Origin of the sequence: Rhodococcus sp. 14-2470-1a, from assembly GCF_002259425.1 — a bacterium.
Taxonomy (GTDB): domain Bacteria; phylum Actinomycetota; class Actinomycetes; order Mycobacteriales; family Mycobacteriaceae; genus Rhodococcoides; species Rhodococcoides fascians_E.
Genome location: NZ_NPFZ01000065.1, coordinates 115344 through 173014, shown reverse-complemented (window position 1 = coordinate 173014; position 57671 = coordinate 115344). Strand labels below are relative to the sequence as shown.

Sequence of the window (57671 nt, the reverse complement as noted above, 5' to 3'; positions counted from 1 at the left end):
TGCTCGTCGTTGCGATCATCGTGATCTGCGCCGTCGTCGCGGTCGTCCTTCGAGTGAGCGGCGACTCCGACGACGAGTCGCCGACCGCCCAGACGCCTCGACCGACGGTCACCGCGCCTCCCTCCACCGGCCCCACGGCCGTCCCGAACACCGACGGCGCGATGCAAGGGCTGGCAACCCCGACCGTCGACCGTCTCGGCCGCCGGGTCGACGTCCCGAAATGGCCCGGCGGGTGGGCACTGCCGCAGTCACCTGTCGACTACGGCCCCTACAACCCGGCCGTACCGGTGCCCGCTCCCGCGGGAGTGAGCTGGCAGAAGGTCAACGACGGAGCGATCGTCCCGTTCTCCACCTCGGACGGCCCGTCCACCGTAAAAGGTCTGACCGCCAGCGGATTCGCTCACACTCCACAAGGGGCCGCCCTGGCGGCCGTGCAGATCGCGCTGCGCCTGGGGTCAGCGAACAACGAGACCGCACGCGGGATCTACGACAACCAGACCATCATGACCGCGGCACAGCGCAGCGAGCTGTACGCGCAGCTCGACGCCGAAGGCCCGTTCCATCGCGGTGCCACCGACGCTGCCCTGAGCTACCAGACCAAGTCCGACGCGTTCCGGATCCTCGACTACGCCCCCGATCTCGCCGTCATCGAAACTGCCAGTCCCGCACAGAAAGCGGACAACGGCACCGCGCAGTGGTTGACCACCAGGTTGACGGCCACCTGGGTCGACGGCGACTGGAAGCTGACTTTCCCCGAGCAGCTCGGCGATCTCTCCGGCACCGCGACCTCTCTGAGCGGGTGGACCCCATGGTGACGATGCGGCTACGCGCCGGACGGATCGTCCACGCTGTCCTCGCCGCGCTGGTCGTACTCATCGCGGCCGCATCGCTGATAGGCGCGTTGGCTCAGCCGGCATCCGCGCAGGAGACCACCGGCCCTGCGATTCCGGCCGCACCGCAGGGCTACGAGCTCGTCGGTGCGGACGATCTGAAGGCGAACAACCTTCCCGCAGGATCGATCACCCTCGGCGGTCTCGGAGGTACGACACCCAAGCCGTTGCCCGCGGGGTACACGATGGTCCAACGAGAGCTGACCTGCATCACGGTCCCACTGGGCGGCGGACAATCGACGCAGACGTGCCCCACGGTGACCTACGCCGTCCCCGAAGGCGGACCCACCGAAGCACCCCAGGCACCCGCATTGCCCGAAATCGGCAACGGCGCACCAGGAGAAGGAACGTTCGGGTTCGACCAAAAGTGCGAGTCGATGACGCAGGACACGGGATCGTGGGCCAGCGTCTCGGGCGCACTGCGCAAGATCTTCGCCAACCCTTCGGAACAGGTCTGCAAGCTCGCTAACGTCGTCTCTCATCCCGGCGATGCGCTGCAGAAGATGTGGGACTCGGCGTTCGGGAAGAACGTCAAATCTCTCATCGCCGGCGTCGCCGATGGCTGGGGCACGATGATCAACTGGTGGTTCACCACACCCTCACCGGCCTTGTCGGACGCGAACTACCTCACGGTCCTCCAGACATACATGCTCCCCATTCAGGGTGCGGTGCTGGTCATTTCGATCTTCGTCGCTTGCATCCGCGTCGCCCTGGCACAGTCCGGAAACGAGAACGCCGCGGCAATGGATCTCGTGCGTACCTTCGTCCGGACTATCACCTCGATGTCGCTGTTCGGTGTGGCCATCGGCCTGGCCATCCAGGTCTCGGACGGCATCAGCTTGTGGTTGCTCAGCGAATCGGGCGGCAACGACCTCGGCACCAAAGTCCAAGCGATGATGATCGACGACACCTCGACCTGGGGACCGGGCTGGGTTCTGCTGATCGCTCTGTTCGGAATGCTCGGCGCACTGGTCCAGGTCGTGCTGCTGGTGGTCCGCATGGCGTTCCTGATGGTCATCGTCGGTGTCCTGCCCGTCGCCGCGGCAGCATCGGGAACAGAGATGGGTTCGCAGTCCTACGAAAAGATGCGCAACTGGGCAATCGCGTTCATCCTCTTCAAGCCCGCGTCGGCCGCGATCATGGCCACCGCGTTCTGGGCCGCAGACCCCAGCTCCGACGTCACCAAGCTTCAAGGCCTGATTCTGCTCACCGTTGCGGCAGTGGCACTTCCGGCGCTACTGAGGGTGCTGAACGTCTCGAGCGCCTCCTCCGGTAGCCCGATGGCATTGGCCGGCATGGCCGCAGGTGGAGCAGCCCTGGGCATGGCCGCCATGAGCGGCGGAACCAGCGCCGCCGTCATGGGCGCGGCCCGCGCAGCCAAATCGGCCGGGGGCGTGGTCACCCGCAGCCAGGGCGGCTACGGCGGCAAAGCCCCGGGAACCGGAGGCGGCGGTGGCGGCGGCGGTGGCGGCGGTGGCGGCCGCGGTGGCGGTGGCGGTGGGGCTCGCAGTCGTACATCGAGCGCTGGCACCGGCCCCTCGCGGGGCAGCTTCGCAGGCCGCAGCGGCGGGCGGCGGATCCCGTCGATCTCGGGAGGCGTCCAGTCCGCCCGCGCCGGGATCTCGCGCGGCAGTCACTCCCTCGACTCCATGGCCCAAGACATCGCCGGCGATGTTCCGGGCCGTCCCTTCGCAACGAACGAGGTCATGAAGTGAGCACCACCAGCGCACCCATGCGTCGCCGCCAGACCTACGTGATCGGCCCCGTCCCGAAGGAATCGTTCCTACTGGGCCTGAACATCGCCGCAAGCGTCTACCTCTTCGGCTGCGCCCTGATGGGTGTCGGCGTGCTCTCGATCGCCGACAACAAGCTCTACGCCCTCGCCTTCATCGGCGTCATGGCCATCACCGCGCTACCGCTGATTCTGCGGTTCCAACGCAAAACCTATTACCAGTGGATCGCCCTGTCCGTGCAGTGGCTGATCCACCTGTCGAAAGGCGAGAACTTGTACCTCTCCGGACGTTTCTCCCGCGTTCCCGGCGGCACCAACCGCCTGCCCGGCGTGCTCTACGACAGCGTCCTGCACGACGGCTGGGTCCAACATCAGTCCCGGCAGAAGTTCGGGGTCATCGAGATGCCCAAGACCCACCAATTCACCATCGTCATCGAATGCTGGCCCCAGGGCAACGAAGCCATCGACCAGGACGCAGTCGACAATTCGGTGTTCTCCTGGGGTGCGGCGGTCAACTTCATCTCCCAGACCGGCGACGTCGACGGTGTCACCGTCGTGATCGAGAACGGCCCCGAGTCCGGCAACCGGCTCCGCCGCGAAGTGCGGTCGATGGCCCACGAAGACGGTTTCTACGGCGGAGAACTCCCCGCACGCATGATGCTCGAGTCCGCGGAATACCTCGCCACCGGCACACCGCGACTGTGGGCACGGGTGGCCATCACCTACCGGGCCGCGACCGCGAGCCGACGAAAGGACCCGGGCGAGCAGATCAAGGAACTGGCACGCCGAATCGGCGGTGTCCTGACCGTGCTCAACGAAGCACAGCTCAACCCGCGACTGCTCGCCTCGGACGAGATCGTCTCGTTCGTCAAACACGCCTACACCCCGGCCGCATTGGACGATCTCGAACTCTCGGAAATGAAGGGCGGGCACGATCTGGGCTGGGAGGACGCCGGCCCTCAAGCTCAGAAAGCGAACATCTCCAACCTCTTCCACGACGGCTGCTACTCCACGACATGGGAAATGGCCGAACGACCGAAGAACGCCTTCGTCGAGACCGTGCTGCGACCACTGCTCGACCCCAACCCGGACGTCCTGCGCAAGCGCGTGGCCATCTGCTACCGCCCCCACTCGCCGGCCGAAGCGGCGACCATCATCGGCCGCGACCTCAAACACGCCAACAGCGGTGTGAACAACCTCGGCAAGAAAGGCCCCAGTTTCGAGGCGCAGCAACGACTGAAGAGTGTCGAGGACCAGCTCGAAGAACAGGGCCACGGACACGGTCTGACCATGATCGGACTGTTGGTGACCGTGACGACACCCGAAGGCGAAGACCGACCCAAGGCCGATTCGGTCACCAAAGATCTCGGCACCCGATCCTCACTTCGCCTGCAGCGCTTGTGGTTCACCCAGGACACCGGATTCGCCGCGACCCTCGGCGTCGGCGTCCTCATGCCCTCGCACACCAAGAACGTCGCAAAGAAGCTGGGAGCATGAAATGAGCATCAAACGCCCCTGGAGACGCGCCGCCAGTACCGCCTCCCACCGCGACCTCAACCGCACCGCTGCGCAACGTCAGCGCGAACAACACTGCGAGAGCATCGATTCCGCACCGGTGGCCGTACTCGACGACAACGAACGCCGCGAACTCGAACGCGCCGCCGAATCGAAGAACATCGCCGTCTCCTGGCGCGCACGCCTGCATCTCGGACGTGACGCTGCAGCGCGGTCCAAGACCGTGGGGCACAGCCGCGACGCAGAGACCCTGCGCGGCAACCACATGGGCCTGTCCGGACGCGGCGGCGGCAAAGCCGGACCCGTCCTACCCCTGACCGAATTCCGCGCCACCACACTGCAAGCAGCCGGTATGTGGCCGTTCCCGGTCGGGGCCGGAGCGCCGATCGTCGGCGTCCCACTCGGTGTGCACCTCTACACCGGCGCACCGGTGTGCTTCGACCCGCTCTCATGGATGACCCGCGCCCGATTCCTCCAACAGCCCTCGATGATGCTGCTCGGCCTGCCCGGCTTCGGTAAATCGACGCTGGCCCGCAAGATCATCCTCGGACTGATCTACGCCGGAGTGTCCACCCTGATCATGGGCGACATGCGGCCCGACTACCGCAAACTCGTCGAAGCCCTCGGCGATCGAGGCCAGATCATCGACCTCGGCCTGGGCCGCGGGCAGATCAACCCCCTCGACATGGGACCTCTCGCCCAGATCCTGGCGACCCTCGATGCCGCCGGCACCGACGCCGCCGACAAAACCGCGGCCCTGGTGCGCAAACGCATCGCCGGCGACCGGGTGCGCCGGGTCAAGACATTGCTACAGGTCACCCGCGGCAACGCCCCGATCGACGACTTCGAGATCTCCGCCCTCGGTGCCGCGATCCGTCTCCTCGAGGAACGCTTCACCGGCGACGTCCAACCGCTGCTCTCCGACCTCGCCGACGTCCTCGAGGAAGGCCCCGACCCGGTACGGCGGGCATTCAAATCCGACACCGACGCCGACTACCGCGCCGACTCGAAGACACTGCGGCGCACCCTCAACGCCCTGATCGACGGTGAGTTCGGTGAGGTGTTCTGCGGCCAGACCACCGTGCCGATCGACATCAACGCCGCTGCTGTCTGCGTCGACGTCTCCGGCATCGGAACCGCCGACAAAACCCTCAAAGGCGCAGTGCTGCTCGCCTGCTGGGAGCACGGCTTCGCCGCCACCGACGCCGCCCACTACCTGGCCGACGCCGGATGCGGGCCGCGCCGGAACTTCCTGGTCGTCCTCGACGAGATGTGGCAGGTCCTGCGCGCGGGCGTCGGCATGGTCGACCGCGTCGACGAACTGACTCGCCTGAACCGGGCCTGGGGCACCGCGCTGTTGATGTGCACCCACACCATCAGCGACCTCGAATCCCTCCCCAACCCCGAAGACGTCGCGACCGCCAAAGGCCTGGTCGAACGCGCCGGAGTGCTGGTGGTGGGTGCATTGCCACGTAAGGAGATGACCCGACTATCCGACATCAAACCGTTCACCGACACCGAAATCGCCGACATCACCTCCTGGTCGTCCCCGAAAGCGTTGACCGGCGAGGCAGGCGCTCTGAGCGCTCCACCCGGGCAGGGCAAGTTCATCGTCAAACTCGGTGAGCAAGGCGCACCGGGTATTCCGTTCCGGACCGTGCTCATGCCGTCGGAGATCGAATCCGGTGTCCACGACACCAACCACCGATTCACCTTCGTCGGCGACGACCTCGAAGACGACTACGACGAGGTCGCGTGAGATGGCCAAACGGTTCTACACCACCGAATTCAGGGACAAGTGCCTCGCGCTGGTCAGTGAGCAGATGAAAACCGCGTCCTCACGCGAAGAGGCCGTCGTCGCTGTCGCTGCCGCACTGCAGATCCCGGTGACCACCCTGCGTAACTGGGTGCGCAACGAACGCGGCGCAGCACGCACCACCCAATTCCCCGCAGACACCGAACTGGCCGTCCGCGAGCTCCGCGACCAAGTGGCCATCCTGCAACGCGCTCTCGGCCGCGAAAGGATCTGAACCGTTGAAAAGCACCGCCAGCAAGGGGACGTTGGTCGGCGTCGCCCTGTTCCTCGCCCTGATCCTGGCGCTGGTGCTGCTGATCTTCCCCGACGACGACGAACCCAAAGTCGGGGACTGCCTGCCCGGCGGCGCACCGACCGCGACGTTCCCTGCCGGCACCAAGGTCAAGCCGATGAAGGACGGCACCTACCAGTTGACGTCCGGATTCGGTCCTCGCTGGGGCACCATGCACAAGGGCCAGGACTTCGGATCGGCTGCAGGCGAACCGATCTACGCCACCGCCGACGGTGTGGTGTCCAAGGCCGGACCGGCAACGGGGTTCGGGCAGTGGATCGTCATCGACCACAACATCGACGGACAGATCATCTCGAGCGTCTACGGCCACATGTTTCCCGACGACCTCGAGGTGACCCCCGGCCAGCAGGTCCACGCAGGCCAGGAAATCGCGAAAGTCGGCTACAACGGCGAAGTCTCACCACCTGGACCGGGCGGTGCGCACCTGCACTTCGAGATCTGGCAAGGCGGCCACGACGCCGGCGAAGCCGTCGACCCGGCCCCGTGGATCGCCGCAGCGTCCGAGCCCGACGCCCCCGCCGGGAGCCCGGCCACTCCGTCGCCGTCACCGACAACACCTGCCCCCGGCGGCGACCTCCCGCCTCTACCGCCGTCCGTCGGGTCCGAAGAGCACTGGCAGGTCGACACGGTTCGCGTAGCCCGATCGGTCGCGCAGAAGTTCCCCGAGATCAAAACGATCGGTGGGTGGCGGCCGTACGACACCTACGACGATCACCCCAGCGGCCGGGCCGCGGACATCATGATCCCGGACTACGACACCGGGGCCGGCAAGGAGCTCGGCGATCGGGTCGTGGAGTACCTGATGGCAAACAAGACCGAGCTGCACATCGAGTACATCATCTGGCGCCAGACCTACATCCCGGCCGACGGCTCCTCGAACCAGATGGAGGACCGCGGCTCCCCCACACAGAATCACTTCGACCACGTCCACGTCACCACCGTCGGCGGCGGGATGCCCGACGCTCTGACCAACTACGGCCCGGCACCGGGCGCAGCAGGCAGCCCAGGGGCGGTCCCGACCCCGTGCGGGGTCAATCCGGCTGCGAGCGGCGGCGAAGCCGATCTCGCACCCGGGAAAGTGCCCCCGGAGTTCGAGCCGTGGGTGATCAGGGCCGGCAACACCTGCCCGCAGATCCGCCCGCCCGTCATCGCCGGACAGCTCAAGCAGGAATCGGGCTTCAACCCGCGCGCTGTCAGCCCGGACGGAGCCGAAGGAGCGGCGCAGTTCATGCCCGGCACCTGGCCCGGCTACGGGCGCGACGACGACGGCAACGGCTCGGTCTCCCCTTACGACATCGGAGACGCAGTTATGGCCCAAGGCCGCTACATGTGCGAGATCGCAGGCCAGGTCGACGCCGGGATCGCCAACGGGTCCATCTCGGCCCCCAACGGCCCGCTCGAGCTGTATCTCGCCGCCTACAACGCAGGTTTCGGCGCGGTCCAGTCCTCCGGCGGATTCCCCACCGGCTCACCGGACTACGTCAACCAGACCCGCCCCTACGCCGACCTGATCCAGCAGTACGCCACCGAATTCGCCTCGATCGCCTGAGCACACACACCGACCGACACGACAACCAAGGAGATACCCGAAATGGCCAAACGACGCAGCACCCACAACTCGGTCGCCGAATGGGAGACCGCGAAGAAGGCAGTCAAGGAACACCTCGACGACCTCCGCGCGCTCGAGACCCACGGCGAGCTCTACACATGGGCGAAAGAGCACGACCTCGCCGTCCCAGGCCTGTTCCCGAAGTTCAAGACCGAACTGTCCAAACAGCTCGGGATCGACTACGACGCACTGCGCGAGCAGGCCTACGCCCAGCGCAGAGAGCAGATCGCTGCGGCCGCAGCCGATGGCCCGGTACTCGAGCTGTGGACCGCGGCCGACGACGAGGTGTCCTCGTTCGCGATCTGCGGACCCGAAGGTGCCGTCGTCACCTACAACACCTTTCACCCCGACGACAAGCTCTACCGCAACGGTGATCAGGTCTCGGCCGACCGGTCGGTGGCGCAGCACGCGGTGTTCGTCGCAGGTCAGGCCCGCGAGGAACTAGACGTCGAGGCGGTCCGGCTGATCCTGCACGTGCTCAACCACGAAGTCGCGGCCGACGACCCGGCCCTGGAGCGAACCGCGCTGCGTGGCCGCGTGCACGTGAGTGTCGAAATCGACCAGGACAACCCGGCGGCGGAGTGGTGCCGCGAGAACGGCTACAAGTCGTGGCGAGAGACGAACCTGACCACCCTCGTCGTCGACGACGAACGGATCGCAGGATGAAACGCGGGCAGCTCATCGCGGTCAGCGCGGTGTTGGTATTCGTCGTGGTTGTCGCCGCCGCTGTGGTCACCCTCGTCAAGTTCAGTGGCACCGACGAGAGCCACGACCCGGCCACCGACGCCCACGTGCACCTCGACGACGACCGCGGCTCCGATCCGGACGCCGTCGCCGAAGCTGCACTGGCGGCGATGTTCTCGTGGCAACCGGCCATCGACCCCTCCCCCGCTGCCGCTGTCGGACGAGCGCAGCGCTGGCTCGGCGGTCCGCTCGCCGCCGACGCCACACAACCGGCCGCCACCGGGGTCCGGCCGCTACCGCAGTGGGCGGGATGGCGCGACTCCGGGGACATCGTCACTGCCACAGCACAATCGGGCGAGCCGATCACCGCCTCCGATAGCCGGCAGGTACTCGACGTCGCCCTCACCCAGACCGTCCTACACCGCGACGGAAGTACCACCCCCTACAGCGACTACCGCGTCCGGGCCGTCGTCGAAAAGAACTCCGAAACATGGCAACTGACCGAATACAACTTGGCACCGAAATGAGGACGTCGATCATGAGAAGGCACATCATCCATTCGGACCCGATCGGCTACATCGGTCCAGCGCCATCGGTGTTCGACCTCGCAGCGCTCACGGCGATCAATACTGTTGCAGCTCTGCTCGTTTCCGTCATCATTCTGCTCTGGTCGGTCCGCCGCACCTGGGCGAGAGCGGCAGCGGTGGCCCTCACCCTGGCCGTTCTGGCCGGTGCGGCAGCCGCCGGACGCTCGATCGTCACACCCCACACCGCTCTGGCGGCGACGGCGTATGTCATGCCCGTGTTCGCCCTCGGCGTGGCCGGCCTGCTGCACGTGTTCGTGCACCTTCGCCCCCGACCCGACTCGAACGATCAGAAGGACGATCCGATGACCGCTACCACCATCCAGGACGCGATCGAGGGGAAGGCGCTCTGATGGCCCAGACACGCAGATCCGGAACCGGTGCCAGAGCACAGGAGAACCTTCTGCAGGCGGTGCTGCTGTGCATCGGCCTGGCGGTCGTGATCACCCTCGTGTTGTCGTGGTGGGCAGGAACGTTCCTCTCCGGCGGCGACCCCAGCGGCAACCCCATCCAGGGGGTATTCGAGTCCTTCACCGGACAGCGCCCCTGGCCGTGGCAGTCGACGGCCATCGCCGTGGCATTGGTGGTGTCGATCGTTGCGGTCGCACTGCCGATCGCAGTTCGGCGAGCCAAGGGGCGTACCGAAGTCGACCGGGCCGCGCGCACGATGGTCGCACCGAACAAGCTTCGCGGAGTCTCCCCGAAAGAGTCGCATCGCCTGATGCCCCAGTTCGACAAGTCCGATCCGCGGTCGTGGGGATTCCTCCTCGGCACGACCGTGGTAGGCGACAAGCCGGTGTACCTGTCGTGGGAAATGGTGATGGTCGCCCTGGCCGGCACCCGGATGGGAAAGACTGTCGCCCTTGCGGTGCGCGCAGCCTTGGCAGCACCGGGGGCCACGATCGTGACCAGCAACAAACCCGACCTGTATGCCGCGACTCGCCTCGGCCGCGAACGGTACGGGCAGGTGTGGGTGTTCGATCTGCAGGCGGTCAGCGGATCGGTGCAGCTCACGTTCTGGTGGAACCCGCTCAAACACGTCACCACCCTCGCCCAGGCCCGCAAGCTCGCCTCCTTTTTCGTGTCCGCGTCGACGAAGAAAGACGCCAAGACCGACGGCTACTTCGATGGTGGAGCTCAAGAGCTGCTCGCCCTCTACTGCCTGGCTGCGGCGTCGGCCGGCGGAGATCTCCTGCACGCGGTGAGTTGGCTCGGCCGCGATCAGGACGGCACCCCCGCCCAGATCCTCGATGCGTTCGACAAGAAACGCGCAGCAGCGCGAGTGAGAGAAGCCCAAGGCTTGACCGATCGCCAGCGCGACGGCCTGTTCGACATGGCACGCCGATTCCTCGACATCCTCTCCGACGACGAGTACGCCCGCGCCGTCACACCGCCTGCGCGGGCGATCATCGAGGTCGACGCGACGGACAAGACCGTAGTCCCGCGCGTGACCACGCGGTACGGGGAGCCGCTGCACGATCGCCGCGAGTTCGATCCGCGGGCGTTCGTGGCCAGTACCGACACCCTCTACGCGCTCTCGCTCGAAGGACCGGATTCGGCGGCACCGCTGACCACCGCACTGGTGGGGCAGATCTTCGACGAAGCCACTGCGCTGGCCTCACGGACCCCGGCACGCACCTACGACAAGCAGATGCCGCGGTGGTGGCCGACCAGGATGTGGCAGCCCACCATTCGCACTCAGGGAGGCCGGCTCGACGTTCCTCTCGTTGCCGTTCTCGACGAGGCCGCGAACACCGTCCTGCTTCGCCAACTGCCAGACCAGTACTCGCATTTCGGTGGCCGCGGAATCATCCCGATCGCGATTCTCCAGTCACCACAGCAGGGTGCCCGGGTGTGGGGCCGCGACGAGTTCGATTCGATGATCGCCGGTGCCGTGCACTTCTACGGCGGCAACATCAAGGACAAGCAGTACCTCAGCGACCTGTCCGAGCAAATCGGTTCGCACGAAGTGCAATCCACCACCCGCAGCAACGGCCAAGGAAACCGCAGTACGTCGCACAGCTGGCAAGAACGGCCCATTCTTCCGATCAACGAACTCGCGGCCCTCCCGAAAAGCCGTGCCATCGTGGTCTTTCCGGAAAACCCGCCCGTTCTGATCAAGAAAGTCTGGTGGACCGACACCGACGACGCCGAGATGATCACCCAGTCCATCATCGAATACAGCGGATCCGCCGAACAGGCGAAGGAACTGCTCGACGGACCGTTCAACATCGACTACGAACCAGACCACGACGACGTCGACGAGTACGAGCTCGAAGACTGGGACCGATCGGCGGTGAGCGTCGATGGACGTTGATTTCGACCTCGACGAGGAACTGGATCTCGACGCCGAACCGGAGGTCGAGCCCGCGTACGAGTCGGTCGATGACTGGGTTCAGCATTACCTCGCCAGGGTGATCCAGCGACGGATCAGCGACCGACCCGGTCACGGACTGACCTGGGATGCCCGGTGGTGGAGGCACGGTGAAGCGGTCGCCCGCCTGACCGCTCTGTGGTGGGCCTGGGAGTCCGCGCGCCGTTCGGTCGAGGACCGGGCAGCGATGTCGGGATGGTGGGTCGAGCATTGCGAACCTCACCTGCGGATGCTTCTCGACGGCGTCACCGGGCCGATGAGCGGAGCCGACGACACCGGAACCTGGGGTGGCTACGGACCCCTGACGTGCGATCCAGTTCCAGAAGGTTGGATCGCGGACGATCTCGCAGACCTCTCGCACGAGCACCCGATCCCGATCGGGGAAGACGCCGACGAGTTGCCGGCCCCGGCGTTTCTGCGGCTCGAGGACTTCGTGAAGAACTACCTCCGCCACGTCATCAACCGCAAGATCGACGACAAGCCAGGCCGTGGACTGTCCTGGGATCGGCGCTGGTGGCAGCACCAGGAGGTCGTGTCGCGGCTCAAGGCCCTGTGGTGGGCGTTCGAGGAAGCGCGCAGTTCACCGGACGATCCGGCGGCGATGTCGAGCTGGTGGCTTCGGCACTGCGACCCCCACATGCGTGTGCTCCTCGACGGCGAATCCGGACCCATGAGCAACGCCGACGTCGACGGGAGCTGGCCCGGCCACGGCTCGCTGCTGATCGCCTATCCACCCGAGGACTGGCAGACACCGAAATATCTGACCCCCTGACCGCCATCGTCACCGAGAGAAGGCCTCTCCCATGAGAACAGCACCTGCACCCGCAATCGAATCGTCGACAGCGCCGAGCGATCGGACCCAACTACTGGCGGCGATTGCCTTGGCGGCCGTCACCTGGTGGCTCACCTGGTCGATACCCTTCGCCGAGTGGGTCCTGTCCTCGTCGAGCGGCTCGGCCGACCCCGTCCGGCGTGAAGCCGCCGACGATGCTGTGGCACAGGGCTGGTGGGCGATCATCACCGTCGTCTCCGCGCTGTCGATCGGCAGCCTCATCGCCGTCGCCCTCGACTGCATGAACGGACGGCGCTGGGCGCTGACCGCATGGAAGAACTCGGTACGCCTGGCGAGCAGCCTCGCCGTGATGTGGGCCATCTGGGCCGTGAGCGTTCTCGCCGCCGGCGGAGTGCAACCCCTGTGACCACCAACTCGACTACCAACGAAAAACCAAGAAGGCGAGCAACGACCATGAAGACGAGTACACGGCACCACCCCAGCTCCATGCTCAGCTCGATCGTCAGCGCGGTCGGGGGCATCGAGGTGCGGTACACCCCCGAGAGCGATCGCGACGAGTGGATCCGCGACATAGACCGTGACCAGAAACGTTTCCGTGCGCGGCACGGTCTGTCGTCGACGCCGGCCGAGCGTGCGGCCGCGCATTCGGCGGCAATACTGGAAGTCGAGCGCAGGCTGGCTGTGCGTGGCCGGGGGCGGCAACCGGTCATCACCGGTCGCCAGCTCGCCTCGATCGCGGACGCACACACTCGCGCAGCAAGCCGCATCACTCACCCCGGCGTGACGGCCGCGTATCTGGCAGCTGCATTAGCGGTGTCGATCGCGTTCGCGATCCTGGCATGGCGGGGCTGGTCCCCCGACCTGTCGTACTACGACTGGCCCGCAGGGACTCCAGTCGAGCGGATGACGGATGCGCTCTCATCGGGCACCACCGTGATCGTGCAGATTGCAGCGTGGCTCTTGGCGCTGAAGCTCGTATCGGAGCTGCGCGACTATTGGATTCCGTCGAGGGCGCATCGTCGCAGCCGGACTCCGCTTCGGCACTGCTCGGTCCTGGTCGCACATTCCGTCATGGCGGTGGCGGGGCTGGCGATCGTCGCGCTCGGCGCGTACCTGATCGGCATTCTCGTTGTCTTTGGACAAGCATGAGCCGGGTACGGACACGATATCGGCCGACCGTCCGAGTTTTCACGGCCTGTGTGGCTGTCCCTGTTGCTGCTGCGCTGCTGGCGGGGTGCAATCCCCTGATCGCTCCCCCGACGCCTGAGACGGCCCATGAGGCTGTCTCTGTGTCCAGCGGGGTCGTGGAACGGGTCATTGATGGAGACACGGTGGAGGTGCGCCTGTCCACAGGGGGTGACCCGGTACGAGTTCGCGTTCTCGGTATCGATACCCCCGAGACAGTCGCCCCCGACGCACCGGTGGAGTGCTGGGGGCCGGAAGCGAGCGCGTGGGCGCACCAGCAGCTAGACAACGCCGCTGTCACCCTCACAAGCGATCCGGTCGCAGACGACACCGACCGCTACGGCCGTGCCCTGCGGTACGTCGTCCTCCCGGATGGGAGCAACTACAGCGCATTCGCAGCCGAATCGGGTATGGCCCGCGCCTACACCTACAAGAACCAGCAGCTCTCTGAAGCGGCGAATATCGTTGCCGCACAATCGACAGCGCAACGCAACGGTGCCGGTCTCTGGGGCTCGCCGTGCTACGGACAGACAGCCCGACGCTGACCCCTCACGTCTTCGCGAGTCTGAGCAGGAGCATCACACGTGCGCGCGTGCCAGGACTGTCGCGCGCACTGTTCGTTGGAGGAAGCCCGGTCGGGGATTGAACGATGCCGGTCAGTGCGGAAGCAGGCGTGTTCACAAGAGCTTTATCCAACACGGCCATTGCCAAGGGGATAAGCCGCTCGATGAACGTCGCCGCGTCGACGTAGTCACCGATCCCGACACCTAAGCGTCGTAATCCCCAAGTGTTGTATCCGCCGAGCTGGGTGAAGAGTCGGACAAGGTCGTCGGCTTCCTCCTGGGGCAGCCTCACGAGGGTCTGCAGGTGCGCAACCTGCGGTTCCTTCAACGCAATAGGCGACAGCCCTTCGCTGTGGACAGTATTTCGGAGAATGCGGCAGACCTCGAACATCCGATAGCCGTCGCTGCGCCGTTTGAACAGGGCCGTGAGTTTGGCGTTGCCCAGTTTCTTCAGCCACTGTCTGTTTTGCCAACCCGCCTGTCTACGTTCGTTCTTCGGCAAATCGTAGACGAGGTGAGCAGCCCTAGCCGCTGCGTCGAAAGCCCCGACGAGATTGACCAGAAAGTAGTCCAGGAATTCGACCGTACGGTCCGCGGTGTTGTTGGTCTGTGTAGCCACGGATGCGATGAGCAGTTGGTCGCGGCACCGCAACATCCGGATGATGCGTTCCCGGACCGTCTGGGCCAACAGTGCAGCAGTGTCGTTGCCGGTCGTGCGACTGTGTTGGCTGAGCTCGGAGGCCCACACCCGCCACGACGGGAGGAGTTCCTCGACTGCCAGAAGGAACGTCGAGCGTTCGTCGAGTACCAGTTGATCCGGTCCGATGACGGGGTATTTCCCCTTATTGCGGAGGTACAGCCCGACGACCCCTACGGCCTCGGCTGCGGAATAGGGGTGCGCGTTCGTTATGTCGGTCGCCTGGCTGGACAGGATGCGCGGATTGGTGGTGGCCAGCAGATCGGCGGGCATTGTGCTGCTGGCCTTTGCGACGAGAAGTTCCTTCAACCACTGTCCGGCGCTCACTCCCTGGGCTCCGGCGTCACGCAGAGCGATCTTTTCGTAGGTGCTGTAGGGCCAGATTGCATGTCCGGTCCGTCGCCCCGGGCCGTCGATGGTCGAGAACTCCAGGTAGTCGTGGGCATCCGGGGCGAGGGGGCCTGGTGGTATGAGGACCCGGCCGGCGTCTGCCGGGTCGTTGGCGGTGCCGATCCAGTAGCGGTCGATACTGTCGTCCTCTGTCAGCGACCACAGAAAGGTTTCCGGGTCCGGCATGTCGAGGGGGGGATCGATCCACTCTTCGATCCGGCGCTTGTCCGGCGCTACGTCGAGGACGATGCGTAGCGGCCGGCCACCCTGATCGAACGGGCCCGGCGGATCGCCCGCGGCCTTGTGATGCACTGACATCCGCGGGAAGCCCATCGACGCAACTCTCTTGTGTTTCTGTCCTCGGAGCTTGATTAGACGAGAAAGGGCACGGACAATGACTGTCCGTGCCCTTTGCGTACAGGGAATCAAGCCATGGGGCCTTGGGGGGCGACGTTACCCATCGCGCCGCTCCAATCACGGAGCCAGAAACCGAGCGGGCCGAGTCCGAGCATTCGGGCACTTCCTTTCGCTGGAGGAAACTGAGCCATCCACGGTACCGACGCCTGAACCGATGCGCACCCCGAGGGCTCTACCGGCCACGGATCCGTCCACCTATCATCGGCAAGGCATGGGTTCGGCACTGGACGTATCCGAGATTCGGTGCGATAATATCTTGGCGTGAGGCACTAGCCTCGTCGAAGTGAACCCGGCAGCCTTCCGGACGGTTGGTGAGCCGGGTTTTGCGTATCTACAGCGTTTGCGACGTGCTTGAACGGGCAGCGAGTTCAGCATTCAGGTACTTGTCCAACGCACCCAAAATCTCGGACTCGACCTCGGAGACTGTCTTGCCTTCGGCATAGGTTTGCGACTCATCCAGCCGAACGCCGAGCACACCCGCAAACCGCTCGAGTACCCGACTGCGGCTCTCGAACGGGGCAGTGTCCGACGAGGGTAGGGACACCACTCGTGCATCGCCCAGGTTCAACAGCACGAGGTCGCGGGCGAGCACGCGCGGGTCATTGGAGTCGTCAGGCAGCGTGGGAAGTAGCTGGCCGTACCGTTTCATTTCGGTGTGCTCGCGTACGTGCCGCTGTTCGTACTTGACTGCCCAGGGCTGACTGTTCGACGTAGTGTTGGTGTATCGCAGATGCCGGTTTCGGAACAGGAAGTCGGGGACTTCCGGAACCACGGGGGTGCGCAGAAGCCCGAGTATTTCGTCCTCGCGGTCGCTCAGGTCGAGTTCGCTCGCTCCGGCTGCTCTGGCGCGTAACGCATCGATTCGTGCCGCGTTCGAGTCCTCCTGGCGCGGCGTATACGGACGCGCTGCCTCGCATCGAGCGAATGCGCAGCCGTACGTGTCGAGTTCATCGGCTACAGAACCGATCCGGTATTGCTCAAGATTCTGTTCTGGCAGCGCGACGTCGGCCAGCCGCGTGGCATCCCACTCGAATGCGGTGTCGATCGCGAGCTGCAGCCGTTGTTCGGAGTCCCCCCACAGCGAGAGGGCGAGCGCCCACACGTCGATCGAGTGCAACCCATCCGCAAGGGTCACCGGATGAAATGCCGTGCGGGCATGGCGTCCGACCTGCTGTTTCCTGATGTGCACGGTTCGCGCCACTTGCGCGTGTGTGTATCCGGCTGCAAGCAACTGTTTGACGGTGGGGTTGAGCACCAGCATTTCCACGAGTTGCTCGAACGTGGCCACGTGTACGTCGGCGATGGTCTTGGCGGATCCGGCCATAAGCACAGTGCTGGGATCGAGTGTGGACTCCATTTCAGAATCATACGTTTCGGGTTCCCATTTGGGAACTACACGGGTTTCAGTGTGGAACTCAGGCGCAAGACTAAGGGTCGGAGGGAGTTCACTCGGTCAAGTCAACGTGTTGTAGGTGGTGATCATCGGCTCGATTCGCGTCTTCCAATGTCCGCCTTTGGCCAGGCACCATGCCACTGCGTCCGGCACCCACAGCATGGGCTCTTGTTTGGCGCGGAGGTGCTCGTAGGCCAAGCGATCCTGGATCTGTTGCTTACGAGTTGCGGCGAACAGTGTTTGTCGGTCTGCTCTGAGTAGGGAGTCGTCCTGCTCGATGACCAGGCGGGTGGCCGACATACCTGCGAGGTCGGCCACGAGCATTTGCAGTGCCTGGGTGCGACCTTCTCGTTCGGGCAGTGCTGCTGCGTCATAGACGTGAATGCGGATGGGCAGCCCGGCGATGGCGTCGGCGATGGTTCGTCTACGAGAGTCGCTTTCGGACTTGAAGTGGATGCGCTCCTGCCCTCGCAGGCGCAGTGCCACGAGTGTTTTGCGTGAGGCCTGAAGGTCGCGGACATCGGCAATCGCGGCCACGACGACGAGACCTCTGCTTTTGGTTTCGTCGACGTAAGCGTGCACGATTCGAGACGGTAGACGACAGGGGTGCATCGCACCTACGGGGTGTAGCCACAGCGCCCCTCACCGTTGAATCGCCACGCGACCGCAGTCGACGTCAGGTCTACCGGCATCCTGGTTTCATGACCGATAAGGACCTCCCATCGAGGCAGCACATCGCTCGACAAGCCGCTGAGATGCTCGACCTGCAAGCTGCTCGTCTGGTCGCGGCGTCGACGACCGATACGAGGATTGGATCGACGAAGAAAGCAAAGGCCGACAGTGAGTACCAAACGGGCCACAAACAGCTAAAGAGACTGCTTCAGCAATTGGGGGTGCCGAACCCCATCCCCTACAGCACGCTTGGGGAATGGGGCGGACGCTGGAGCAAAGGTGATCTCTCCACATGGGTTCACCGCAGGGAGTTCGTCAGCACCCTCGTAGCGGACACAGCGGCCACACTGACGAGCATTCAGGGGTCGGGCGCTTTGGTTACCGCCTCCACCACTGCCGACCCGACGTGGGCAAGTCTGCAAGATCGTATCGATGGTCTAGCGCGTGCACTGGAGCAGGCGCGCACCGATGACGACCGCCAAGACGTAGGCCGACGGGCCCGCGAGATCCTCATCGACGCCACCTCGATCATTCGAGACCCCGACTTGGTACCGGACGGGGACGACGAACCCAAGGCGGCAGATGCGAAGCAATGGATAGGGCTGTATCTGAAGCGATACGCCGCCGGAAGCTCGCACAAGGAGTTGCGCGTCTTCGTCAGGGCGACGTGGGATCTCGCGCAGCGTGTGACCCACTCAGGCGTCGATCACGTGGAGGCCTATGCAGCCGCGCAGGCCACGGTGACGGTGGTCCGTGTTCTGCAATTGCTGGAAAGCGACAGCACGGAAAGGCTGGAGTAACTCGGCCACCACTACGCGCCTACTAGCATGGTCCGATGGCCAAGAAGACCGGGAAACTGTTCATCAGTCACGCAGGTGACGATGAAAAATACGTCTCCAAGTTCGTGGAAAAGATCCTCCGGCTCGGGTGCGGATTCCCTCGTGAACAGGTCTTCTACACCTCTCAGCGCGGGACAGGGATCGCATCCGGACTCGACCTGTTCACCGAAATGAGGGAAGAAGCAGCGGCGTCGCCATTGGTCATTGCGATCGTCTCCCCTACTTACCTCACCCGTCCGACATGCTTGGCGGAAATGGGTGCCGCATGGGTGAAAGGGACGTTCCTCCCGGTGCTCACACCTGGGCTGGCCAGAGAGGACTTGCCGGGACCACTGAAAGCAATGCTGATCGGTCAGCTCGACGAGGCCACCGCTGGGCAGGACCTCGACGTAATGCACGACAGGGTCATCGAAGCGTTCGGTCTCAAGGCGAATACCGCAGATTGGACTATTCACAGGGACAAGTGGCTGGTCAGCGCCTCACGATACGAGGAGTTGCTGGGGAAGGTCGAGACCTACTCTGCAGAACAGGTCGCCGAAATCGAACTTCAGCTCGAGCAAAAGACGGAAAGCTACAACCTTCTGCTTGAGAAGTTCGGGGAGCTCGAGGATCGCTATGACGCCCTATTAGCGGCGAAGACCCAGGAGCAGATTGCGGCTGTGGAATTGCCCGAGGGCGAAAGGGAGCAGTTCGAGCACCTTGCCGGTGCGGTCGTCAAGTACTTTCAAGAATCCCGCATGCCAGGCTCCGTAATCACGGCGATTCGCTTCCATGTCTCCAACGACGATCTGATCCTGCCCGACAGCTTTCATGACGTAGACGACGAAAATCCCGCGTTCTACGACGCCGCCGAACGCGGTTTTTTGGTGATCGACAACGACCCCCCGCTCGAGGTCGCACTCAATCAGCAGCACCCAAGGATCAAGAAGGCGCTCGCGCTCGTCGAAGCCTTCGTCGAATGGTTCGATTCACCTAGTCGCACGGAGGGGTTCAAACGGTGGTTCGAGGACCAGTTCGACTTGCCCGTCGATTTGAAGAGTTCCGATGTCTGGGATGCTGTGCTGCGTCCCTGACCACCAGTCAGCCGACCGGTTCACCTGTCCAGGCCGTGATCGCGGTGTCGATCCGGTTCCGGCGCAGGCGGGCGGATGGTGCCGGCCTTCTTGGTGGACTGGCGGTTGAGCATGGATTTGAGCGGCGATACGTCTCGCTCGGCCTGAGGCGATTCGTGACTCGATGCCTCGGTTTCGAGGTCGCGTAGTGCGCCTTCGGCGGCGTAACGGGCCGAGTCGCGGCGTTCCTCGAACCCGGAGGTCGAGTTGTCGGGGCCTGTCCATGCGGTCCAGTGCCAGGTGCGGTCAGTCCATTGGATCGCCGCTCCTGGTGCACCGCTGTCGCGGTCTGCTCCGCGTTGAAAGCGTGATCCGTCAGGCGATTTCGGCTTCCATGGGTAGTCGGCGCGGCGTGCGTCTCGCTCGGTTTGGGCTGCGGCCCACTTTTCGGCGAAGGCCTGCATCCGGTCGGGGACGGACTGGACGAGTGCTGCGCGGCTGCTGTGTTGGGCGTCCGCGTGTGCGGGGGTGGGGTTGAGGTCGAGGCTCCATTTCGGGTATAGCCCTTGCGATCGGCGCCGGTCGAGGTCGCGGCCGCGTTCGGTGAGCGCTTCGGGTGAGTTCTCGCGGGCGTTGACGTCTGCTTTGAGTTCGGCGAGCGCGTAGCGGGCCTGGGCGAGTTCGTCGGTGCGCGTGAAGGTTCGGTCTTCCTGCGCGGTGAGCTCGGTCAGTCTCCCGGCGATGTGTGCGCGGTCGGCATGAGCTGCGGTCGCGCGCACGGGCAGCTCTTTGATCATGTTGCGCATCTGCTGGAGGATCCCGCGTGCGGCGGTGGTACTGGACATCGCTTCGGTGAGTTTGCGGTGCTCGACGTAGCGTTTCGGGCCTGCTGGTATGGAGAGTTCGAGCTGGTCGTTGACCGGGCGGTAGGTGCCGGCGATCGCGACGCCGGCGATCTCCGCGAACTCGCTCGGTCGTCCGCTCTTGACTGCTCGCATGTCGATGTAGGTGGTGCGCAGGACGTTCTGCAGCGCGTCGACGAGCGATTCGGTGTCGTCGTCGGCGGCGGTCCGGTGATCGATAGTGATCATCTTCTCGGCGCGGTCGTCGATGTCGAGCCATGCTGCAGCGCGGTCGGCATTGGCCTCGATAGTGGGCATGTCGGCGTCGAGGCGCTGGGCGGCGCGGTCGAGGCGGTCGATGGCCGCGCGGCGGGAGGCGTTCGCGTTGGCGATCATGGTCTGTTCGGATTCGAGCGCGTCGACGTGCGCCTGCTGCTCGATCGCGCGGACGTAGACGGGGTCGCCGGTGGCGGCGGCCTTGGTCTGCGCGGCCGACAGGGCGATGTCGCCGCCGACGTCTTCCATCGTGTCGGGGATCTCGCCTCCGCGTAGCTGCTGGACGGAGTGGGCTTTGCGTTCGATGATCTGCCACATGGTGGCGTCGTAGGAGCGTCGGGCGACGATGTTGACCACGTCGACCTCGCGGTGGACGTTGCCCTGCCGGATGATGCGCCCGAACCGCTGCTGCATGTCGGCTGCGGTCCACGCGGGATCGAGGGAGATGAGTTGCTTGAGCAGGCGTTGGGCGTTGACGCCGGTGCCGAGCTTGGGTGTCGAGCCGATCAGCACGCGAACCTTGCCGGCGCGGCAGTCGGCGAAGAGCTGCTGCTTCTGTTTCGGTGTCGGGTAGTCGTGAATGAACACGACCTCCGATCGCTCCATTCCTCTGTCCACCAACGCTTCTCGCAGGCGAGCGTAGAGACTCTTGTCCGCCGCCCCGCCGGCCTTGGGGGTGCCGCGGTCGCAAAAGACCATCTGGAATACCCCGCGGGCGTCGGGGCCGTGCCGGTCGGCGGGGGTGAACAGGTCGCGGTGCTCGAGGTGGGTGTTCCAGAGCAGATCCGCTGCGACGGCGACTCGGTCGTGTTCGGGTTCCGGTTCGGGCAGTTTCGCCAGGGTCGGGTGCAGGGAGGCGTTGCGGCCGTCGTTGGAGATCTTCAACGCGTTGTCGACGTCCATGCTGCGTCCGGAGGTCGCGGCCATGCGTTCGTCGAGATCGAACATGAAGTCTCGGACCTGCGGTGCGAGGTCGAATTCGACGACCAGCGGCTTGCCGGTGCGCATTCGCGGCAACTCGACGGGGATCTGGTCCTCGGTGACCACGTCGCGGAATTGATCGACCATGGCGATCAGTTGCCGCAAGTTCTGGTACTCGGCCATCCGCGAGATCGGCCGCAGTGAGGTACCGGTGATGTTCATTTCGACGGTGGTGCGCTGTTTGGCGAATGTCTGTGCCCAGGCGTCGATGTGGCCGATTCCGGCGGCGTCGAGCAGATCGGGGCGCAGATAGCGGTTCATCACCCACAGCTCGGACAGGGAGTTGCTCACCGGTGTTCCGGTGGCGAAGGCGATCGCTTTCGCGGGGGCGTCGGGTTGTCCGGATTCGACGTTGCGCAGGATGGCGCGGTCGCGTAGCCAGCGCGCTTTCATCTCCAGGTCGGAGGCGCGTTGCGATCCCTCGGGCAGGGACAGGTCGGCGGAGTTGGAGGTGCGGGCGAGGTTCTTGTAGTAGTGCGCCTCGTCGACCCAGAGGAAGTCGCAGCCGGACTGCTCGAATGTCAGTCCGGTGTCGGATGCTTTGGAGGACACCAGTTTCTGCTGTTTGGCTTGTTCGCGTTTGAGGACGCGTTCGATCTGTTTGACGGTGTGCTCGCCGCCGGTCTCCTTGGCGCGTTCGAGGCCTTCGCGTAGTTCCATCATGCGGGTCTCGATGTAGGCGAGCTCGGTGTCCTTGCTGACCGCGATCAGCTTCATCACCGATTCGGGGACGATGACCATGTCCCAGTCGGTCACCGCTGTTTGGCCGATAAAGCGTTGCCGGTCGCGGGGCCCGGACAGGTCGCCGCCGACGAGCACTTTCGCGGCCGGGTAGGCATCGCGAACCTCGGCGGCCCACTGGTCGACGAGGTGGTTCGGCACGACCACCCACGGCTGGCGTTTGTGTCCGAGTCGGCGCATCTCCATGCAGCTGATGGTGATGGTGAGGGTCTTGCCCGATCCGACGCAGTGATCGAGCAGGATCGTCTCCCCGTGAGTCAGACGTTGTTCGGCTTGGCACTGGTAGTAGTACGGAATGTAGTTGGGGTTCAGGCCCGGGTACTGCTTGTGCTCGGTGGCGAACTGGGGTTTGACGAACCGGTTGAACCGCCCGTTGTAGACCTCGGTGAGGTGCTCGTAGCGGGCCGGATCGGACCAGAGCCACTGCACGAACTTCTCTTCCAGCCGTACCGCGCGATTGCGCAGGTCGGTGGTGTGTTTGGGGTGGAATCGCGGTTTGGGCTCGCGGTCGAGCTCGCTCTCGGTCTTGAGCACTTCGACGGGCTTGTTGTTGGCGATCGCGGTGAACAGCTCGAGCCCGGAGTAGCGGCCGGCGATGCCCCACGGGTCCTCGTAGCCTTGCGGGTCGTCCCAGTTCGGGGCCGAACTGGTCTCGAACTGCCAGGTCGCGTTGACTGCGGCGTACGAGACGGTCAGCTCGTCGGGGTCGATCCCGAACTCCTGGACCAGGAACTGCTTGTGGTTGTCGACTCCGACCCATTCCGCGCCGGGACGCACCCCGATGCGCGCGGGGTCGGCATCCGGTGGCACGACGGCCTCGAGGGCGTCGACGACACCGGTGTAGACGTCGGGGTTCTCGGCTTCGGCGACGCGGGCGCGGGCGAGCTTGCTGCGGACGTCGCCGGCGAGGAATTGGCCGGCGACCTCGTAGGTACTCGGATCGGTGAGTGAGGGGTAGATCTTGCCTCGGGATCGGTCTAGTACGTCCTCGACGTCGGTATCGAGCAGCTCGGCCACCCGTTCGGGGTCGATGCTGCCGCGTTCATCGAAGGCGATGGCGATCGCTTCGTCGATGCCGGCCGCGCTGGTGGCGCTTTCGGTGGTGAAAGTGACGTCGGTATCGAAGATCGAGGTCTTGGTGGCCTGCTCGGTCTCGTCGTCGAAGAGTTCGAGCGAGCGGACCATCGCCATGCGGGGGTCGAAGCTGATGGCCCCTTGAAGGTGATGGCGGCTCTTACGGGGCCCCTGCGCCGGTGTGCGCGCCTTCTCCAGCAGTGCTTCGGTGACCTCGGTGGGCATCTCACCCCCGTAGGGGGGTAGATCGAGGTCTGCGAGGTCGTCGGGATCCACCCCTCGATCGAGGGCGGCCTGCCCGGCTGCGTCGATGCGCCACTGCGCTTCGAGGGCGGTGAAGTTCTCGGCGGTCTTCTCGGGGCTGTTCTCAGTGGCGTGGTTGGTCCACTTGAACCGGTTGATGAAGCCGTATCGGTTGGTGTAGTCGGTGTATTGCCGATCGAGCTTCTCGCGCAGGTCTTGTCGGTGCTCGGGGGTCGAGTCGGCGGTGCGCGCGCTCTCACCGATGTCCAGGACGGTATCGCCCATGGCGAGCAGTCGTTGCCACTGATCGTTGATCTCGCGGCCCTTGGCGGGGGTGAGAACCCATCCGGCACCGACCTGGTACTGCTCCCACCGGGAGCTGTGGGCGTCGAATCGCAGTGTGCCGGGGATGGTTCCGGTATCGGTCCCGGAGTCGGTGTGCAGGCCGGCGGTATCGAGCTCGTGATGCTGGGTTCGATCTGGAGCCGCGGCGGTCATCGCCAGGCCCGAGTCCAGGGCATCGTCGACGATGTTCTCCAGCGCCCGCGTCAGCAGGGCTGGTACGGATTGCGATTGCGGGGCAACGACTTTCATCGTGGTCGAGCCGTACATTCCGGAACCGACCTCGACGGTGCCCAGGATGCGGTCTCGGTGCCGGTTGAAGTACCGGTTCAGGTGGGCCGGTGCGGTGCTGTCTCCGTTCCCAGTGGGAAGGGTGACTTGGGCGACCTCGGTCCACAGCGTGGTCTGTTCGGTGGCCTCGCGGCCCGGCTCTCGCCTGCGGAAGATCAGCACGTCGGTGAGCACGTCGGTGGCGGCCTGGCGACGATGCGCGGCCGACGGCAGCCGGACGCCGCCGACGAGGTCACCCAGGGCGGCGATCTCGCGCCGCGCGGCCGGGCGCACCGAATCGGAAGTGAACGTGCTGGTGATGACCGCGACGTACCCGCCGGGGGCGGTCAGGTGCAGGGATTTGATGATGAAGTGGTTGTGGATCGAGCGACTGTTGGGGTTGTGAATGTCGTCGTAGACCGGATAGTCACCGAACGGGACGTTGCCGATGGTTGCGGTGAAGGTGCCGTCGCCGGCGAACGCTGCCTCGAATCCGTGGTTGCGGATGTGCTGGTTCGGATAGAGGTGATGGGCGATCGCTGCAGTGATGGGGTCGAGCTCGACGCCGACCATCTTCGTTCCGGTGGGGGCGAGACCGACGAAGTGTCCACTGCCGCAACCCGGTTCGAGGACGCGGGCACCCTCGGGCAGACCGGCGCGTTCGACCGCGCGCCAGAGGGCAGAAGCGATGGCGGGATCGGTGTAGTGGGCGTTGACGGTGCTCAAGCGGGCTGCGGCGTAGTCCGGGGCGCTGAGCAGGGTGCGCAGTTCCTCGCGCTCGGGCTCCCATTCGGTCTTGGCGGTGTCGAATATCTGCGGCACGCCGCCCCATCCCGACCAGCGAGCCAGTGCGTCCTGCTCGGCGTCGGTGGCGGGGCGGGACTCGGTGGCCAACCGCTGAACGATGGCGAGGGCATCGAGGTTGGCGCGGGCTCGGGCTTTGGCTCCGGATGGGACGAGAACGTCCGTGCCGAGAACGAAATCGACTGCGGGAGCAGTAAATCGGGCTGAGTGGTCAGCGGAGTCGACACCGCTACCTAACGGTTCCCGGCTCGGTCCGCCCGCGTCGACGCCGCCGAGTTCGGCGGCGGTCTCGGGTTCGGGCGTCGCTTCCGGTCCGGTCGCGGTCTGGGGTTCGGGTTCTGGCGTGACGGTGTCGGAGACGGCGGCATAGCGGCGGGCGGTGTCGGCGCTGATGTAGACGGTGGAGCCGTCGGGGCGTTGGGCGGCGATGAGACTGTTGCTGCGCCACAACGGGCTGGTGAGGGGTTCTCCGGTCTCGTACTGGGGCACCTCGACCGGCGCAGCGTGTACCTCGCGGGGTGTCGCGGTGTCGGCGGAATCGTCAGCGGGAAGCGATGTTTCGGTGGCCGCAGCGGCGCGCCTGGCAGCATCGGTGCTGGCGGCGGTGGCGTAGCCGTGGATGAAGTCGGCGCGGATCTGTGTGGCGTCGACGCTGTCGGAGGGCAGGGATTCGAGTGCTGCGCCGACGACGGGGTCGGCGGAGGGATCGGGCGCGGCAAAGGGCGCGCGCGGGTCGTAGGCGCGGCGGCCGCGATCGTCGAAGTCGACGATCGCAGCAGTGGCGGCATTGTCGAGCTCGTTCTGGGCCAGGTGCTGACGTGCAGCTTCGTCGGTGGTCTCTGGCCCTGTGGTGTCCGGCTCTGTGGGGTCTGCCTCGGGTGCCCGGTGGTGGGTCTGCCAGAGCAAGTCGACCAGCTCGTGGGGAAGTGCATCGAGGCGGGCAGGATCGGCCAACAGCGATTGTGCGGCGCCGGTGAGCGCGGTGTCGGTGTCGTCGACGCCCACGACGGCGTCGAGCATGACCGTTTTCGTCCGTGCCAGCGCCCACGACTGGAACTGGGCGAAGGTGTTCGACGACGCCTGAGCCGAGACGGTCAGATCCGCGTCGGCGAGGACGGCGGCGCGGATGCGCTCGGTGAGTACCTCGTGTGCCGACGCCTGCGGGGGTGCCGGCGGCGCTGCATCGTCGGTGCTGCGCAGCAGTGGCAGCTCGCCGGCGAGGATGGCCTTGATGGAGCGGTCGGCCTCGGCTTTGGTCAGGCGCGCGTCGACGGTGTCGTCGGGTAGTCCGGATCGGGCGAGCAGCGTGCGCAGGGTGTCGAGTTGGCGTCCGGTGGCGGGGTCGTTGGCCCAGGTCGGCGGCGTGCGGCGTTGCGCGGCGTCGGCGCGGGCGACGGCGCTGTGGTTGATCGAGGCGGGATCGATCCCGGCGGCGCGCAGGGCGTTGCCGAGCTGCCCTTCGGCCGCGCGGGCGCGCTCGTAGTCGGCGAGCAGTCGGGTGCGCCGGTAGGACAGGTCCGAGATCCGCTGTGTCAGTGCCTCGATGCCGTCGCGGTTGTCTTGCTGGCGTGCGCGTTCGAGCGCGCGCTCGGCGTTGTCGAGGTGCTGCCTGAGACGGCCTCCTCGGTGCAGAATGTCGGCGGTGGCCGTGTGGGCGTCGACCCACTGCGCCCGAAGGGTCAGAAGGGAGTCGCGCCCGGCGTCCGGTCCATCTCGTCGAGGATCAACGTTTCGAGCTCCGCGGCGATCGGATCGCTCGCTGTGGTCGGCGTCGGCTGGTTGTCGTCGAGTCGTTGCTGGATCAGCGCCTGGGCGAGCAGCAGGAATCGACCCGGACGGTCCATCCACACCCGGTCCACGATCCGGCTCGCCAGCGGCGAGATGTCCACCGACAGTGTCGTCCAACGCATCTCGTCGCCCTTGTCCTGCGCGCTCTGCAGGTGCGCTCGGCGCTCCTCCTCGATCACTGCGTCCGTGGAGATCACCCGTTGGTAGATCTCCTCGGTCACCTGCGGGTACAGGTGTTCCTCGAGGATCTTCGATCGTGCCGAGTGCCAGGCCGTGGTCATCAACGCCACGGTCGTGGGGTAGTCCGGTGTCACTCCCGGGTTCTCGGCCCGCCACCGATCCATCAGGAAGCCGTGGGCGCTGTCCCCCACCGTTTCCTCCACCAGTTGGGTCAGTCGCGCCGCTTCGCGTTCGATCTGTTCCTCGCGTACGGCCTCGGGCAGGTCCGGATCGAGTCCGATCCACTCCCCCCAGATCCTGCGCACTTCGTCGCGGATCCGCAGATCCACGTTCATCTCCGGTTCCGACATCGTCGGTCCCCTCTCCGATCGAAAACAGGGACGGTTGATCCTGGTCGTCACGCGCCATGGTCGCTGCGCCCCCGCTCGGTGTGTGGTGAAAGCGAAAAATCTACCCATGCGGCACACCGGATCGGTGCGGCCGTTCGACTGGTCGGGCTCGTCCATCGTCGTCCGTCCTTCATTCGGTGCTCACAGTTCATGGCCACGGTCCTTTCGTGGGCCGCTCTCGGGTTCTCGGTGCGGTCCCTTGCTTCCCTTTGCCTGCTGTCTGCGTAGTCGTTCGCGTACCGCGTCTTCGGCGGCGCGTTCGCCCTGCGTGAGGGCGGCGCGGCGTTCGAGTTCTGCGCGGTAGCGAGCCAACGTCGCGGCCCCGCTCTCGCTGGGATTGAGCCGTTGACTGAGCGTGGTCTGTTTGATCTTGGCTTTGAGCTCGGGTGTTGCGGTCTTCATGGCCTTGGTTCCCTCGGCGATGCGTTCCTCGATCAGGTCCGGATCGACTGTGGTCTCTGTCGGTTCGGCAGTAGCAGTTGCCTCAGTGCTGACACTGCTCGGCACCGGTGGGGCGCTCTCGTCGGGAAGCGATGTCCCGTGCAGGTCCGGCTCGGAGTCGGGCATCGCCGACGCTTCGGATGCCGGGAGTTCCGAATCGACGGACTCGGTGGTGAGTGCACGGGGATCTCGGGAGGGCTCGACCGCCGCGAACGCTGGATCCGACAGAGCAAGGCGCGCTGTGGTGCGGTCGGATCGAGCCGGTGTACTGCGATTCTGCGCAGGCTTTTTCGGTGCGGCGGTGGGGCTTGCACGGTCGACGTCGGGCTTGGTGAGGACGGCGACCTGGCCGCGACTGTCCGGCTCGGGCGAGCGTGCCGGCGGCAGGGGGGTGTGTTCGGCGACGGCGGGGGCATCGTGGTGGGCCTCGTGCATTTCCGCGCGCATGATCTCGCCTTCGAGTGCGCGAACGGTGGCGCGGGCGTCGTCGACCGACATCTGGTCGATGCTGGCTGCCGTGTCGCGGATGACGTCGGCATCGGCGGTGGTCACGATGTTGCCGGGTCCCCCGGCTGCGGTCTCGAGGTCGGCCTGGGCCCGCTGCCAGAGCTGGTGGGCGTCGCGTTCGGTGGCGTGCGCGTGCTCGCGCAGTATCTCGACCAGGGCGAGGTCGGCCTGGGCGTGGAGTGCGTCGTCGTCGCGGCCGTCCTTGGTCGCGGCTGCTGCAGCTCGCGCCAGGTCTCGGCATCGAGCGTCGGTGGTTTCGAGTTCGCGGGTCGTCTCCAGCCACCGGGCGTGCGCGTCCTGTGCGGCGAAGTACAGCGGGCGCAGGGCGTCGGCGCGGCTGCGGACATCGACGATCATGGGGATCGCAGCGGTCATCGCGGGGCCTCGTTCGTCGAGGTACGCGCGCCACAGATCGTTGCTGCGGGTGCGTGCGTCCGCGAGCTCGGCGTGCAGCGCGGCCACCCGGGCAGCGGGTGCGATGTCTTCGTGTTCGGGGCGGACCATGCGCAGGGAGTCCATCGACTCCGCGAGCATGTCCCAGTCGGCCCCGGTGTCGTACTCGAAGTCCGGTGGCGGCAGGTCGGACTCCGGGTCGGGAGGCAGGTCCGCGTCGCTCAGCTCGGGGTAGTAGTCGTCGAAGCCGGCCTCGAACACCGGGCCGGTCCCGGTGACGGTTGCGGTGGTGGTCTCGGGGGCGTGGCTCTGCGTGGTGGCGGGGGTCGACTCGTACGGGTCGATTTTTCCGGCGACGGTTGCTGCTGCCTCGTCCTCGGCAGGGTCGACCAGTGCGTGTTCGACGGCTGGGAAGTCGTGGTGGGTGAACTCGTGATGGCTCAGGGCGGTGATCCGCCACGCCAACGCTTGGGTGAGCTCGTCGGGGCGTAGTTCGTCGTCGACGTCGCGGGCCTGGGTGAGCAGCTCGTCGGTGAAGGCCAGGATCTGCTGCGGCTCCCAGTCGATGGGCGCGTTGTCGACCGCGGCGACGAGGGAGGGCCATGCGTGATCGCTGCGGATCGTGCGCGCGGTCTCCTCGCCGAACACGACGTCGAGGGTCGGCGTCCAGTGCGGTGCGAGGTGCTTGGACGGTGTCGTGGAGTCCAGAGCGGCCGGGCTCAGGGTGCGCGAGAGCCGCCACCACAGGGCTGCAGCGGGCATCTCGTCGGGTAGTGGGCGGTCCCCGGTGACCGAACGCAGCAGAGCGGGGACGTCGAGACCGGCGCGGCGGGCGGTGGTCAGCCGGAGTGCGAGCACCGGCCAGAACGGATCGGTGAGGATCCGCGGCTCGATCTTCTGGGCGAGCGCTCTCCAGGCGTTGGTGGCGGCATCGGGCGAGCCGATGACCGCTGCTGCCCTCTTGTCGAGCCGGTTCTGCTGCCGTTTGTGTGCGGCCGCGAACTGCGGGGGACCGGTGGGCCGGAGGTCGATGTCGTCGACTGTGCGCGCTGCGCGCCACACGGCGAGGTCCGCGAGCAGGTCCGGGTGTTCGAGGAAGGGCCGGGCCCAGACCGGCGCGGTCTCGCTGGTCCAGCCGCGGGCTCGTTCGTCGACCGCTGTCGAGAGGGTGTCGACCAGTTCTGCGCGGGCGGTGAGGTAGTTGCTCCACGTCGGGTCTGCACGAAGGGCTGGAGGGATGGCGGGCAGCCACGGCAGGGGGCCGCTGCCGGCGGAATGCTCTCCGCTCGGGTCGAGCCTCCAGTCCAGGACGGCGGCGACGTCGACGGCGGTGTCGAGTTCGCGGTGGCTGGCGGCGCGGGCGAGTGCGGCGATCGGGTCGGTTCCCCCGACGGCGCGGATGGCCAGGTGCTTGCGCAGCACGGGCCATGCTGCAGCGTCGGTGACGCCGGGGACGACCTTGTCCGCTTCGGCATCGATGCGCTCCATCTCGTCGTCGCCGAGGACCTGTTCTGCGGCGGTGCCGACGGCATCGTCGTAGGCCGCTGCGGCGATCGGGAGTCGCTCGGCGGGGTCTGCGAGTCGGCGGGCGGCGGTGGTGGCCGATTCCTGCGCGCCGTCTCGGCCGAGGATGCGGGTGAACAGGTCCACAGCCGTTTGCGGTGTGACGGCTTCAGGGGTGATGACCGAGTGTTCGTCGCCGTCGAGGGCGGACCCGAAGTACAGGTGGTTCTCGCTGCGGCCACGGGTAGCGGCGACGTAGGCGAGCTGCCGGGTCTCGCGTCCACTGAAGACGGTGTGGCAGGTGTCGGCCGTGATGCCCTGCGCGCCGTGAATGGTGCGGGCGTATCCGAGGGTGACCTTCTCGCTGACGTAGTCGGCGGGCAGGGTCACCACACGACCGTCTCCGATGCGGCGGACTTTCAGGCTGCCGTCGGCGTTCGTTTCCTCGACGGTCCACCGGTTGCCGTTGCGGACGAAGTCGGTGGCCCCGATGACGAGTCGTCGATTGTTGCGACGGGTGGTGATGACGTCACCGACCGAGGCGTGCAGTCCGTCGGCCAAGGTGACCTCGCGGCCGATGATGGTCTTGCCCGTCGCAGCGAGGCGGTCGATACGGGCGCGTTCGTTGAGGGTGCGGACCGTGTCCCGGGTGGGGGCGAGCATGACCGCGTCGAGGCCGTTTTCGATGTCGCGTTGCCATGCCGAGTAGGCCTGGTCTTCGGCGGCAACGAGATCTCCGACGTGGACTCGGTTGTTGTCGATGTAGAAGCCGATGGCTTCGGCGTTTCCGGCTCGCAGGTCCAGGGAGGCGAGGCCTTCGGCGTTGTCCTTGAATCGGACGACGTCGGTGAGGGTGATCGCCCCGGTGGTGGTAGCGATGTCGCGGAGCACTCCGCCGGCGGCGACGGAGGCGAGCTGTTGATCGTCTCCGACCAGACGGACGCTGCCACCGCGGTCGAGGACGAACTGCACGGCCAGGTCGAGGTCGGCGGTCGAGGCCATGCCGGCTTCGTCGATGACGACGAGGGAACGGTGGTCGATGCTGTCGAACCAGTCCGGGACTGTCACGACCTCGCCGGGTGCGGCGTCGTCGAGCTCGCAGAGTGTGTCGACGAGTTTGCCGAGGGTGTCGGTGGTTGCGTCGAGGTCTTGTTCGAGGGCGGAGGCTGCGGCGGCGGTCGGTGCCAGACCGAGGACGTGGCCCCCTTCTGCTTCCCAGCTGCTCCGCAGTACGGCCATGGCGGTGGTCTTGCCGGTGCCGGCGGGTGCGAGGGCGAGCTGGAGGCGTTGCCCGGAGGTGGCGAGCTCCCGGACCATCTGTGCTTGGGAGGTGTTGAGATCGAATTTGTTGGCGGCGTGTTCGAGCAACGCGAGGTCGACGGTGAGCGGGTCGACGCTGCGTCCCCCGCCCAGTTGCGCGGCCTGCACGAGGCGGTCTTCGGCGGCGAGGATGGACTCGCAGGTGTAGAGGCGCGTGCCTTCGGTGGTGTAGACGCTGGCCCCGTTGCTGCGGCGCAATACCCCGGGCTCGTCCAGGTCGTCGTCCGGTCCCAACGCGACCGATCGCTGCGGGTCCAGAGCAGCATCGGTGATGGCGGTGATGGCGTATTCCATCTGCTCGCTCGGGACCGAGTGCGCGCGCACGATGCGGGCCGCTTCGGCGCGCACATGCCACTCCTGCCAGCGGGCGCGGCTCTGCCCGACCACCGACAGGGCGTGGTCGGCGCTTTCGGCGATCCACTGTGCGTCCACGGTGACGGGTTCGCGTACGGGCCCGTGGTCGTGGGTGGTGCGTCGGATCATTTCCGAGAGAGCGCGTTCGTTTCCGAGGACTTCGATTGCTTCGGCGCGCCAGGCAGTGCGTTGTTCTGCCAGCGAGCGTGGTTCGTGTTTGGCTTCGCGGGTTTCGAGGTTGGCGCGTTGGTTGAGTTTGCGGGCTTCGGCGGGTGTGGGTTCGCGGCCGAGTTCGCGTTGGAACTCGGCGGCGAGTTCTCCGCGGCGCAGGTCGATCATCCCGGCGCGGGAGGACCAGCGGGCGGCCAGATCGGCGTCGACGCCTACGATTTCGCGGATCGGGCGTTTGCCGGGGTCAGTGCCGGCGCGCTCGGCGAAGTCGACGCCGAGACGGTCTCGGAGGTATCCCTCGAGGCGGGTGTTGTAGGTCTCGGAGATCGCGACCATCGCTTTGTGCAGTGGCCGGCCGTCGATGGCGAGCCACTTGTTCTGCCCTTTGACTTTCACCTTGTTCGAGATCGCGACGTGGGTGTGCAGGTCGGGCTCGCCCGCGCGGGAGTCGCGGTGGGTGAAGGCGGCGGCGAGCATTCCTTCGGTGTCGACCTGCTGCACACCATCGGTGCCGAGCCGAGTGAGCAGGGCGTTGTTCTCGAACCAGTCGAGCGCGTCTTTGACCGCGTCATGGTGGGCGGCTTCGATCGCTTCGGACATCTCTCGCGGGGCCAGCGCCCACAGGGCACTGACCGACTTCACCGGGCTGAAGGTGACGTCGTATCCGGCGACGGCGGTGGTCTTGGCGCGAGAGTTCTTGGCCACCCAGCCGCTGAGTTCGCGGTCGTCGAGCGGTGCGCGGCCGAGTTCGGTCTCGAACATCTCGCGGGCGATTCGGGTGCGGATCTGCGCGCGGACGTCGTCGTCGACCGGCGCGTGGGAGGGCAGACCGAGGGCGGCGTTGTGTTCGGTGAACGCTTCGCCGACCGCCTTGCGGAACTCGGTGACGCCGGAGTGAATCCGAAAGGGGTTGCCCAGCTTGCTCTCTCGCAGTGCGAGCGCGGCGGCGTCTTTCTTGCTGGCACCGTCGGCGACGAGGGCGGTGGCGTGCCTGCCTTCGATGGCGGTGGCGTCGGGGTGTTTGCCTTCGCCGAACAGCGCGAGCATGTGCGCTTCGGTGACCTCGTCGCCTGCGCCGATGGTGCGCAGCGTGGGTAGCCCCGATCCCATCCAGAGGCCGGGCGACTCGCCTTTCGAGGAGTAGTAGTCCGCGAGAGTGTCGCGTCCACGTGCGGTGGCGTCGTGCGCAGCGACCTGCCGGATCAGGTACATGTACCCGTCCCCGGCCGTCAGCTTGTGCATCGTCGCGGTCACGAAACAGATCATAGCTGCTGTTATCTTTTCGTTATCCTTAATGCAAGAGGTCTGTAGGGCTTGATCTTGGGTTCGTGAGGTGAAATGGTGTGGCAGCGAGAACTGGGCTGTAGGAGAGGGCCTGTGGGTCGTGACGAGTGCTGACTGGCGTGTCTGTGTGGAGGTGGGTACTGCGGTGAGTAGGTCGGGTGATCGGATCTCCACGCGGACTCAGCTCCGCGCGGCGGCGGCGGCGAAGGTGGCCGGCGCGGCCAGCTCGGCCCGTCCGGCGGTGGCATCGTTTCTGGCTGCGCAAGCTCAGGTGGTCGCAGCGGAGCGGGCGATGGTGGCGGCGTTGATCGAGTTGCAGGCCCATGTCGGCGGTCTCGATGTGGCGGCGGAGATGGTGGGCCTGGACGCGGGAGCGGCCCGCGCTCTGGTCTCGCGTGTGGCTGCCGATGGCGCTGAACGCGAGGGTGGGTGATGGCCGTGCGTCGACCGGTGCCGCAGTCGACGACGAGCGCCGAGCAGCGCGAGATGTGGGTGGCTCGTGTTGGGGAAATCGCGGCTCTACTCGGTCAGTCCCCTCCCCCGTCCGTCGAGTTCCTCCCCGGTCCGTTGGGTATGGGTGCTCGCTACCACCACGGCACCGACACGTTGGGTGTCACGGACGGATGGATCAGTGCACAGCCGGATCCGCAGTCGTTGCCGTCGTCGGCATTACTGGCCCACGAATTGGGGCACCGTGAGGACTTGACCAAGCTTCGTCGCGCCCGCCGGCTCTACTACGTGGCGTACGTCGTTCTGGTGGTGATCCTGCTCGGTGGCTGCGCCGCAGCGTTCGTGTCGTCGACGCGGGATGCGAACGGCGGGTTGGCCGGGTCGGTGTGGTTCCCCTTGTTCATTCCGTCGATGGGTGTTGCCATAGTGGTCTCGCTCATGGTGATGAGTTGGCCGCGTGAGTACTACGCCGACGGTGTCGCGGCGCGTCTGTTCGGCAGTGACGGTGTTGCGGCGTGCTTGGCGGTGTACGCCGCGAACGGTCCTCGTTCGACCGTCTGGCCGTCGCACACGCACCCCTCACACCGGATGCGGATCGCGCGCCAACGTCGCCGCGAAGCCCAGAGACGTTAGGTTGCTCGGGACGAGAAGCTGTCTACGTGTGTGTCCATCAGGTCTGATCGGACCGGGTGACCGCCGCTCGGTAGCTGTCACCGAGATTTTCGGCCTGGACCGGGATGCTGAGTGGCACTCCGCTGTAGGACTCGCCGTAGGTTTGCGCGGTCACTGTCCACTCGGCAGTCAGAGAGGACGCGGTGTGATCGATCGCGCGCAGGATCAGCAGTTCGTTATCGCTGGTCCATGTCTGATCAGGACGGAGGTGTGGCAGGTCGATTGTGATGACGATCGTCTCGGCATCTGTGTTGTCCCACTCAAGGGGCGCGTCCGCCAGTTGCAAGCCTTTGCGGTAGTCCGTCACCGGAGGAGGCAGATACGTGTCGAACAATGGCTGTCCGGGCGGCGAGACGGGGGGAATGAACTCGTCGAACCCGAAGGTGTCGCGCTCCTCCCAGTCGAGACCTTGCGCGCCTTTGATTGTGATGATGACCTGAACGTCGTTGAGAAAGACCTGTTCGATGTTTCGGAGCCGCAGTCGCAATCCCGGCCACGTAATTGCGGCCAGGTACTGCTCGCTGTCAACCCAGCCTTCTCGCACTTCCTCAGACCACTGGGCAAGACGTGCGTCGAGGTCCGCTCTCGTTCGCGGCTGTGGGTCGTACCCGATTCCCAACAGACTCGAGATGTGCGGCGGGACACCGAACGGTGACGCCTCTCGTGATGCTGCCTCGGCCTCGGCGAATTGCTTCCGCTCATCGTCACTGATCGCGGAGGTGAGGTGCTCTCTCGCAGCCTCGCCGTTGGAAAAGTAGCGGGCAGCGCCGTCGATGAACAGTGATACGTCGATGGGAGGTGGGCCGGCTTCGATGTCGAGATACTGCTTGCGGATCTGCGCCATTTTGGGTCGATCGATGACACCCGTGGTTCGCTCGAGGTGGTAGAGCTCGATCTCGGTTCCGTCTCCGAGATCTACCAGGTTCGCTCGTTCACCCAAGGTCAGCTCCTGATTGGTTACGAAGACGAAGCCATGCGGTGAGTGCGTCTTTGCGCCAGTCAGATCGTCGGTGAACTTGTTCTTGATCGTGGTGAACGTCTGCTGGCCCCTGGGGAAGTACACACCCATGACCCAGCTCTTTCCGTCCTTGGTGGCGACGGCGTCTTTGCCGCCGTCCTTGCCGCCGAGGGGGTGTGAGGGGTCGATGTTCTCGTATCCCTCCGCATCGAGGACGTGCGCCGCGAGGCGCTCTGATGGAGTCTGGCCTTGCGTCCACTCTCGGAGGCGGAACCACGTCTCATCCGTGCGCGTCATCTAAAGGGGCCTTCCGATCTCGAACAACGGTGCAACCGCGAGAGTAGCTACCCTCCGTCGCTCACCCCGGCATACCAGTGCAGCGTTCCGTTGTCCTCGATCGCGGAGGGAAGGCCGACCTTCGATCCGTGTGTGTGCGGCTATGACCGGGTAGACTGACACCCGCTGAGGATGCCGTTGCGGGTCGATCCTTCAAGCGCCAATTCGTGTACCCACCGAACTCGTCGCGCTGATGTTGCCGACGGTTCGGGCGACTTGAAAGGCCCGCAACTCATGAGTGCCACCCCCATCAACACAGACGCCATCTACGCCGCAGCTGAGGCTGCCGTTCGTGGACGTGTCGCCTTGGCCGAAGCCATCGTCACCGCCCAGCAAGCAGTCGGCACCGCCGAGGAGAACGCCGCCAAGCAACGAGCCGAAGCCGACGCCGCGATCAAAGCCGCCGAAGCCACCAAACGCGCAGCAACGAAATCGGTCGAGGCCAGCAAGAAGGCCGTTCACGCCGCCATGAAAGAAGCGCTGACGGGCGGGTGGACTGCAGCCGAACTCCGCGACATCGGCCTCACCGTGCCGACGTCGGTCATCGCAGCTGCCTCCGGAGGTAAGTCGTCGGAGTCACGCAAACGCGGTACGGGCTCCACGACGAAGCGCCCGCGGATCAGCCTGAACGCGAGCGAAGATGCGTCTTCGACCAACACCGGTGAGCGAAGCTCCACCGGGCCGGCGGCGACGGCCGTTCCGCCGGAACATCAGACGCAGAACGAACACGTCCACGCTGACAACGCTCCCGACGTACAGTCACTGGCGCACACCGGATAGCGCGGGAGACGGGTCGATGAGATCCTCGACAGCGGGCCGTGTTCGCGGCGAGAAGTCGTTGGCGCACAGCGGCCGTCGTGTTCACGACAGGCCGACCGGCCGGGAACCGTTAGGTGGGTGGGGAGTCGGTGCCGAAACCGTTAGCAGTAGGCGATGCCGACGAGCGAGCTCGGTTTCGCAGCTACGTGGTGCACGGGCCGCATCGGTCCTCGTGTGCGATCTGGATCGGGGCCATTGCCGACGACGGGTACGGCAGATTCTGGGTCTCCCGCGGTGGACAACCGCGGGTGGTTCGCCCGCATCGCTACGCATTGGCGATCGCGCTCGGTGGGGCGATCGACGAGTCGGTGAACGCATTGCACATGTGCGACAACCCGATCTGTGTACGAGTGACGCTGGACGAGGCGCAGCAACAGCCTCTTCACGTGGTCGACGGGAACCAGTCGCAGAATCTGCGCGACATGGCCGCGAAAGGTCGCGGCGGTGGACGTCGCCAACCGGGGCTTTGGTACGGGCCGGATCGAGCCGCACGTGCTGCGCGCTCGCGCCGGTTGCGTGCGGCGGTACGCCAGGGTTGGGACGACGCAGCGGTGCAGGCAGCTCTATTGGAGAGCGGTACTCCCACGCTGTTCTGACACTGTGGCCGGGCGAGAAGTCACAGCGGGCTGCTGAACGCACTGGCCACGACGGCAACTGCCATCGCGAACAGGATGCCGGCCACCACGGCCACGATTCGGAAGCCCATTCCGAACACCATGCCCGTTGCGCGTACCGGCGCGAATCGCCAGCCGCCGTCGTCGGTGACGCCGGCGCGCAAAACCGCAACGACGATGACGATGCCGGCCACTATCGCGATCACCACGATCATCACCTCGCTTCTCGTTCTGGGGGGTCACCCCGTGTGGCGGCCAGTAGACACCAGGCCACCGACAAGTTCCGCCGCGCTCGGTTGCAGCCGGCGTGTCGACGCCGGCTGAACCAACACACTTCCGCACTTCTCCGCGCGTGCCGTCTCCGGGAGAACACGCGCGCACGACGAAAAAGGATCACTCCTCATGACTTCTGCACGAAATCGTCCTACCCACTCCGAATTGATCACCGTCGAGGTCGCGACCCTCGATCAACACAACGATCCCGGCCATGTGTTCGCGCGCGCCGAGTTTCAGTCGCGGACAGCGGCGTCGTCCTTCGCGGTCAGTCAGGCCGCGATGCTGTCCGCCGGCCGGGAGGTCGACCGTATCGCCGCCGCGGTCAATGTTCGGTCGAGCGACGGCGCACACACCGAGCTCCCGTTCACCGGGACTCCCAACGAATTGGCGGTGGTGCTCAGTAGCGAACCCGGGTACGCAGCGGGTGTGCGCAAGGCGCAAGTGCCGGCCCCGCCCGCAGTGGCCGAAGTGATCGCTCGATTCGCCGACTCCGCACCCTCGCGGATCGACGCTCCCCCTACCGCGCCGGACGTGAGCGAGGTCCGAGTGCAGTCGACCCGTCCGGGGCCGATTCCCGATTCGCGCACGGTGGTCGGGGTGTATTCGACAGCGGATGCGAAGCGCATTGCTTCCGCGATCGCCGAGCGGGTCGGCGGTTCGGTCACCGCGGATCCCGAGAGCCAGAAACTGACCGTGAGCCATGCGGCACCGATCACGGTGCACGAGCGTGAGGCGGTCGAGCGGCGTCATCGCATCGCCTCTCTTCGGGCGAACATCGCCACTCTCGATACCGTGCGTGATCGCGACCATGTCGCCGCGCTCAGTGGCGAGCTGGGCGATCTGCAGAAGCGAACGCAGTCGTTCGAGCCACGCGCGGACATCGCGCCGATAGACGACCCCGCGGCGCAGGGTCAGTCAAACGTGTCAGTTGCCGGCCAGCCCTCGACGCCGTCGATGGCGACGCCCTCCTTGCGGGCTGTGCTCAATCGCCGACCGAGTCACCCACGTGAAGCGACGCCACCGGTGCAATCCCCGCAGCCGCGCGTTGCACACGATCTCGGACGCTGACCGATGATGGACCTGTTGACGACAGCCCTACGCTGGGTGTTCTTACTACTGGTTGTGGTCGCGTTTCTCGCGTGGGCTGCTGGATTGCTACGCAAGGTGTTCGTGGCCGAGGCCTATTGGGAGGACCGCACCAACAGACGCCTGGCGACGATCGCATGTGGGTGCCTCGTCGGTGCCATCGTCACCTCCCTGCCCCTCACCCCCGGACTACCCCTCTGACCTGTCTCACCTCACCGAAGGACACACACCATGAGTTCACCCGAATCCTCCACCACCGCGCTGTCGGAGATCGACAGTCTGGAGCTGGCGATCCTCACTGAACTGTGTTCCCCCGAAGCGGTGGACGCGTTCGAGATGATGCACGCCAACGTCCGCCCGACCAACGCGGCGCGGTTCGCCGACTTGCTCTCGATCATTAACGGACTGTCAGATCCGAACTTCGCGGTCGACGCCCCGCTGAACCTTCTCGGGTTGGTTCCGGCAACAGTCATTCGTGTGAATGAGCTGGACGAGGGTCCGGACCCCCGACCAGATGGGACGGGTTGGGCCCCGCCCGGTGTGGGCGGAGCCGTCCGGCCTAGAGCTTGAGAGGTTCGATAGCTTCGTCGGTGCGGTGCTTGCCGAGTAGGCATTCCCAGGTGCGGGTGTCGAGCTGCTCGGCTGTGACCCACTGCCCGCACATCGTGGCGTGGTGCACGTCCGCGTGCAGTCCGCCCAGGTTGTGGGTGGCGCTCGTTGCGCCGCGATTCAGGGCAGCGGAGGCGATGGCGGAGAGCCGATCTGGAAGCATGGCGAGATCCTTTCGAGGTTCGGATGAGACGTAGCGATCGGACATGACGAGGGTGGACTGTCAAACCACGTCTTGGGAGCCTGCGACCGTGGTTTTACTGGACGGGGGTCCCCGGCGTGTCAGACTCGGCGTCCTCGTACGACCCCCTTTGGTGACCCATATGGGGCAACGCCGGAGGCTGCGAGGTAGCGCAGTGGGACGCCCACTCCCCGGCATGACCGCACCTGACCCGGCCTTTCAGTTGTGGCGGCGGTCTTCCTCGAGGCCACGGAGACGATCGAGTTCGGCGCGCTGCAACGAGATCTCTTCGCGCAGATCGGCGGCGATCGTCTTCTGTTCGTCGATGCGTTCGGTGTAGTCGCGGCGCAGCTCGGCTTCACGTTTGGTGGCGTCGGTGCGCTGCTGGGTGAGTGTTGCTGCGCTGGTGCGGTTGTCATCCTGGCGTGCGGTGCGTTCGGCGGCGAGATCGGCACGCAACCTTTTCGCTTCGGCGCGCAGCTCGACCAGCTCGTCCTCGCGGCGGCGATCCTTCTCGTCGTAGCGGTCGATCGATTCGCGGTGACTGGTGTTGAGCGAGGCCACAATGGTGTCGTGAGTGTCCTGCAGGGCACTGATTTCGGCGCGTTGGCGTGCGTCGAGCTCGTCGAGTTCGGCGCGGTGCGCGGCCTTCTGCTCCTCGACCTGGATGCGGGCCTGCTCGGCGGCGTTTTCTGCTGCATCGGTCTGCTCCCATGCGTCGGCGGCGTCGGCGCGGAGCTCGTCGTTTTCGGCGTCGAGGGCGTCGGCGCGGACGGTCGCGGCGTGCGCGGCTGCTTCGGCGGCGGCAGCACGTTCTTCGGCGGCGGAGACGGTGCGGGCGGTTTCGGCGCGCATCAGCTCGAGACGCTGATCGAGAGCTTTGGGGTCCGAGACGGTGCCGATCGCAGTCTGGACTCGTTGGACAAGGTCATCGAGCTGCCCGAACTGTGCGTGCAGTGCCGGCAGAACGGCAGCGAGGGACGCAACGGCGAGTTCCGGGGTCGCGGTGTCGGCCTCGTCGACGCCGACGGACTCAGCCGCGGTGCCTGCTTTCTGCGCGGCTTTGGCGCGGTGCGCGCGCACCCGATCGGCGGGGGTGGCGTGGATGCGGGGTCGGCCTGGCTTGCGGGGCGGCTCAGCTGCGGTCATGACTGAACTCTACCATTTCGTTTCATATCGTTACGTTTCATTTCATTACGTTGCGGTAACGAAATTGGAAACAAAAAGAGGTCCTGGTGCTCAGTGGGTGCACCGGAAAGACCCGCCCGGGATGTCTACTCCCGGCTGCCCTGCGCACCATCGGCAGGTGGTGTCGTGCTCGATGCGTCCGAGCACTCCTCGGCTTCCTCGATGAGGATGGGCAGCTCTGCTGCGCTGGCGAGCGCGAGCGCTTCGGTGGCCCAGCGGGCCGCGCGCGGATCTTCGGCGGGGAGCTGAGCGGCTGTGCCGATGAGATCGGTGATGATCTGGTGATCGTTGAGCAGTTCGTTGTTGTTCATGACTGGACACCTTCCAAAGGTTCGGATGAGACGTCCTGGACTGACAGGCTGAGTGCTTCTATCAACTTCGCAACACGTAACTGCAGAAACGTTCGCGGGAAAGGCGTGTTGGCGCGCGTATGCAAGGTCGCACGCATCGGCCCCCGGTCAGACGCCAACGTGGGATAGTAGGTGCCATGCCTGTTTCTGAGCTCATTCGTCTCGGTACTGCACGGCCGATAATCCGTTGGGGTGCTCCAGTTCTGCACACTCCAGCCCGTCCGATAACCGATTTCGGCTCGGGGCTTCAGGGATTACTAGCCGATATGTTCGCGACCAACGCTGCTGCTGATGGTGCCGGTCTTGCAGCCCAGCAGATCGGGGTCGATCTGGCGGTATTCATATACGACTGCAATGACGAAACGGGGCGACGGCAGACGGGTGTTGTCTGCAACCCAATCGTCGAACTACCGGAGGGAAATAGTCGGCGGCTCATCGAGTTCGGGGAAGGATGTCTATCACTGCCCGGTGCGTATAGCGATCTCGCCAGGCCCGAATTCTCCACCTGCCGCGGCCAGGACCAGTACGGTGATCCGCTTCAGCTGATCGCCGGTGGCACTCTCGGACGCTGCTTTCAGCATGAGACCGACCACATCAACGGCACAGTATTCGGCGACAGACTTTCGACACGTAGACGCAAGCAGCTCTATCGCGACCACGAGGCGGTTTCCACTCACTACGCAGTGAACTGGCCAGCAACATAACCTGCTGCACCGCAATTATACCGCCCTGAATTTGGGAAGCTGATTTCTCGGTCAACTGCGCCGCATCCAATCCGACTGCACTGGCGCTAGCGGAGCGCCCGCGACGTCGCGCCCGCGCGCCGGACCTCACCCAACTGTCGAAAACTTTCGGCGGTGACGCTTCGCTGTTCCGAAACCGAGGGCTATCGGCTGCTGGTCGTTGTCACCGCGGACACGTAGAACTTGCCCTCGATGTGAAGGATCGAGTGGGAGATCGAGACGACTTCTTGCCCTGATCTTTCGCAGTTGATCGTCGCGAAGGTTGCGGTGTGGTTGGACAGAACTGCGTGCAACTCGGAGAGGGTCTCGAACGGCCCCAGTTCGAGTGTGTACACGTCGTAGCTTGCGATATCCGCCATGGAGGCGACAGTAGCGGCCGTCAGGCTGCGACCATGTCCTGTGCTCGCTGCGGCGCCACTCGATAGTGCGTCTCGTTCGTGAGCATGGCGTAGAGGACGCTGCTGCGACGTCGAGCCAGGCATATCAATGCGGATCGGTGGTTCTTGCCTTCGGCGCGTTTTCGGTCGTAGTAGGCACGGGAGACAGGGTCCTTGAGAGCTGCGAAAGCTGAAAGATACATGGCACGTTTGAGTCTGGCGTTGCCACTGTGTTGTCGATGCTCACCTTTGATCGACGTTCCGGAGCGATGTGTCCGCGGCGCGACCCCGGCGTAGACGGCGAGTGCGCCTGCGTCACGGAATCGGCCGATGTCGGTAATCTCGACGAGCATCGTCACCCCGGTCCGCACCCCCACCCCAGGCAGCGAGGTCAGGATCGGACCCGCCGGGTGTTCGGTCAGGGCGTGTTCGAACCGCGCGGCCAGGTCGCGGCGGGCGACCCGGACGTCGAGCAGCTGACCGGCAAGGTGCTTGATGACCAGATCTGCCTGAGTTGCGCCAGGAACACTTACGGTCTGCTCGGCCAGCGATGCGACGATGCTGTCGACGATCTTCTTCCACAGGCGCGGCGCGAGACCTTCAGCGCACGAGTCCAATTGGCGCCGTGATGCTGCCGCGAACCCCACCGGTCCACCGAACTTCGCGAGCAGACCAGGACCGATCGGGCGGTGCATCTGTGCGCCGATCGCGCGTTCGAGCGCGGGATGGACCGACAACAGGACCGAGCGCAGGCGGTTGATCAGCCGATTCTCGTCGACGGCCAGATCAGCGTCGAATCCGGACAACAGACGCAGACCCTCGACGAGGTCGCTGGACTCTCCGATCGGCAGCAGTGTGTCCGGGAGCGTGCGGGCCGCGTCGGCGATGATGAAGGCATCTTTGGCGTCGGTCTTTCCGTTGCCTGGGTACAAATCCGCGATACGCCTCATCCGCAGTCCGGGCAGGTAAGCGCCCTCGACACCGCAGTCCCGCGCGACCGCTACCGGCAGTGCGCCGATGTTGCGTGGTTGATCGACAACCACCAGCACCTTCCCGTGCCGGCTGAGGTCGGTGAACAGCCTGCGAAGCTCCGCCTCGTCCTGATACACCTCGAGTCCGACGAGACGCTCACCGTCTCGGTTCAAAGCGACGGCGTAGTGACTGGTCTTACCGACGTCGATGCCGCAGAACACCTGGTAGTTAGTGTTGTCCACAGTCTCCCCCAGTTCTTCCGGTTTGTGGTGGTCGTGGCACCGTTCCCGTCACCCACGTTATGCAGACCCGTCGTTGTAGCCATGCCTCTATCAGCGGTGAATCGGTGCCTACCGATCCGGCGGCGTCACTCACCGAGACCTACACAGTGGCCAGTGGACTAGTCAGCCATACCGGATCGGTCGACCAGCCCCCGGCGATCAGGGGCTGGGAAGAAGATAACGGGTGGTCTTTCAACCCCGAAGAGGAGCTTGCGACCGTGGGTTGATTGGACGGCCCCCCGGCATGTAAGGCTTGGGCGACTCGTACGACCAAAATGGTGACCACAAGTGGCGGCCCCGGCGGGGACGTGCGGACGCGTTCACGCGGGCCGAATACTGTTGCACTGCAACGGCTACGGCTACCGCGACCCCTTATGGATGCCAAAGCTATATTGCCTTCTCGGTGCCTATGAGACCGACTGCCGGAAATCGAATACGCCTCGATAGCGGCTCGACTTACCGTGTCGATGAAGAATGCGGATATCGACGCTGGTTACCCTTGTACAGGCGAATGCGGTTGCGCATAGCGAATGTGTCGATGAAAGGTTCCTGCGGCTGTGGCCAAACGAGTGACAACCCAATTGGTGGACGATATCGACGGGTCGGTCATAGACGACGAGTCCGGCGAGACGATCGAGTTCGCGATCAACGGCGTCGAGTACTCGATCGACCTGAAAGCGAAGAACGCGAACGAGTTTCACAAGAAGCTCGACTACTACGTCGGGCATGCGACGCGGGTCGGTGGCCGTAAGCGTAAGCCCTCCCCCGCTGCCGCGTCGACCGCGACAGCGGCCGGCGGATCGGTCAAGCGTGATCCGGAGCAGACGCGGGCGATCCGACAGTGGGCGTTCGACCAGGGTTACGAGATCAGCGAGCGTGGCCGGATTCCGGCCGATATCGAAGAGGCGTACAACGCCGCACACTGACGGGCGGTGAGCCGCCCGCCTCGACCTGAGCGGGCCGGTGGTGGTGCGCCGTGCGGGGGAGCTCGAGTGCTTCTATCTTCTTCACAACTCAGGAGGAGTCGTCGCGACCACCGCCGTCACTCATCAGATCAGCGCGAGCCACTAACACTCCATCTTGGTGGCATCGCCTTGAGAAGTCCGTTGATGTGCTCGACGAGGTCCGCCCATTCGGGGTTGAGGCGACGTGCCTGTTCCAATGTGACGTCGCCGCAACCCCACCGGGTGAGCTGCAGGTTGTATCGGGTCCAGATCGGGTCCATACCCAGGCAGATCGTGACCATCATCGCTCTGGTGAGCTGCGCGGGACTGTCGGGAGGTTGCCTCAAGTGTTCAAGCTCTGAGATGTTGCGCGCCGAGCAGGGAAACACGGTTGATATCTGCTCGGCGAGTCGTCGTTGAGAGAGCAACGGACTGCCGTCTTTGCGTCGACGATGAATCCGGCGTCGCGTCATCTCCAGATAAAAGCCCCAGGGGGTTTCCGGAACGTACGAACTGGGTGGTCTGGGGGTACCAGCGGTTGGGGTCGATGCGCGGGCGTCTTCCATGAACTGTCGAAGGTCAGCAAGGTAGGCCACTTCGTCGGCGACGATTCTCGGTTGTGCATCGAGTTCGCGGCGAAGCTCGTCAACGGAGGCAACGGGTGCCTCGAAATGGTCGAACGCCGCCCTCAGTCTTCCTTGGTCTCCTAGCACGACGTGCCCGGTGATCGCAGCCAAAGTGGCGGTGAAGAAGGCCCCGTGGGAGAGATGTTTGGTGTGCGACACGGCGAGCAACTTGCCACCGCGGTAACGCTGCTCGACATCCTCCACGACGTAGTACGGCGCAGCACAGTGAGCGACCTCGTGCAACAGCACACGGGTCGTCAGCATGGCGGGGTGCAACGAGATAGTCCACCGTGTGGTCTGCGGATGCCCCCACGGACTAGCGAAGGATTCCCTGAGATTGAGATGTTGGTCCTCAGATCCGCCCCCGACTAATTCGATGGGCGGGGTGTTCGAAAAGTGGGACTGCCACCACGAGCTGGATGTCAGGCTGTCGACGAGGGCTTGGCAAGCGTCGATGTCGTCGAGGACCTCGTCTGAACCGACGGCTTGTTCTGCAGAATAGACTCGCCAATCGGACAACCCCTCGTCAAATGGCATTCGATGATCGTAGCGATCACTCTGGGCGCGACACTCGTTGTGCGCGCCCAGCCAGTTCGGCGATACGTGTCGGTGTCTACCTCTACGGTGTCGCGTGTGAGCGAGAGCGACGACATGGGGATAACTCCGGTGCCCGATCGTGTGCTTCACGAGCTCGCCGACGTTCTGGTGGACAGAGTCGATCAACTGCTCGACCGGCTGACCGATCGAGGAATGGCGGCACCGGTGGCCGGATCGCCTACGTGGGAGTCGACGTGGAAGCAGCGGGACACTGCGGTGGGGCATGCCCGCGACCAAGAAAGATCTCGCGTGCGGATCGAATTGACGCGCCTTGCGGTCGCAAAACTCAGCCCGAAGCACGCTGCCGACCTCCACGTCCCAGCTCGACAACGGCAGGTAGTCAGGCCCCGCGCTGCGAACACAGGTCGCAATCGTGTCGACGATGCACAGCTGGCCTTCTTCTGAAGATTGCTCTTGTCCAGCGAGCGCATCTCAGGCCCGGTCGTCAAGTAGCGCGGCATCCCGTGGACCTCACTGGACTACAGCAACTTTCGAGCTCGTAACTAGACTTGCGCAATGGAGACTGCCGAAGTTGCTCTCATAGTCTCGGGCGCGAGTGCTTTCATCACGCTTGGCGGACTGTTCTGGCAGCTCATGCTGTATCGCTTATCAGGCGCGCGGTTGCAGGTTCGACTCATGCCCGGCTACCTGGACAGACATCACACTATCTGCAGAGGAGCCGGGCGGAGTGGCCTCACAGCCAACTTCGAGATGTTCGACGGCCCCGAGGTGTCCAAGATAGGTGTCGAGCTGGCCCTGATCAAGGTCACCAACGTTGGCCGAATTTCCGTGTCAGTCGAGAATATCTCGCTTGATTTCGGGCGCTCCTCATCCTGGCCGTGGAAGAGGGGCCGAAGGAACACCGAGGGACTCGTGGTCCAAGCATACGAGGGCCACGATTCCACGTCGGCTCGACTAGATCCAGGTAGCACCGTTACCGTCATTTTCCCGTTCTGGTCACTCGTCAAGGGGTCCAAGCATCTGACCAGTAAGAGGAACTTCACTGTGCGCGGAAGCGCTACAGCAGCAGGCCGCAGAGCGGAGCTGTCGTCGCGCCGGCTGTCATGGAAGTTGACGCCGCAGTCAGCGTCGCTGTTTGCGGATTCAGGGGAACCTGACGCGGAATTGCGGGCGTATCGGATGTTATGGCACCAGACACGAGATAATGAGGGACGCACGAAATTCGGTTCTCACTGGCACGAGATCAAGACTGCGCTGGACAACGGCGTGAGCGATGACGAGCTGGTGGAGATTTTCGATAATGCTCACCCGGAGGGGGGCGTTTACATCAGCCTCCCTTACGACGTGAGGGCTGCGTACAAGGATGCGGACTTGCGAGAACAGCTTCTACCGCTGGTCTACTAGAACAAAGGGGCAATGCCGATGCCACCGGGGCGGCCGTCATGGGCGCGTTCGAGGGGGAGCGCGACGGGGCTCCTAATCTCTTCGCAACCCCGTGCGCCGGTCTTGCCACGAATTTGACATGAGACCGTCGGCGGCGGTTGTGGGATTCCCGTGCGAGGAGCAGTTAACCTCCTTGGCATGGAACCGTCGACCGCCATCTCATCTGCGGTGTCCGCACGAACTCTCGGTGCACGAGGTTCGCGGTCATTGGTCGGCTCGTCCGACCCCGCCGCAGAGCTGACACCAACAGCTGCCGCAGTGCTGGCGGCCATTCCGGCATGGTGGTCGGCCAGAGCGACGATGGCGGGTCTGAGCGGTGACTGGCTTGATGTTCACTGGGCACTTGACACAGAACCGCCTTTGATCCTGTCCGACGCCCCGCCGCTGGAGCTGGAGTGGGGTCCGCTCACCCCTGAGGCTGTGGGTGCTGCGTACGTCGACTCGCTCGCACCGGAGACCCGGGCGCGTCACGGACGGCATTACACCCCGCATGAACTGGCCGACCAGTTGTGGTCGATGGCGCGTTCCGCGGTTGGCTTCAAGGCACCGCTTCAGCCTCTCCCGGGGCTGGTGCTCGACCCCGCGTGCGGTGCTGGAGCTCTGTTGCTGCCAGCGCTTCGTGAGCATCTTTCAGCGAGCATTGACGGCGGCACCGACGGCCAGGCCGTCTTGAGTGGCCTGTCCAGCGTCATCGAGGGGGTCGACACTGACCCTGCCGCGGTGTGGGTGGCCAACGTGGTGATGGCAGCGGAGATGCTTCCGCTACAGGCACGGATCCCTGAGGAACACCGACGTCCGTTCCCGCTTCTCGCGAAGACGGACGACGGTCTGAGGGAGCGCACCGACAAAGCGCGAATTGTCGTCATGAACCCTCCGTACGGCCGAGTCCGCTTGAGTGCGGAAGATCGCGTGCGCTTTGCTGATTCGCTCTACGGCCACGCCAACCTGTACGGGATCTTCATGGCCGCAGCGGTGCAGTCGATCGACGACAAAGGTGTCGTGGCGGCGCTGGTGCCGACATCGTTCACAGCGGGCAGATACTTCGAGCCGCTCCGACGATTGTTGGCGCAGCGCACACGTCTGCAGGAGATTGCGTTCGTAGCAGACAGATCGGGCGTGTTCACGTCCGTTCTTCAGGAAACCTGTCTGGCAACGTTCACGTCGCGCAAGATTCGTCGTACGACTATTCAGACAATCGGGTCACAGACCACCTATGTTGCGACGGTCGCGACGCCGACCAGCGGTCGGCCCTGGGTACTTCCTCGACGTTCGGACCTCGCGCCCATTGCCGCCGCCGCAGCCGCACTGCCGCTGTCGGTCGCAGCCGCTGGCTGGAAGGTGAGCACAGGCCCTCTGGTGTGGAACCGCAGGAAGGACGATCTTCACGCTCGTCCGGCGAACGATCGTCATGTGGTGTTGTGGGCAGCAGATATCGATGGAGGCGTGCTCCATCGCGATGCTGCTCGCGCCCACATGCGTTATCTCGCAGTCAGATCGCCTGCGGACTCGAAGACAATGCTTACATCTGGCCCTCGCATCCTGGTCCAACGAACCACTGCACCAGAGCAGGTCCGGCGCCTGGTCGCGGCCGAACTGACTCAGGAGCATCTCGACAGCTTCGGCGGCTCGGTGGTCGTGGAGAACCACGTCAACGTCCTCCGACCAGCTACACCTGAGCCACTACTCTCGTCTGCGCTGCTCACGCGACTACTGGCAACCGACACCATGGACAGACTGGTGCGGTGTATCTCGGGATCAGTTGCGTTGTCTGCCTACGAACTCGAATCGGTGGCGTTGCCTGCTGCGGAAGTCCTCGAGCAGTGGGAGTTCTTGTCCGGCGATGCCCTGGAGTCCGCCGTGAAGAGTGTCTACGGATCCGTGGAAGCCACGCCGTGAGACCGATCATCACCGCGTCAGGCGCTACCGAGCGTTTGCTGCTGATCTTCCCCCGGGAAGCATTCGATACAGTGATGTCCAGCCCCCTGGCAGGGGCCGCGGTGTCCGCACTGATCTACGTCGACTCGATCGCGACCGGCAACGACTCCACGACCTTCTGGGCCCGACCCTCGATGGTCACCTGGATGTCCGAAGAGATGCGTATTCGCGACTCCGAAGATGATCGTGTGCAATGGCGCGAGGCAGCCGCGAAGAAGAACAAGGATCTCGTGAAGGTACTCGACGAGTGGGGTGTGTCCACAGCCTCTGGATACGCCGATAACTCACGAGAAACACTGCGAGACGAGACCTTTCGAAAGTGGCGCGAGAACAGCGCGATTCGAGAAAAAGCAGGTGTGCCGAAGAACTCGAGCAAGGGCCGTTGGGCGCTCGAACCGCATTTCGCCGACTTGTTCGACCCCGGTCTTGCCGGAGATCAACTCGTGTCCCAAGTTGTGCAGTGGAGAGAGCGTCACCTTTCCCCGGCCGCCAAACTGAAGGTTCAGTTCGCAGCGCAAGGACGCCAGACTGCGCACGCAGTATCTGTCACACTCCCGAACGGGGCTGGCGTTCGCACATTGGAGTCCGGCAAAGCGTCCCTGATCCTCAAAAGCGTGGTCGAGGAGTGGGCAGCCACGCGACTGACGACACCGTATGTGGTCACGATCAGCGAACCAGGCGACAAGGTGTTCACAGCCGATGCCAAGCTGCTCACCTACCTTCAGATCACGATCAATACGCAGGCGCTCCTACCGGACGCGTTGATTGCTGACGTGGGCGGCGACGATGTCCAGTTCTGGTTTGTCGAAGCCGTCAACACGGACGGTGAAATCAACGAGGCGCGTAAGCAGTCGCTGCTGACGTGGGCGACCAATCAGGGCATCAACCCTGCGCACTGTCACTTCCTGACCGCATTCACCTCCCGAACGGATCCAGCTGCCCGTAAGAGGCTCAAGGACCTTGCCTCGGGAACGTACGCATACTTCGCCGACGAGCCAGGACACGAACTTGCCTGGTATCGGCTAGTCGACGGCACGGATACGTAGGTCGCTTCCTCTTGTTCACGCCGCGATTGCGGTGGGGTTTCCCGAACGGTAGGTCGTACCTCGTTGGAGCATTGCGTAGAGCACGTTGGTGCGACGCCTGGCCAGACAGACCAGTGCCGACCGGTGATCTTTGATTGGGCGCGTTTGTCGGCCACGGTGCGTTGGCGGACGGTCAGGGCGACGCCGACGACGGCGAAGACACCGATGATCAGGTTCACCCATTCTTGAGCGGGCATAGGGGCGTTCCTTCCAGGTGATGGGGTTGCTGCCCCGGTGCCGTTGGGCACCGGGGCGGTTGGGCACAGGCGTGAGGTTCCGCTGACGATGTCGCCTTCGGTCTAGGTGAACCCGTCTCCGAGCGCGAAGCGATAGTCCGCTTGGACCCAAACGGTATCGAAGTGTCCGGCGTCGGTGGGAGTGCCGAGTAGGTCTCGGTTGGCCCCGTTGAGGAAGAACGCGGCTCCGGGCGAGGGCGGGTAGTAGCGGTTGAGGGTGTCGATCAGGGTTTCAACGCTCCTGCACGTCGCGGCCGCGTCGAGCGCTTTGCCGTAGGTGGTCCAGTAGTCGTCGACGTCGATGGTGCTCATGGTGATGGTCTGTGTCGCGGCAGCACGACCGCATGCGTTCACCCGCCGCCGGCTACGGTGATCAACCGCATTCTCCCTTCAGTTAACCAGTTGGACAAACGTTTTCAACACTATCTGCGTCTTGCAGAAGCAAGAAAAACGAACGACGGGAAAACAGTTGAATATGAATGACCTCTCCACTGTCAGCCATTCCAGGGGTGTGCCATCGGATCGTGATTCCTTAGTTCCGGGGAAATCGGTATGGTTGCAAGAGTCTTCCCGGCCGCGCTACACGCCCACTCGGTGGTCACCGAGCCCGCGTTTGCATTCGCTCGCCGGAACCCAAAGTGTGTACCTACCCGGAAGGGCTATGCCATGCCGTCTCCAAACAACTGGCTCCTGATAGATGTGCTGGATCCGCGGCACCCAAGTGTTGTTGCCGTCGGTGCGCGGACCAGAAGCAGAGTTGCACTCAGCTCCTTCATCCGAGCATGGGATCGCGACCTCGTCCTGGCAGCAGTGATGAAAGCGTGCCGCCACGGCACGTCCGTGCACGCCAATTCAGGCTCTCGGGCTGTCGCAGTGGACCCGATTGCCGACGAAGTCACCGGTCTAGTTCACGGAGTATGGCTGCGAGTCACCCACCGGTCTGCGGATCCGATCGATCGACCATCAGCATGGGCCTTCGAATGGAACCTCGACACTGGAGTAGCAAGGCGATGCGCAATAGTCAGCGACACCGAGACATGGGCGGAGCTCGGAGTCGAGCAGAACAGGCCGATCTCCGACGGGCTGGCAAAACTCGACCTCGGTTCCACGACAGCGTCCATCCTCGCGAACCTCGTCTCGGGTAGCCACGGCACGTTGGTGCAGCAGACTGCAGTCGAACAACGGCCGTTTGGCGGCCCCCGGACAATCCAGTTCACCGCGCGCTTCGTGACCGAGCCAACGAACAGCTCAGACCGAACTGGCAATCGACTAGTCCGCGGAATTTCAGTTGATTTGGGGGCCGTTCAGACGTGTGAACATGCCGGACTCCAAGCCTCAAGCCTTGGCGATCGGATCGCACTGTCTCTGACCAGTCCACGCGAATACCGTGCGATCGCAGACCCCGATTCGCTGAGGCTGCTCTACTGGTACGGCGATGCACCAGAAGACATCGCTTGGCGCAACGCACACGTCGTCGGTGCCAAACCCGTGCTCCACCCTGAGGACGCAATTCACGCAGCGGTCACAGCAAAGCTGTTGAAGAGTTCGCCCTTCGGAACGACTAGAAAACTGAACCTGCGATTTCTCACATATCAAGATGGCTACACCCCCATCAGTGTGACCGCCCGTGCCATAGACCTCGACGACAGATCACGCGCCCTTCTATTGACCTTGCACCCGAAAACGGACGAATAAGCCGAATCCGTTGCCAAGGGCAGAAGATCTTGATACGTTCAGGGCACGCTCAACGAGCGCCTGAGGTGAGCACCCTGTCGTAGTCGGGGCACCCTCCACGTCCAAATCGGACGCATCATCTCCTACCGTGTCGTCGCACAGAGGGCAGTGTCATAACTTGGCCTGCCACCAAGCGCAACGCGGTCAGTACATTCATGCGAGGAATCCTATGAGCGACGCATCTCAAACTCTTCTGGGCATACAGAGGCACCACTGCGACAGGTGCGCGAAATAGGGAACTCATCTTCGACTAAGCCGACCACAAGGTCGGAGCAAACGACACAAACCTCGTGAGTGCGACAGTCGCTCGCAGTATTCGCACTGTTCTGCCCACTGCCACCACGGAAGCAACCAGAAATTCCCGAACTCACACCTCTGGGTGACACCTGTCTGGTGAAGACTAACGAAGGAATACCAATGAGCACAGAAGACGCGCGAACCGAATTGCGGCAGCAACTTTTTGCAATATTGTCTGAAGTCGCTGGCGGAGTGCTGGATAATCAGGTCATCGAGGGCGATACGGAGTTTCCCGATACAGGAATGAGCTCGATCGAGTACCTGGCTCTAATCGAAAAGATAGAAACAAAACTCGATGTATTCATCGACCTCGAGGAAAACGAGGAACTGACGAGCGTCGACAAGTTCTGCGATTACCTTCTCGAACAAGTTCCTACTTCGTGAGATTAGAAACAATACACCGCTGATTGCACATCTCTCGTACCCAATTTGCCGGTCCGATACCCAGACCAGCGAGCCCGCGTCTTCCAAACATGTAAGAGGTCCCCGGTACCGTGAACTCAAAGACCTTTGGCTGTTTCCTGCCCCCCTTCCATGACCCCGCTGTCAGCCCAGCCGCATCACTTCAGCGTGATATCGAACTCTGCACCGTTGCAGATGATCTGGGATTCGACGAGCTGTGGCTCGGCGAGCACCACTCCAGCGGTTGGAGCACGCTCAGCGCTCCGGAACTCTTCATTGCAGCGGTTGCACGCGAAACTCGACGGATTCGTTTTGCGACTGGCGTAATACCGCTCCCCTACCACCATCCACTCCACGTTGCAGAGCGCATGGTACTTCTCGATCATCTCACCGCTGGTCGAGCAATCCTAGGATGCGGGACAGGAACGTACGTTCACGATATGGAAATGATCGGGGTAGATTCAACCACCCTTCGGGATCACTTTCGCGCCGCTCTAGAAACCGTACAAGCGTTGTTAGACGGTGAAACGGTGGACATTACAACACCGTGGTTTACTGCCAAAAAAGCGGTACTCCAACTCCGACCTCACAGAGGCCCCATCGAAACTGTAGTTGCATCTTCGCTCAGCGACGACGGTATCGAACTTCTCACGGACACCGCGACTACCCCGACCGTGCACATAGTACCGCCATGGGGCGCAATCCGACCTGGAATGGACTCCGATCCAATCGGTTCACTGATCGAACGTATCGAGTCTTACCGAAACAAATCCGTTGGTGAAACCCGTATTCGGTGCAACGTCTTCGTACACGTTGCCGACTCGCCAGCCACAGGCATTGAAGAGATCTTGTCTGGGTTCTCTGCACTACGTCGCGGTTTGTATCGCAATACACTGGGCATGCCTATTCCAGACTCGTCGGTCGCACATCGAAAGACGCTGGAAAGACTGGTCGATGCGGGCGGATTCATAATCGGAGATGCCGCGACCTGCACGGCTCAGATACGCGAGCTGGCTGATCGCATCGGCGACCCGGTAACACTCAACTTTTTTGTCCCCAGGTGGATATCACATAGGGGCACTCTCGATCAGTTGACGACTATCGCACACGAGATAATCCCTGCCCTGTTCAATGGATTCGACGGGATCGAGGAGTCCATGAGGCTCACATCGGAAGACGCGGGTCGCCAATTGAAAGCTCGGACCGAAATCGACGGCAATGGAGGCAGCAAATGAGTTCCGCTGGAGTGCGTTTGGATTTCAGTTCGGATGAATTCCTGGCCGACCCATGGCCAATCTACAAAGAGCTTCGTAGGGAAGAACCGGTGCACTGGTCGACCGCATTCAGCGCTTTCCTGGTCACAAGGTATGAGGACGTCCACGCCCTCCTATCCGACCGACAGGTAATCAGTGGATTTCCGATGCGCAGTAGTCGTCGACTGTTCGGCCGAACGTTGCTGGACGTCGACGGCCCCCGACATCGCGACCTACGAAAGTTGTTCATGCCGCTGTTCGCGGGCGGTTCGGTCAAAAGATTGCGCAACGAGATACTGATTCCTGCTGTGGATCAAGTACTCGACTCGATCGCGGACGAAATGGGCTCCGCCGGTGAGGTCGACGTCGAGTTCATGGAACGTGTTGCTGTCGGGGTGCCCTACGCGATGGTCACGCGGCTTTTCGGGCTGCCTCCCGAAGATGCAGCCTGGCTTCGACCTCGGGTTCTTCCGCTGGCCGGTGCGATCGAGTTCCCAGCGACTTCGTTGGACGCGGCGCTCACGGCCAAGGCAGAGCTGATCGACCACTTGAAGAACGCGCTGGCCAACCGCCAGAATGGCGATCGGATGCCGTTCCTTGATCTGGTGTTTCCCCCAGGTCAACCTGTCGACGAGGATCTCCTGGGTACGGCTACTCTCTTTCTGCTTGCCGGAACCGAAACCAGCGTCGCCACCATCGGCAAGATCATGTACGCGGTACTCGCTCACAACGTCGATCTGCAGGCATTGGCAGACCCCGAATACCGAACTCAGGTGATCCGCGAGACGCTACGGTGGGAGCCGCCGAGCCACACGATTCTCAGGTACGCTTCCGCTGACCTGACCATTCGTGGCGTGGACGTTCCGCGACGGTCCGCACTATTGCTCTCGCTGGGTTCTGCCAGCCGTGACGAGAGAGCGTTCGAAGACCCTGACGAATGGCGTCCGGCTCGGAATGATCAGAAGATGCTGGCCTTCTCAGCTGGTCCGCACACGTGCCTCGGCATTCAGCTGGCACTCGCCGAGTTCGACACGCTATTCGAGCGGATGTCGCTCCGCTTCGGTGGAGTTCACCGCAGTGGTTCCCTGGACGGCGTCCGGCCAGGCTTTTGGCGACTGAGAGAGCGGGGCCACATCTTCCGACGCCCAGACCACCTCCAGGTTCGGTTCGATCGACGAGTCGCCGAGAGCGACAATGTCAGCGCCTAATGTGCAGACCGCTCACTACGATCTGACAGCCGAACTCGAAGACGTGTCCGTGCCGGACCAGACGGCTCTAGTCGTAGCTGCATTCGCGGTGACGCTCTGCCGCTGGACTGGTACAGCGTTCACCACCATCTCATGTGACGGTAGGGCAGTCCGACTCGAAGTCGACGATCACTCTCGCATCGATGAGTTTCTGACGAGCGTTTGCACCGCCGTCGATGATCAAAACGGAACTATCGACCTCGCCATTACCTCTTCCTCCGGCGATCCGAGGTCCGGGGAAGTCCGATTCAACGTCGCCGTGCCGTATTCCGAACACGGATTTATCACCGATGTGGCGACTGCGGTGAACGAGCTCTCACTCCTCACGGAGGGCTACCTCCACGACGTGCGTTGCATTGCACCTGAACGACGCCGAATACTGCACACCCTCGTCGGAGCTGATTGCCCTCCGGTCGATATCGTCAGCCTGTTCTTTCAGCAGGTGAAGGACCGTCCAGAGGCTGTTGCAGTCCGAGACACGCAGATGCAGCTGACCTACACGCAGCTCGCAAGTGCATCCTCACAGTTCGCTGATGCGCTCAGAAAAGCTGGAGTCCAACCCATGGATACCGTGCTTGTCGCGATCCGCAGGTCAGTAGGCGAAGTGGTGGCGCTACTCGCGACCCTCCGTATCGGAGCTGCGTACGCGGGGTTCGATGACGACGCACCAGAACAGCGTTTGTCTCGGATCGTGCAACGGCTTGCGCCCGCGGCCGCTGTGGTCGACGCTGCTACCAGCAATCATCCTGCTTTGCGAGGGGTCACCCGCGTCGAAGCATGGGAGCCCGTCCAACATGGCGACATACCCTTTGACTACTCATCCTTCGAGCCTGCCCCTCAGGACCCCCGGCGCACGGCATACATCGCATTTACCTCTGGGTCGACCGGCGAACCAAAGGGAGTTGTGGTTCCACACCGTGCGGTTACCCGGCTCGCTCTCACACCTGAGCTGCAGGTGCTCCCCGGCGACCGGGTGCTACGCATGGCACCGTTGGCATTCGATGCGTCGACGTACGAAATCTGGGCCACCTTGCTCAACGGTGCGACACTCGAAGTCTTCCCGGGTCGAATTCCGACGGTCGGAAGGCTCGAAACGTTCTTTCGCGAACGGAGAATCTCCGTGGCCTGGCTGACCGCAAGTCTATTTCGTCTTGTTGTAGATTCTCGACCCCAAATACTCAGTGGCCTACGCTGGCTGTTGAGTGGAGGTGAGGTCGTACCGCACAAAACTGCGGCACAGGCGCTCGGCATGCATCCTGGGCTGACTATCACCAACGGTTATGGACCCACAGAGAACACCACCTTCACAACTACGTACACAGTTCGGGACAGTGCAGAAATCGACGGGCCGCTGCCGATCGGTAAACCGATAGGCGGGTCCACGGTCTACGTCCTCGACCAGGGCTTTCGCCTCGTCCCTCCAGGTGCAATCGGCGAGCTGTACGCCGCAGGATCAGGTCTCGCCGATTCGTATCTCGGCGATGAACTCGAGACTGCCAAACGGTTCGGCTACTTTTCGCCTGACATCGACGAGCGTCTATACCGGACAGGCGACCTCGTCCGGATCAACCCGCATGGTGACTTGGTCTTTCTTGGACGCGCGGACAAGCAGGTAAAACTCCACGGGCATCGCATCGAGACCGACGAGATCTGCTCGGCTCTTATTCAGCACCCAGATATCCGCGATGCTGTGGTTGTCGTTGCGCAAGAACCGGATCAAAGCATGCAACTCGTCGCGGCCATCATTGTGCACCCGAGCGCTGATGTCGACCCCCAAGCGTGGCGATCGCATCTCTCGCATGTCCTTCCCAGCTATGCGATACCTCCACTGTGGGTGGTGGTCGACGAGATTCCGTTGACCCGCAACGGAAAAATTGACGAACAAGCTCTGATCAATTCCTCGAAACGACCAAATTCGATGGGCTCATACGGCGGCGTTCTGGCCGGCCGCGAATCCTGAACGTCGATCAACCTTACCGACGCAAGACCATCTGCACACCAAGCTGACGTGTAGTCCACAAGCTTTCAATTTAGGAGGACTCGATGAGGTTGTCGCCCGGGCAAGAACGTTTGTGGCTCGTACAGCAGCTCGACCAGACCAGTGCCGCGTACAACATTCCGATCGTACTGCGGTTTCGAGGTGGGATTGACTCGATAGCACTCGAAAGTGCACTCGCTCAACTGGTCAAACGGCATCCCGTGCTCAACTGGCTATATACAGCAAACGAGGTAGGAATACCCTGCGCCACGACCGTTCCGGGGTTTCGCATCCCAGTTGCACGACGGATTGCTGATCCCGGCGAGAACGGATGGCGGACTCACGCGGCTGATTTGGCCGCTGAACCGTTCGATCTTGCCGCGGCACCGCCTGTACGCGCCATGGTGATCGAATGCTCAGACGGATCAAGCGTATTTTGCCTGGTGAACCACCACATCATCACCGACGGTCGCTCGATCCAGATCGTAACCGAAGACCTCATCGCCTTCTACGGATCGAAAACTCCCCCTCGGCTCGACGTAACCTACGCAGACTTCGTCGCATGGCAACGTTCGGTGACCGACGACGACTCGGTGGCGCAGCACCTCAACTACTGGCGGA

50 protein-coding genes (2 of these 50 cut by a window edge) are annotated in these 57671 nt (G+C 64.1%); 35 read left to right on the top strand and 15 right to left on the bottom strand.

What is annotated here, in order from left to right; genetic code table 11:
• From CH292_RS28335 to CH292_RS28270, 14 genes are all read left to right on the top strand, one after another.
• On the top strand, nucleotides 1–815 hold the 3' portion of the coding sequence (locus tag CH292_RS28335; protein ID WP_052060488.1) for a hypothetical protein. It extends 67 nt beyond the left edge of the window; 815 of the gene's 882 nt are visible here — the last part of the coding sequence; its start codon lies off the left edge, out of view; it ends in the stop codon at nucleotides 813–815.
• Nucleotides 809–2605, top strand: coding sequence for a hypothetical protein (locus CH292_RS29160; RefSeq protein WP_176580241.1), 1797 nt, complete (start codon nucleotides 809–811; stop codon nucleotides 2603–2605). Before CH292_RS28335 ends, CH292_RS29160 begins: the two co-directional genes overlap by 7 nt.
• Nucleotides 2602–4119, top strand: a complete 1518-nt coding sequence (locus tag CH292_RS28325; RefSeq protein WP_052058295.1) for an SCO6880 family protein — start codon at nucleotides 2602–2604, stop codon at nucleotides 4117–4119. Before CH292_RS29160 ends, CH292_RS28325 begins: the two co-directional genes overlap by 4 nt.
• A gap of 1 nt (nucleotide 4120) precedes the next feature.
• Complete coding sequence (locus CH292_RS28320; RefSeq protein WP_052060487.1) at nucleotides 4121–5896, top strand: hypothetical protein; 1776 nt, start codon at nucleotides 4121–4123, stop codon at nucleotides 5894–5896.
• A gap of 1 nt (nucleotide 5897) precedes the next feature.
• The gene (locus CH292_RS28315) at nucleotides 5898–6167 is read left to right on the top strand and encodes a hypothetical protein (RefSeq protein ID WP_032406417.1); all 270 of its coding nucleotides are present in this window, start codon (nucleotides 5898–5900) and stop codon (nucleotides 6165–6167) included.
• Between the two features lie 4 nt (nucleotides 6168–6171).
• Complete coding sequence (locus tag CH292_RS28310; protein ID WP_032406416.1) at nucleotides 6172–7794, top strand: M23 family metallopeptidase; 1623 nt, start codon at nucleotides 6172–6174, stop codon at nucleotides 7792–7794.
• Nucleotides 7795–7836: 42 nt separating this feature from the next.
• Nucleotides 7837–8520 (top strand): hypothetical protein, encoded by a 684-nt coding sequence (locus tag CH292_RS28305; protein WP_032406415.1) that lies wholly within the window; start codon nucleotides 7837–7839, stop codon nucleotides 8518–8520.
• Complete coding sequence (locus tag CH292_RS28300) at nucleotides 8517–9065, top strand: hypothetical protein (protein WP_052060486.1); 549 nt, start codon at nucleotides 8517–8519, stop codon at nucleotides 9063–9065. Before CH292_RS28305 ends, CH292_RS28300 begins: the two co-directional genes overlap by 4 nt.
• Nucleotides 9066–9076: 11 nt before the next feature.
• Complete coding sequence (locus tag CH292_RS28295; protein WP_139278522.1) at nucleotides 9077–9475, top strand: hypothetical protein; 399 nt, start codon at nucleotides 9077–9079, stop codon at nucleotides 9473–9475.
• Nucleotides 9475–11439, top strand: a complete 1965-nt coding sequence (locus CH292_RS28290; RefSeq protein WP_052060485.1) for a TraM recognition domain-containing protein — start codon at nucleotides 9475–9477, stop codon at nucleotides 11437–11439. Before CH292_RS28295 ends, CH292_RS28290 begins: the two co-directional genes overlap by 1 nt.
• Entirely contained in the window at nucleotides 11429–12268 is an 840-nt protein-coding gene (locus CH292_RS29155; protein ID WP_052060484.1) for a DUF4913 domain-containing protein, read from the top strand. Before CH292_RS28290 ends, CH292_RS29155 begins: the two co-directional genes overlap by 11 nt.
• Nucleotides 12269–12299: 31 nt before the next feature.
• On the top strand, nucleotides 12300–12695 hold the full coding sequence (locus tag CH292_RS28280; protein WP_032406413.1) for a hypothetical protein: 396 nt from the start codon (nucleotides 12300–12302) through the stop codon (nucleotides 12693–12695).
• Between the two features lie 47 nt (nucleotides 12696–12742).
• The gene (locus CH292_RS28275; protein ID WP_139278521.1) at nucleotides 12743–13438 is read left to right on the top strand and encodes a hypothetical protein; all 696 of its coding nucleotides are present in this window, start codon (nucleotides 12743–12745) and stop codon (nucleotides 13436–13438) included.
• A gap of 182 nt (nucleotides 13439–13620) precedes the next feature.
• Nucleotides 13621–14019, top strand: a complete 399-nt coding sequence (locus CH292_RS28270; RefSeq protein ID WP_256978607.1) for a thermonuclease family protein — start codon at nucleotides 13621–13623, stop codon at nucleotides 14017–14019.
• Nucleotides 14020–14023: 4 nt separating this feature from the next.
• On the opposite strand, the gene CH292_RS28265 is transcribed toward CH292_RS28270, so the two are convergent.
• The 3 genes from CH292_RS28265 to CH292_RS28255 form a co-directional block, all read right to left on the bottom strand.
• Complete coding sequence (locus CH292_RS28265) at nucleotides 14024–15442, bottom strand: hypothetical protein (RefSeq protein ID WP_032406411.1); 1419 nt, start codon at nucleotides 15440–15442, stop codon at nucleotides 14024–14026.
• A gap of 430 nt (nucleotides 15443–15872) precedes the next feature.
• The gene (locus CH292_RS28260) at nucleotides 15873–16898 is read right to left on the bottom strand and encodes a hypothetical protein (RefSeq protein WP_139278520.1); all 1026 of its coding nucleotides are present in this window, start codon (nucleotides 16896–16898) and stop codon (nucleotides 15873–15875) included.
• Nucleotides 16899–16994: 96 nt separating this feature from the next.
• Nucleotides 16995–17516 (bottom strand): hypothetical protein, encoded by a 522-nt coding sequence (locus CH292_RS28255; RefSeq protein ID WP_081371410.1) that lies wholly within the window; start codon nucleotides 17514–17516, stop codon nucleotides 16995–16997.
• A gap of 173 nt (nucleotides 17517–17689) precedes the next feature.
• Between CH292_RS28255 and CH292_RS28250 the strand changes: the two genes are divergently transcribed.
• Nucleotides 17690–18406, top strand: coding sequence for a hypothetical protein (locus CH292_RS28250; protein WP_143545838.1), 717 nt, complete (start codon nucleotides 17690–17692; stop codon nucleotides 18404–18406).
• 35 nt (nucleotides 18407–18441) lie between these two features.
• Nucleotides 18442–19518 (top strand): toll/interleukin-1 receptor domain-containing protein, encoded by a 1077-nt coding sequence (locus CH292_RS28245; protein ID WP_032406407.1) that lies wholly within the window; start codon nucleotides 18442–18444, stop codon nucleotides 19516–19518.
• Nucleotides 19519–19538: 20 nt separating this feature from the next.
• Here the strand turns inward: CH292_RS28245 and CH292_RS29545 are convergent, their stop codons facing one another.
• The 3 genes from CH292_RS29545 to mobF all read right to left on the bottom strand — a co-directional run bounded on the left by CH292_RS29545 (nucleotide 19539) and on the right by mobF (nucleotide 33370).
• The gene (locus CH292_RS29545; RefSeq protein WP_256978611.1) at nucleotides 19539–23522 is read right to left on the bottom strand and encodes a helicase-related protein; all 3984 of its coding nucleotides are present in this window, start codon (nucleotides 23520–23522) and stop codon (nucleotides 19539–19541) included.
• A gap of 3227 nt (nucleotides 23523–26749) precedes the next feature.
• A complete protein-coding gene (locus CH292_RS29540) occupies nucleotides 26750–27388 on the bottom strand; it encodes a hypothetical protein (protein ID WP_032406406.1) in 639 nt (212 codons plus the stop codon).
• A 180-nt stretch (nucleotides 27389–27568) separates the two neighbouring features.
• Nucleotides 27569–33370 carry a MobF family relaxase gene (gene mobF / locus CH292_RS28235; protein ID WP_162182871.1) on the bottom strand — a complete coding sequence of 1934 codons (5802 nt, stop codon included), beginning with the start codon at nucleotides 33368–33370 and terminating at the stop codon, nucleotides 27569–27571.
• 175 nt (nucleotides 33371–33545) lie between these two features.
• On the opposite strand from mobF, the gene CH292_RS28230 reads away from it, so the two are divergent.
• Nucleotides 33546–33833 (top strand): hypothetical protein, encoded by a 288-nt coding sequence (locus tag CH292_RS28230; RefSeq protein WP_139278519.1) that lies wholly within the window; start codon nucleotides 33546–33548, stop codon nucleotides 33831–33833.
• On the top strand, nucleotides 33833–34483 hold the full coding sequence (locus tag CH292_RS28225) for a M48 family metalloprotease (protein ID WP_032406404.1): 651 nt from the start codon (nucleotides 33833–33835) through the stop codon (nucleotides 34481–34483). Before CH292_RS28230 ends, CH292_RS28225 begins: the two co-directional genes overlap by 1 nt.
• A gap of 37 nt (nucleotides 34484–34520) precedes the next feature.
• On the opposite strand, the gene CH292_RS28220 is transcribed toward CH292_RS28225, so the two are convergent.
• Complete coding sequence (locus CH292_RS28220) at nucleotides 34521–35777, bottom strand: hypothetical protein (RefSeq protein ID WP_032406403.1); 1257 nt, start codon at nucleotides 35775–35777, stop codon at nucleotides 34521–34523.
• Nucleotides 35778–36050: 273 nt separating this feature from the next.
• Here CH292_RS28220 and CH292_RS28215 point away from each other — a divergent pair, with 273 nt between their 5' ends.
• Both CH292_RS28215 and CH292_RS28210 read left to right on the top strand, forming a co-directional pair.
• Complete coding sequence (locus CH292_RS28215; RefSeq protein ID WP_032406402.1) at nucleotides 36051–36596, top strand: hypothetical protein; 546 nt, start codon at nucleotides 36051–36053, stop codon at nucleotides 36594–36596.
• A gap of 128 nt (nucleotides 36597–36724) precedes the next feature.
• Nucleotides 36725–37231 (top strand): hypothetical protein, encoded by a 507-nt coding sequence (locus CH292_RS28210; protein ID WP_032406434.1) that lies wholly within the window; start codon nucleotides 36725–36727, stop codon nucleotides 37229–37231.
• A 20-nt stretch (nucleotides 37232–37251) separates the two neighbouring features.
• On the opposite strand, the gene CH292_RS28205 is transcribed toward CH292_RS28210, so the two are convergent.
• Complete coding sequence (locus tag CH292_RS28205; RefSeq protein WP_032406401.1) at nucleotides 37252–37464, bottom strand: hypothetical protein; 213 nt, start codon at nucleotides 37462–37464, stop codon at nucleotides 37252–37254.
• Between the two features lie 187 nt (nucleotides 37465–37651).
• Between CH292_RS28205 and CH292_RS28200 the strand changes: the two genes are divergently transcribed.
• Genes CH292_RS28200 through CH292_RS28190 form a run of 3 tightly spaced genes read left to right on the top strand, consistent with a single transcriptional unit; the run spans nucleotide 37652 to nucleotide 39181 of the window.
• On the top strand, nucleotides 37652–38593 hold the full coding sequence (locus CH292_RS28200) for a hypothetical protein (protein WP_072692222.1): 942 nt from the start codon (nucleotides 37652–37654) through the stop codon (nucleotides 38591–38593).
• A gap of 15 nt (nucleotides 38594–38608) precedes the next feature.
• Nucleotides 38609–38812, top strand: a complete 204-nt coding sequence (locus tag CH292_RS28195; RefSeq protein ID WP_139278527.1) for a hypothetical protein — start codon at nucleotides 38609–38611, stop codon at nucleotides 38810–38812.
• Nucleotides 38813–38842: 30 nt separating this feature from the next.
• Nucleotides 38843–39181, top strand: a complete 339-nt coding sequence (locus tag CH292_RS28190; RefSeq protein ID WP_094656324.1) for a hypothetical protein — start codon at nucleotides 38843–38845, stop codon at nucleotides 39179–39181.
• On the opposite strand, the gene CH292_RS28185 is transcribed toward CH292_RS28190, so the two are convergent.
• The 3 genes from CH292_RS28185 to CH292_RS28175 form a co-directional block, all read right to left on the bottom strand.
• A complete protein-coding gene (locus CH292_RS28185; protein ID WP_139278526.1) occupies nucleotides 39171–39383 on the bottom strand; it encodes a hypothetical protein in 213 nt (70 codons plus the stop codon). The genes CH292_RS28190 and CH292_RS28185 overlap by 11 nt on opposite strands.
• Nucleotides 39384–39620: 237 nt before the next feature.
• Nucleotides 39621–40550, bottom strand: a complete 930-nt coding sequence (locus CH292_RS28180) for a hypothetical protein (protein WP_032406396.1) — start codon at nucleotides 40548–40550, stop codon at nucleotides 39621–39623.
• Nucleotides 40551–40675: 125 nt separating this feature from the next.
• The gene (locus tag CH292_RS28175) at nucleotides 40676–40900 is read right to left on the bottom strand and encodes a hypothetical protein (RefSeq protein WP_032406395.1); all 225 of its coding nucleotides are present in this window, start codon (nucleotides 40898–40900) and stop codon (nucleotides 40676–40678) included.
• A 176-nt stretch (nucleotides 40901–41076) separates the two neighbouring features.
• On the opposite strand from CH292_RS28175, the gene def reads away from it, so the two are divergent.
• Entirely contained in the window at nucleotides 41077–41643 is a 567-nt protein-coding gene (gene def, locus CH292_RS28170) for a peptide deformylase (RefSeq protein ID WP_072692221.1), read from the top strand.
• 182 nt (nucleotides 41644–41825) lie between these two features.
• Here the strand turns inward: def and CH292_RS28165 are convergent, their stop codons facing one another.
• Nucleotides 41826–42041 (bottom strand): hypothetical protein, encoded by a 216-nt coding sequence (locus CH292_RS28165; RefSeq protein WP_032406394.1) that lies wholly within the window; start codon nucleotides 42039–42041, stop codon nucleotides 41826–41828.
• A 20-nt stretch (nucleotides 42042–42061) separates the two neighbouring features.
• Entirely contained in the window at nucleotides 42062–43285 is a 1224-nt protein-coding gene (locus CH292_RS28160) for an IS110 family transposase (RefSeq protein ID WP_143545839.1), read from the bottom strand.
• Nucleotides 43286–43869: 584 nt separating this feature from the next.
• Between CH292_RS28160 and CH292_RS28155 the strand changes: the two genes are divergently transcribed.
• Nucleotides 43870–44238 carry an Lsr2 family protein gene (locus CH292_RS28155; protein WP_042940532.1) on the top strand — a complete coding sequence of 123 codons (369 nt, stop codon included), beginning with the start codon at nucleotides 43870–43872 and terminating at the stop codon, nucleotides 44236–44238.
• Nucleotides 44239–44366: 128 nt separating this feature from the next.
• On the opposite strand, the gene CH292_RS28150 is transcribed toward CH292_RS28155, so the two are convergent.
• Entirely contained in the window at nucleotides 44367–45146 is a 780-nt protein-coding gene (locus tag CH292_RS28150; RefSeq protein WP_143545840.1) for a hypothetical protein, read from the bottom strand.
• A 369-nt stretch (nucleotides 45147–45515) separates the two neighbouring features.
• On the opposite strand from CH292_RS28150, the gene CH292_RS28145 reads away from it, so the two are divergent.
• The 4 genes from CH292_RS28145 to CH292_RS28130 all read left to right on the top strand — a co-directional run bounded on the left by CH292_RS28145 (nucleotide 45516) and on the right by CH292_RS28130 (nucleotide 49864).
• Nucleotides 45516–45884 (top strand): hypothetical protein, encoded by a 369-nt coding sequence (locus CH292_RS28145; protein WP_143545841.1) that lies wholly within the window; start codon nucleotides 45516–45518, stop codon nucleotides 45882–45884.
• A gap of 111 nt (nucleotides 45885–45995) precedes the next feature.
• Complete coding sequence (locus tag CH292_RS28140) at nucleotides 45996–46844, top strand: hypothetical protein (protein ID WP_094656328.1); 849 nt, start codon at nucleotides 45996–45998, stop codon at nucleotides 46842–46844.
• 177 nt (nucleotides 46845–47021) lie between these two features.
• Complete coding sequence (locus CH292_RS28135; RefSeq protein WP_094656329.1) at nucleotides 47022–48779, top strand: Eco57I restriction-modification methylase domain-containing protein; 1758 nt, start codon at nucleotides 47022–47024, stop codon at nucleotides 48777–48779.
• Nucleotides 48776–49864 (top strand): BsuBI/PstI family type II restriction endonuclease, encoded by a 1089-nt coding sequence (locus CH292_RS28130; protein ID WP_256978609.1) that lies wholly within the window; start codon nucleotides 48776–48778, stop codon nucleotides 49862–49864. Before CH292_RS28135 ends, CH292_RS28130 begins: the two co-directional genes overlap by 4 nt.
• Nucleotides 49865–50202: 338 nt before the next feature.
• Here the strand turns inward: CH292_RS28130 and CH292_RS28125 are convergent, their stop codons facing one another.
• Complete coding sequence (locus CH292_RS28125; protein ID WP_143545842.1) at nucleotides 50203–50451, bottom strand: hypothetical protein; 249 nt, start codon at nucleotides 50449–50451, stop codon at nucleotides 50203–50205.
• A 240-nt stretch (nucleotides 50452–50691) separates the two neighbouring features.
• Here CH292_RS28125 and CH292_RS28120 point away from each other — a divergent pair, with 240 nt between their 5' ends.
• From CH292_RS28120 to CH292_RS28095, 6 genes are all read left to right on the top strand, one after another.
• On the top strand, nucleotides 50692–51834 hold the full coding sequence (locus CH292_RS28120) for a GAF domain-containing protein (protein WP_143545843.1): 1143 nt from the start codon (nucleotides 50692–50694) through the stop codon (nucleotides 51832–51834).
• Nucleotides 51835–52290: 456 nt separating this feature from the next.
• The gene (locus tag CH292_RS28115; RefSeq protein ID WP_094656332.1) at nucleotides 52291–52554 is read left to right on the top strand and encodes an acyl carrier protein; all 264 of its coding nucleotides are present in this window, start codon (nucleotides 52291–52293) and stop codon (nucleotides 52552–52554) included.
• A 110-nt stretch (nucleotides 52555–52664) separates the two neighbouring features.
• Nucleotides 52665–53807 carry an LLM class flavin-dependent oxidoreductase gene (locus CH292_RS28110; protein ID WP_094656333.1) on the top strand — a complete coding sequence of 381 codons (1143 nt, stop codon included), beginning with the start codon at nucleotides 52665–52667 and terminating at the stop codon, nucleotides 53805–53807.
• Nucleotides 53808–53992: 185 nt separating this feature from the next.
• Nucleotides 53993–55033 (top strand): cytochrome P450, encoded by a 1041-nt coding sequence (locus tag CH292_RS28105; RefSeq protein WP_179278120.1) that lies wholly within the window; start codon nucleotides 53993–53995, stop codon nucleotides 55031–55033.
• A gap of 1 nt (nucleotide 55034) precedes the next feature.
• Nucleotides 55035–57032 carry an amino acid adenylation domain-containing protein gene (locus tag CH292_RS28100; RefSeq protein ID WP_179278121.1) on the top strand — a complete coding sequence of 666 codons (1998 nt, stop codon included), beginning with the start codon at nucleotides 55035–55037 and terminating at the stop codon, nucleotides 57030–57032.
• Between the two features lie 83 nt (nucleotides 57033–57115).
• On the top strand, nucleotides 57116–57671 hold the start of the coding sequence (locus CH292_RS28095) for a non-ribosomal peptide synthetase (RefSeq protein WP_094656336.1). It continues 4301 nt past the right edge of the window; the window shows 556 of its 4857 coding nt (coding positions 1–556); the start codon lies at nucleotides 57116–57118; its stop codon lies beyond the right edge, outside the window.

Excerpts from the sequence above, each read along its gene's own strand:
- CH292_RS28105 (WP_179278120.1), top strand. The coding sequence starts at position 53,993 with ATGCGCAGTAGTCGTCGACTGTTCGGCCGAACGTTGCTGGACGTCGAC.
- CH292_RS28260 (WP_139278520.1), bottom strand. The coding sequence starts at position 16,898 with ATGGAGTCCACACTCGATCCCAGCACTGTGCTTATGGCCGGATCCGCC.
- CH292_RS28265 (WP_032406411.1), bottom strand. The coding sequence starts at position 15,442 with ATGTCAGTGCATCACAAGGCCGCGGGCGATCCGCCGGGCCCGTTCGAT.
- CH292_RS28290 (WP_052060485.1), top strand. The coding sequence starts at position 9,475 with ATGGCCCAGACACGCAGATCCGGAACCGGTGCCAGAGCACAGGAGAAC.
- CH292_RS28245 (WP_032406407.1), top strand. The coding sequence starts at position 18,442 with ATGGCCAAGAAGACCGGGAAACTGTTCATCAGTCACGCAGGTGACGAT.
- CH292_RS28150 (WP_143545840.1), bottom strand. The coding sequence starts at position 45,146 with ATGCTGACGACCCGTGTGCTGTTGCACGAGGTCGCTCACTGTGCTGCG.
- def (WP_072692221.1), top strand. The coding sequence starts at position 41,077 with ATGCCTGTTTCTGAGCTCATTCGTCTCGGTACTGCACGGCCGATAATC.
- CH292_RS29160 (WP_176580241.1), top strand. The coding sequence starts at position 809 with ATGGTGACGATGCGGCTACGCGCCGGACGGATCGTCCACGCTGTCCTC.
- CH292_RS28135 (WP_094656329.1), top strand. The coding sequence starts at position 47,022 with ATGGAACCGTCGACCGCCATCTCATCTGCGGTGTCCGCACGAACTCTC.
- CH292_RS28175 (WP_032406395.1), bottom strand. The coding sequence starts at position 40,900 with ATGAACAACAACGAACTGCTCAACGATCACCAGATCATCACCGATCTC.
- CH292_RS28185 (WP_139278526.1), bottom strand. The coding sequence starts at position 39,383 with ATGCTTCCAGATCGGCTCTCCGCCATCGCCTCCGCTGCCCTGAATCGC.
- CH292_RS28280 (WP_032406413.1), top strand. The coding sequence starts at position 12,300 with ATGAGAACAGCACCTGCACCCGCAATCGAATCGTCGACAGCGCCGAGC.
- CH292_RS28125 (WP_143545842.1), bottom strand. The coding sequence starts at position 50,451 with ATGAGCACCATCGACGTCGACGACTACTGGACCACCTACGGCAAAGCG.
- CH292_RS28305 (WP_032406415.1), top strand. The coding sequence starts at position 7,837 with ATGGCCAAACGACGCAGCACCCACAACTCGGTCGCCGAATGGGAGACC.
- CH292_RS28275 (WP_139278521.1), top strand. The coding sequence starts at position 12,743 with ATGAAGACGAGTACACGGCACCACCCCAGCTCCATGCTCAGCTCGATC.
- CH292_RS28205 (WP_032406401.1), bottom strand. The coding sequence starts at position 37,464 with ATGATCGTGGTGATCGCGATAGTGGCCGGCATCGTCATCGTCGTTGCG.
- CH292_RS28320 (WP_052060487.1), top strand. The coding sequence starts at position 4,121 with ATGAGCATCAAACGCCCCTGGAGACGCGCCGCCAGTACCGCCTCCCAC.
- CH292_RS28165 (WP_032406394.1), bottom strand. The coding sequence starts at position 42,041 with ATGGCGGATATCGCAAGCTACGACGTGTACACACTCGAACTGGGGCCG.
- CH292_RS28180 (WP_032406396.1), bottom strand. The coding sequence starts at position 40,550 with ATGACCGCAGCTGAGCCGCCCCGCAAGCCAGGCCGACCCCGCATCCAC.
- CH292_RS29540 (WP_032406406.1), bottom strand. The coding sequence starts at position 27,388 with ATGTCGGAACCGGAGATGAACGTGGATCTGCGGATCCGCGACGAAGTG.
- CH292_RS28220 (WP_032406403.1), bottom strand. The coding sequence starts at position 35,777 with ATGACGCGCACGGATGAGACGTGGTTCCGCCTCCGAGAGTGGACGCAA.
- CH292_RS28215 (WP_032406402.1), top strand. The coding sequence starts at position 36,051 with ATGAGTGCCACCCCCATCAACACAGACGCCATCTACGCCGCAGCTGAG.
- CH292_RS29545 (WP_256978611.1), bottom strand. The coding sequence starts at position 23,522 with ATGGTCCGCTCGCTCGAACTCTTCGACGACGAGACCGAGCAGGCCACC.
- CH292_RS28120 (WP_143545843.1), top strand. The coding sequence starts at position 50,692 with ATGGTTGCAAGAGTCTTCCCGGCCGCGCTACACGCCCACTCGGTGGTC.
- CH292_RS28225 (WP_032406404.1), top strand. The coding sequence starts at position 33,833 with ATGGCCGTGCGTCGACCGGTGCCGCAGTCGACGACGAGCGCCGAGCAG.
- CH292_RS28190 (WP_094656324.1), top strand. The coding sequence starts at position 38,843 with ATGAGTTCACCCGAATCCTCCACCACCGCGCTGTCGGAGATCGACAGT.
- CH292_RS28295 (WP_139278522.1), top strand. The coding sequence starts at position 9,077 with ATGAGAAGGCACATCATCCATTCGGACCCGATCGGCTACATCGGTCCA.
- CH292_RS28200 (WP_072692222.1), top strand. The coding sequence starts at position 37,652 with ATGACTTCTGCACGAAATCGTCCTACCCACTCCGAATTGATCACCGTC.
- CH292_RS28315 (WP_032406417.1), top strand. The coding sequence starts at position 5,898 with ATGGCCAAACGGTTCTACACCACCGAATTCAGGGACAAGTGCCTCGCG.
- CH292_RS29155 (WP_052060484.1), top strand. The coding sequence starts at position 11,429 with ATGGACGTTGATTTCGACCTCGACGAGGAACTGGATCTCGACGCCGAA.
- CH292_RS28115 (WP_094656332.1), top strand. The coding sequence starts at position 52,291 with ATGAGCACAGAAGACGCGCGAACCGAATTGCGGCAGCAACTTTTTGCA.
- CH292_RS28300 (WP_052060486.1), top strand. The coding sequence starts at position 8,517 with ATGAAACGCGGGCAGCTCATCGCGGTCAGCGCGGTGTTGGTATTCGTC.
- CH292_RS28250 (WP_143545838.1), top strand. The coding sequence starts at position 17,690 with ATGCTCGACCTGCAAGCTGCTCGTCTGGTCGCGGCGTCGACGACCGAT.
- CH292_RS28140 (WP_094656328.1), top strand. The coding sequence starts at position 45,996 with ATGGAGACTGCCGAAGTTGCTCTCATAGTCTCGGGCGCGAGTGCTTTC.